The following is a 53710-nucleotide window of genomic DNA, read 5'->3' on the forward strand; positions in this document are numbered from 1 at the left end:
GTGAGGTCGAGTGTTATGAGGAGCTCTTTCACGAGCGCCAGCACGCCGATTTCCACGACGTTCTTCATCGGGACGTGGTGGTAGATGATGTACATGACGATTATCTCGAAGATCTCAAGGAATATCAGGATGAGAACTATGCCCTGGAGGGCGTCTTCCGGAGCGAAATGGATGAGCGAGTTTACCGCGAGATCCCATATCATCCTGACGACGTAGAGCATGGTCAGGGTGCCCAGGGCTATCACAACGAAGTCGAAGAGACTGCTCAGCAGGCGGAGGGCCCTGCGTTCCACCCTGCTCCCAAAAGTTCGCACGTTACCACCTGAGTTGTATATTTGGACGAGGAGTCTAATAAGTATTTCGAAGTTCTCGGGTTCTGAATCAACGGTGTCCAACCTCTGGTTCTTTAACGTCCGTCGAGTTTCCTATCGTCAAAAAGAGAGGAGAAAAGTTATAACCGCTTTTACGGACTGGAAAATGTGACTCTCATCGGAGTGAGGTGATTGAGATGGACAGAAACCTTGAGGCACTTTTCAGACCGAAGAGCATCGCCGTTATCGGCGCTTCGGAGAAGCCGGGCAAGATCGGCTACGCTGTTATGAAGAACCTCGTCGAGTACGGCTACGAGGGCAAGATATACCCGGTCAACGTTAAGGGTGTTGAGATAGAGATAAACGGGAAGAAGTTCAAGTCCTACAAGAGCATCCTCGACGTTCCGGACGAGGTTGACATGGCCGTCATAATCGTCCCGGCCAAGTTCGTCCCGCAGGTCGTTGAGGAGTGCGGCCAGAAGGGCGTCAAGGTTCTCCCGATAATCAGCTCGGGCTTCGGCGAGCTCGGCGAGGAGGGCAAGAAGGTCGAGAGGCAGATAGTCGAGACCGCCCACAAGTACGGCATGAGGATCCTCGGTCCGAACATCTTCGGTGTCGTTTACACCCCGGACAAGCTCAACGCCACCTTCGGCCCGACCGACGTCATGCCGGGCAACCTGGCCCTCATCAGCCAGAGCGGAGCTCTTGGAATAGCCCTCATGGGCTGGACCATCCTCGAGAAGGTTGGTCTCTCGGCCGTCGTCAGCGTCGGAAACAAGAGCGACATAGACGACGCCGACCTGCTCGAGTTCTTCAAGGAGGACGACAACACCAAGGCCATCCTCATCTACATGGAGGGCGTCAAGGACGGCAGGCGCTTCATGGAGGCCGCCAGGGAGGTCAGCATGGAGAAGCCGATTATCATCATCAAGGCCGGAAGGAGCGAGCGCGGTGCCAAGGCCGCAGCTTCCCACACCGGTTCGCTCGCCGGTGCCGACAGCATCTACACCGCAGCCTTCAAGCAGAGCGGCGTTCTCCGTGCCCTCACCATCGGGGAGGCCTTCGACTGGGCCAGGACCCTGAGCAACCTTCCAGAGCCCGAGGGAGAGAACGTTGTCATCCTCACCAACGGCGGTGGAATAGGAGTTATGGCCACCGATGCCGCCGAGGAGGAGGGACTGCACCTCTACGACGACCTCGAGGAGCTCAAGGTCTTCGCCAACCACATGCCGCCCTTCGGTTCATACAAGAACCCGGTCGACCTGACCGGTATGGCCGGCGCGGAGAGCTACGAGGGCGCGGTCAGGGACGCTCTCGCCAACCCGAACATGCACGCCGTGGCTGTGCTCTACTGCCAGACCGCAGTGCTCGACCCGCGCGACCTGGCCAAGATCGTCATCCGCGAGTACAACGAGAGCGGCAGGAAGAAGCCCCTCGTCGTTGCCATCGTCGGCGGCATAGAGGCCAAAGAAGCCATCGACATGCTCAACGAGGAGGGCATTCCGGCCTATCCGGAGCCGGAGAGGGCCATCAAGTCCCTCGCGGCCCTCTACAAGTGGAGCAACTGGAAGAAGAAGCAGAGGAAGAAGTGAGGGCATCTCTGCCCCATCCTTATTTTATGTGTTGGTCTTCGAGTTTCGCTGGGATTACTCGTAGATGAGCTTTAAATCGCTGGTTGCGTTCAGCAGCTCATCGGCCAGTTCCTGCGGGATATCCCTTGGATCGCTATATTCTCCAAGCTCTTTAACTATGCGTGAGATTTCTTTGAGGGTTCCGAGGTTTTCCCTGACGGTCTCGGTTCTATCAACGTCCGCCCGGGAAAACCCACCTACGAAAAAACCTTCAATGTGATAAAAGGCCTCCCCAAGTTTGTCGTACTTGAGGTATCCTTCGGGATACTCGTAACTCAGGAACTGGAAAATCCGTCTGACGTGCCTTGCCCTCAGGTAGTATCCCCCGGCGTATTCGACTATGGTATCTTCAGAAGCATTTTCCTCAAGGAGCCCTTCAAACACCTCGCTCATGTAGCTGAGCTCGTAGATATCCTGAGTCGCCGTCAGGTATACCCTGCTCCAGCTCTCTTCATGAACCGTCCTGAGGATTTTTAGGTCATCTTCTGTTTTGTACCATGAATAACTGGAGATTACGGAAATGGCAACCAAGACCCCAATCATTATAGCACAAAGTTTTTTCAGAGAGATCACCCAAAACATGATGACATCAAATATTTATTAAATTGTCGATATTGTGCTGTATTCCAGTCGGCCCAAGGTTTATAACAGTTTAGTCATTCATGAGTTCTGGTGGTCCCATGCTCATCGCCCTCATCTCCGACATCCACTCCAATCTGGAGGCGCTGAAAGCGGTGTGGAAGGAGATAAAGGACGCAGACGCCGTTCTCTGCATGGGCGATTTGGTCGGCTACGGGGCGAGTCCGAACGAGGTCGTTGACTTCGTCCGGGAGAGGATGGAGAAGAGAACCTTCCTCTGCGTCCGCGGCAACCACGACAACGCCATCGCCTTCGGGGCGGAGTGGGGCTTCAATCCCTACGCGCGGCAGGCGGTTCGCTGGCACCAGCGCGTTATGACCGTGGAAAACCTCGAATTTCTCAGAAGACTTCCTGTGAGACAGCTTTTCACAGACGACAGAGGAAGGAGTTATCTGCTCATCCACGGCTCCCCGAGGGCCCCGCTGGACGAGTACCTCTTCCCATGGCTCCCGGAGGGGGAGTTCAAATCGGTTCTGAGCTACGTCAGACAGGATGACCTCCTGGTCGGCCACACCCACGTGCCGATGCTGAAGGTGCTGGGGGGCAGGAGAATCATCAACCCCGGAGGCGTCGGGCAGCCCAGGGACGGGGACTGGAGGGCGGCGTATGCGCTGATCGACACAGACGGGGAGCCGCCAGACAACGTTGAGTTCCGCAGGGTGGAGTACGACGTTCAGGAAGCGGCGAGAAAGATACTCGATGCGGACCTGCCCCGCTTCCTTGCGGAGAGGCTGTATGATGGGTATTGAAAAGGAGGGAATCACTGCCCGAGGCCGGAGGATTCCCCGGAGCCCTTCACTGAGGAAGGCGGCCTCCTGAGCTTGGATTTGACGGCGAGTTTGCTCGAGTCGATGATTATGACCTCGCCGATGCTCTTAACGGCGCTGACGGGGATGAGGAGCAGGCCCTCGTGATCCGTGACGAATTCGCTTGTGTCGAGGTCCTCATCCGGCTCGGCAACTATCACGAGAATATCACCGGTCTCCTCGTCAAAGCTGAGGTCGTAGACCCAGCCGAGCCTTACACCGGTGTCGGTTATCAGTTCAACGTCCCTAAGCTTGGAAGCCATTATCTTGACCATTTTCGCCACCCCTCGGTTTAATCGTGTAAGCACTTGGGCACCAACGTATAAAACTTTTTCCAAAAAGAGGAGGGAAATCAGAAGGTGTAGTAGTCGGGTCCCTCCGTTTTCTTTCCGCCCCTCTTCCTCCTGTTCTCGTCGAAGTTCTGATAGTACTCGACCATGTAGGGCGTTATGCTCGGGCGCACCTTCTTGAGGGCCGCCTCGAAGTCCTTCCTGGAAACCCTGAGCCTCTCAAGGAACTCCTCGCTCTCCTCCTCGACGGCCTCCACAGGCAGCTCCCTCATTATCCTGCGCATCGCCAGCAGGGCCGCTTCCCTCACGAGGGCCTCTATATCCGCACCGCTGTATCCCTCGGTCTTCTTGGCGAGCTCCTTGAGGTTGACGTCCCCTGCCAGGGGCACGCGCTTCGTGTGGACCCTGAGTATCTCAAGTCTTGCCTTTTCGTCGGGTGCCGGAACGAGTATGAGTCTGTCGAACCTTCCTGGCCTGAGCAGGGCAGGGTCGAGGATATCGGGCCTGTTCGTCGCGGCTATGACAACGACACCGCTGTTGCGCTCTATGCCGTCCATCTCGGTGAGGAGCTGGTTGATGAGCCTGTCCGTAACGCGGTCCCCTTCCATGCCCCTAGCCGGTGCAATGGCGTCGATCTCGTCGATGAATATCACCGTTGGAGCGGCCTGCCTAGCCTTCCTGAATATCTCCCTCACGCGCTTCTCGCTCTCGCCGACCCACTTGCTGAGAACCTCAGGGCCGCGGATGCCGATGAAGTTTGCCTCGCTCTCCGTCGCCACGGCCTTGGCCAGGAGCGTCTTACCGGTTCCGGGCGGACCGTAGAGGAGCACACCCCTCGGCGGCTCAATGCCGAGCCTCTGGAACGCCTTGGGATATTTCATCGGCCACTCGACCGCCTCTTTGAGCTCCTGCTTTACCTCCTCGAGGCCGCCTATGTCCTTCCAGCGGACGTTCGGCATCTCGATGAGCACTTCCCTGAGCGCGCTTGGGTCCACCATCTTGAGGGCCTCGTAGAAGTCTGCCTTCCTCACGCGGAGCTCCTGGAGAACCTCCGGGGGTATCTTCTCGTGCTCGGGGCTTATCTTGCCCTCGTTTATGAGCCTCCTGAGGACGACCATGGCTGCCTCTCTCGCGAGCGCGGCGAGGTCCGCACCGACGAATCCGTGCGTCTTCTCCGCGATCTTCTCGAGCATCCTGTCGATGAGCCTGGTTCTGACCTCGGGGTAAACCTCGCTCGCGCTCTTCAGAATCTCCTTCACCTCGTCGTCGCTCCTGGCTTTCTCAACGCGCTCCATCAGCTTTTTGAGAACATCCTCGTCGAAGGCTTTCTTTTTGAGGAGCTCCTTCAGGACCCTGAGGACGGTCTCCCTGTCGTAATCCGGCTCGAGGGGCATTCCCCTCGTGTGTATCTGGAGTATCTCCTTCCTGCCCTTCTTGTCGGGAACGCCGACCTCTATCTCCCTGTCGAAGCGTCCGGGCCTTCTGAGGGCTGGATCCAGGGCATCCGGCCTGTTGGTGGCGGCGATAACTATGACCTTTCCGCGCCCCTTAAGGCCGTCCATGAGCGTGAGCAGCTGGCTGACAACGCGTTTTTCAACCTCCCCGACAACCTCCTCCCTCTTGGGGGCTATCGCGTCAATCTCATCAATGAATATGATGCTGGGGGCGTTCTCTTCGGCCTCCTTGAATATCTCCCTCAAACGCTCCTCGCTCTCGCCGTAGAACTTGCTCATGACCTCCGGGCCGTTGATGGCTATGAAGTGCGCATTGGCCTCGTTTGCCACGGCCTTGGCCAGGAGAGTCTTACCCGTTCCAGGCGGGCCGTAGAGCAGAACACCCTTCGGCGGTTCAATTCCAAGGCGCTCAAAAAGCTCCGGATGCTTGAGCGGAAGCTCCACCATCTCGCGTATCTTTTGGATGGCGTCGCTCAGGCCGCCGATGTCCTCGTAGGTGACCTCCGGGATGGCCTCCTCGCGCACCTCAACCGCCTGCGGGAGGACCTCAACCTCGGTGTTGTAAGTTATCTGGACGACGCCCTTGGGGTTGGTGCTGACCACCACGAACTTCAGCTCCCCGAATCCGAGGGGCATTGTCTCGAAGAGCCCCCTGAGCAGCTCGTCGAAGGGCGAGCCGCCGTAGTAGGTCTCCCCCCTGCTGCTGGCGACCACCAGGTCACCCTTCACCACTGGCCTTCCCAGGAGGTTCTGCTTCACCATATCGCCGGGTATCTGGATGAAGACGCCCTTCTGGGCCGGGGCGAGGGTAACCTTCTTCGCCTCCTGCACCTCAGCCTTTGCCACCGTCACGTAGTCGCCTATGCTGACCCCGGCGTTCCTCCTGATGTAGCCGTCCATTCTAATGATGTCGAGTCCCCTGTCGTCCAGGTGGGGGTTGGCCACTATCGCGGCGGTTGTGCGGTCGCCTATCAGCTCCACGATGTCGCCCGGCTCCACTCCAAGCTGCTTCTGGAACTTCCTGTCGAACCGGACTATTCCCCTGCCAACATCCCTCTTCAGGGCCTCTGCAACGCGGAGCTTAATCTTCTCGTACCTCTCCTCATCCTTACCGAAGATCATCTTGACCGCCTCCTCTTCCTCTGCCTGTCTATCGCCTCATCCAGCGTTAGGTTGCCCAGCGCAACTTCGCGGGCCAGTCTGGAGGATATCGTGATGTTCCCGCTCAGCTCACGGCTCCGCCTCTTTATATCCTCTATCTCACGCTTTGTAGGCTCCTTAACGTCGAGGAGCTCGCCTATGGGAACTTCCCTCCCCTCGCGCAGGCCTATGTTTATGGCCGCCACGATGTCCTGCACCTGGGACACCTCTATGCCGCCCACTTTGGGGGTGGTCCTCGACTCGTTCACGACGATGAGGGGGTAATCGTAGCCGAGCACGTCCGCGAGGGCCTTGAGCATGAGCACCCTCTGCCTCTTGGCGCCGTGGCCGATTTTGATTTTAGCGCCTGGATACTTATCCAGCAGGTCGAGGATTATTCCAACGTCACGCGGGCTCTTCAGGTGGTGAACCTCGAGCACACGGTTATCCGCGACGACGCTCAGTCCCGGCCTTTCCCCGGGGTCTATGGCGATGTAAATCCTCTTAAACCTCTCCCTGCCTTCGAGCTTCGCCAGGAGTTCGTCTATGAAGTTCTCGTCCCTGACAACGACCTTTACGGGGAACCTGACCCTCCTGTAGTCCCTTTCCCCCGTCAGGACCACTTCAACGTCGAAAGGTATCTCCTCACCCACCTGGAGGCTGTGGAAGGGTATGCCGTACTCCTTCAGCACCTTGGTGGCGGTGTAGTAAACACGGGCGTCGCTCGTTACGATGGCTACTCTCATGATTTCCACTTGGTCTCATCAATTAAAAACCTTTCTAACCGGCCGAATCACAGAATTTGGCCATGAAATGCTTTAAATTGGTAGAAAAAAGTTTATAAGCCATTATCCGCAGGTAGAAACGGGGATCGGGATGCAGCCTCCTAAGAAAAAGAAGAAGGTCGAGGAGTTCGAAGGGGAAGAGCTTTTCGAGGAAGATGAGGAGTGGGAGCTGGAAGAGGACGAGCTCGACGAGGACTGGGAAGAGGAGTGGGAGGAGGAAGACTGGGAAGAGGATGAGGAGTGGTGATTTTATAGCTCTTTGAGTTTCTCCATCACCTTCCCGCAGTTGGGTTTTACCGGCTCTTCCGGGTTGGCGTAAAGGCCGATTTTGATTGCCTCCTCTGCCCAAGACTGCGCCGAAGTGATGGCCTCCCCAACGGCTAAGACTTGGGAGAAATAAGGTCTTTGAAGTCCTCCAAGTCCCAGAGGAGGTAGCCTTCAGCCCTCAAAGCATCTTTTCTCTCTACCTCCCTCGCAATCAACCCATGCCACTCCTCCCAGCCCCTGAGTCCCACAAAGGCTGTCTTTTTCTCCAAATTCTTCAAAACTCCCCGCGCTTCCCTCTCGCTCAGGCCTTTCCACTTGACCTCGACGAAGAGGGCTTTCTTCGTCCTATCGTTCAAAGCGACCAGATCAATCTCCTCACTCCTGTGCCACCACCTTCCAACCTTCGTGAACGTGAAGGGAAGCCTTCCCGCTTTGTTCAGCTCGATCAGGAACTGCCTCGCCACCTCTTCGAAGGCCCTCCCAACGTAGGTGTTAAAGGCATCCCAATCCATCTCGAACGTTCCAATCTCTACCTTCCCGCGGTTGGGCTTGACAAAGCGGAACCAGAAGGTGAAGAAGTTGTCGTTCAGGTAGTAGCGGGCCTTTCTGCTCCTCTCGCTCTCCGTTACGGGCACCTCCCTTCTCACCAGGTCAAGGGAAATCAGCGTTCTCAAATATTTGGGCATGTCCTTCGGCTCTATGCCAGCGTACTGGGCAATCTCACTGACCCTGTGCCTCCCGTTGGCGAGGGCCTCCAGGATTAGGTAATAACGGTGCACCTCACCCAATTCCTCCCTCAGTATAAACTCGGGCTCCTCGTAGAGGATTGAAGTGGGCGAAAACGCTGTTTCCATGAGCCCCCTTTCGAAGTCCTCCCCTCTAAAGAGGCGGAAGTACATGGGGACTCCACCGGTTACCGAGTAGATCCTGACCACAGTCTCCAGCGGTCTGTTCCCGAAGTATTCCGCCACGTGGAAAAAGTTCAGGGGCTTCAGCCTGAGCTGTGCGGTTCTCCTTCCGTAGAGGGGGTTGTTGTAGCCCATTAGCCCCTCCATCAGACCAACGAGGGAACCGCTGAGTATGAGGAAGAAGCGGTCGTCCAGGATTTCATCGATCACATGCTGAAAAACCGCCGGCGTGTTTTTGTCCGTGAGCAACAGATAGGAGAACTCGTCTATCACCACGACGAGCCTCCCCGGGGCCCTGAGTTTTATCAGCTCGAAGGCTTTCCTGAAATCGTCCACTTCGACCGCGGGCAGGCCGAGTTTTTCCGCGGTCTCAAGGTAGAACCTCCTCGCGTTGGTCTCCAGGCCGTCCCTGTCGGCGAGGAAGTAGATGGCCGGTTTGTCCTCGATGAACCTCTTCACGAGCTCCGTCTTCCCCACCCTCCTGCGCCCGTAGAGGATTAAGACCTCCTTCTTTCCAGAACGGTATAGCTTGTCGAGCAGTGCCAGCTCATTTTTTCGATTCACAAACATTATCTTCACCAGGATAATCTTTGGCAGGATAAAATTTAAGGGTTTCGGGGTGCTCGAAGGAGTAAACACTTCCACTTACGCAACCCATTTATAGAAAGGCGTTCTCTTTTCTCCGGTGATAGAATGGCGTTCCTGAAGGTCGTCCCCCTGGAGAAAGCCCTCGAGGTCATAAACTCATTTCCCCTGAAGCCAGAAATTGAAAGCGTCCCACTGAGCGAGGCCCTCGGCAGGATTCTGGCCGAGGATGTGACATCGCCGATAAACGTCCCCCCCTTCGACCGCGCCACGGTCGACGGCTACGCAGTAAGGGCTGAAGACACATTCATGGCGAGCGAAAGCGAGCCGGTTAGACTGAGGGTCGTCGGGGAGATAAACGCCGGGGACACGCCAACTGTGGAGCTCAAGCCCGGCGAGAGCGTTTACATCTCCACGGGCGCGCCCCTGCCCGAGGGTGCCGATGCAGTGGTACAGTTCGAGGACGTGGATAGGGAAGGGGAGGAGGTCATCATCTACAAGCCGGCCTACCCGGGCCTCGGCGTCATGAAGGCCGGAGCTGACATCCCCAAGGGGAAGATCCTTCTCAAACGTGGAACCCGGCTGACCTTCAAGGACACCGCACTCCTCTCGGCCGTTGGAATCGCCGAGGTTCCAGTCTTCAGAAAGCCCAGGGTTGCCGTGATAAGCACCGGAAACGAAGTGGTTCTCCCCGGGAGGGAGCTGAGATACGGCCAGATATACGACATAAACGGCCGCGCAATAGCGGACGCAGTCAGGGAGCCCGGAGGTGAGGCCGTTTTCCTCGGCATAGCCAGGGATAACCGTGAGAGCCTCAAGGCGCTCATCGAGAAGGGAATCGAGTGCTGCGACATGGTAATCCTCAGTGGCGGTGCGAGCGGTGGAATAAGGGACCTGACCAGCTCGATAATCGAGGAGCTCGGCGAGGTAAAGATTCACGGCATAGCGATTCAGCCGGGTAAGCCGACGATAATCGGCCTGATCAACGGAAAGCCGGTCTTTGGCCTGCCCGGCTACCCAACCAGCTGCCTGACCAACTTCACCCTGCTCGTTGCACCGCTCCTGAGAAGGCTCCTCGGAAGGGAGAGCGAGATCAGAAAGGTCAAGAAAAAGCTCGCCCACAAGGTCTTCTCCGTGAAAGGCAGGCGTCAGTTCCTCCCGGTCAGGATAGAGGGCGAAAAAGCCCTGCCCATACTCAAGGGAAGCGGAGCGGTCACGAGCTTCGTGGATGCCGACGGCTTCATCGAGGTTCCGGAGAACGTCGAGATACTGGAGGCAGGGGAGGAGGTCGAAGTCACGTTCTTCGGCTGACTTTGTCGTCCCTCCAAATCCCCCATCAAAACCTTTTTTAAACTCCTTCACCTTCTTTTCCCAGGTGGAAGACTATGCTGGACATAAAGCTCATCCGTGAAAATCCCGATATCGTCAGGGGCGACCTCATAAAGCGCGGGGAGATAGAGAAGCTCAAGTGGATAGACGAGATTCTGGAGCTCGATGCCAGATGGCGCGATAACCTGAAGAAAATCAACCAGCTCAGGAAGGAGCGCAACCAGCTGGCGGTTCAGATAGGTAAGCGCAAGAAGGCAGGCGAACCGATAGACGACCTCCTGGCAAGGAGCAACGAGATAGTGAAGCAGATTGAGGAGCTCGAGAAGGAAGTCGAGGAGCTGAGGAAGAGGATAGACTACTACCTCTGGCGCCTCCCGAACATCACCCACGAGAGCGTTCCCGTCGGCAAGGACGACACCGAGAACGTCCCCATCAGGTTCTGGGGCAAGGCCAGGGTCTGGGAGGGCTTCCTCGAGAGCTTTAAGGAGCAGAGCCTCGGAAAGATGGACTACGAGGTCCTCGACTGGAGGCCGAGGCTCCACGTGGATATGCTGGAGCTCCTGAGGGGAGCAGACCTTGAGAGGGCCGCGAAGGTCAGCGGTGCGAGGTTCTACTACCTCATGAACGAGCTGGTCATCCTCGACCTTGCTTTGCTCCGCTTCGCCCTCGACAAGCTCATCGAGAAGGGCTTCGTCCCGGTCATACCGCCCTACATGGTGCGCCGCTTTGTTGAGGAGGGCGTCACGAGCTTCGGCGACTTCGAGGACGTCATCTACAAGGTGGAGGGCGAGGACCTCTACCTCGTCCCAACGGCCGAGCACCCGCTGGCCGGGATGCACGCCAACGAGATAATCGAGGGCAAAGACCTGCCGCTCCTCTACGCCGGCGTGAGCCCCTGCTTCCGCAAGGAGGCTGGAACCGCCGGAAAGGACACGAAGGGAATCTTCCGCGTTCATCAGTTCCACAAGGTCGAGCAGTTCGTTTACGCGAGGCCCGAGGAGAGCTGGGAGTGGCACGAGAAGCTCATAGCCAACGCGGAGGAGATATTCCGGGAGCTTGAGATTCCCTACCGCGTCGTGAACATCTGCACCGGCGATCTGGGATACGTTGCGGCGAAGAAGTACGACATCGAGGCCTGGATGGCGGGCCAGGGCAAGTTCAGGGAGGTCGTAAGCGCAAGCAACTGCACCGAGTGGCAGGCGAGAAGGCTTAACATCCGCTTCCGCGACAAGACCCACGAGAAGCCCAAGTTCGTGCACACGCTCAACTCGACGGCAATAGCGACATCAAGGGCAATCGTTGCCATCCTCGAGAACTTCCAGACAGAGGAAGGTGTGGTAAAGCTCCCGAAGGCCCTCTGGAAGTACACGGGCTTCAAGGAGATTCTGCCGGCTCACATGAAGGAGAAGTGCTGTCAGGATTGATGCGTTCTTTTCTTCCTTATATTCCACCGCGCTCCCTCACCTTTCTCCTGACGTTCGGGTCGCGGTCGGCTATCACCTTCAGCGCTTCCTCAAAGCTCATCCAGTCGGGAACTTCCTCGTTGATGTAGATTCCTGTTCTCCCTATCGCGTCCCTCCTCGTCAGAACGTGGACGCGCTCGGTGACGATATCGATGCTCACGCTGAGGATTCGGGCGACCTCGCTCTCCCGCCCGACGACTTCCCTCTCGATGTGCCCCCTCTCTGTGGGGACTATGAGTATCAGCTTCTTATTGACGCCGGGGACGCGCTCATTCGTTTTCACGCCCCGCAGATCAACCGCCCCGCCCCACCGGTAGAACTCAAGCTCCCTGTCCGTGGGGTCGATCAGCGGGAATGTGACCGTCGTTTCCTCGTCTATCTCAATGACGCCCTTTATGAGGTGCCACGGGGTCGCCATAACTATCTTCCTTCTGCTCACGAGCCCCTCAAGGGCGAGCTCGATGAGGTAGCTCGGCACCCGATAGGGTATGAAGATGTCTATATCGCTCTCCCGCCTGACGTCCCCCCTGGCGACGCTGCCGTAGAGCTGCGGGTCGAACTGGCTCAGGCGCTCCATTATCTTCAACGCCTTTTCCCTCTTCTCCCGGAGGTAGCGCCATCTCTTTGGGGGATATACCACTTCCCGCTCATCCCACACCCTGACGACTTTTTCCCTCGGCATCTGAGGGAGTTCGGGGGAAAGTTTAAAGGCCTACCGATAGCGTTTTATATAAACCCATCAACTTCGAGGTGGTGAAAGAAAATGCCAGTGCTTGGGTTCAACATAACCAAGGTTGAAATGGAGAGGGTTTCCCTTTCCGTTCCCGGGGGCCAGATAGAGGTCAGGCTCTCGCCGAAGGTCAAGGAGATGCGCCTCGGTGAGATCAGGACCCCAACCGGCAAGCTGAACGGTATCGAGATCCTCTTTAGGTACGAGATAGATTACAACCCCAAGATCGCAGACGGCGCGATCGAGGGCGTCATACTCTACCTCCCGCCGCAGAAGGAGAAGATAGACGAAATCCTCAACCTCTGGGAGGATGAGAAGAAGATAGACTCCATGACCTTCGCGGAGGTCGTCAACTTCATAACCAAGGAAGTCTCCCCGATGCTGATGCTCCTCGCGAAGGAGATGCGCCTGCCGTACCACATACCCATTCCCAGGGTTGAGGTCAAGTCCTGACCTCTTTTTACTTCTCTGATTCCTGCCATTCTATTTCAGGAGTTAGCGATAGACGCCTTCGGCCGCGTGGATCTTCTCCAGGATCTCAACGAGTCCATCCCTCTTCATGGCGTTCTCTCCTATTTCCAGGGCCTTCGTGTACTTCCCTCTGCCGGTGTAGTACTCTATGTTCTCGATGTCTTCAAGCACGTCCCCGCGGCTGTTTAGCGCGGCGAACTGCTTGAGTGCGGCGAGCCTCACGCGCACCCTGAACTCCATACTGCTCTTGGCCTCGAGGGCGCTCTTGTAAGTTCCCATGGCCTCGTCGAGCTTCCCTATTCCCATGAGGGCCTCTGTCAGTTCCAGGAGCTTTTTCGTGGCCATCTCCTCGTCGCCCCTGGAGCGGTGGGCGCTTATGACCTGGTAGAGTATTCTGGCGGTGTTGAGACCGATTAGCTTGGCTCTGCTGAAGTTCCTCGCCAGCAGGTACGCGTACTGGGCCTTGACGAGGCAGGTGGTAGTGCCGTCCAGGTCGCCGTTCGAGTACGCTATCTTGCTCGCCTTCTCGAAGTTCTTGGCCGCGGTGTCCATCATCTCGATGAAGTGTATGTCGTAGCCAAACAGTGCCCGTATAAAGCCTGCGAGGCGGTAGAACGCTTCCGCCGCCCTTCTGATGTCCCCGTTTTCCAGCCTGCTTTCCGCCACCTGGCCGTAGAGGGTTATCAGGGTCTCGGCTATCCTCTTGTACGCCTCGATGTTGTCCACCAGCTTGTAGTACCGGTATGCGGATTCGTACGCCTTTATCGCCATCTCTATATCGTCGTTATCCTGATAGGACGCTCCAAGGTCCTCGTAGATTCCCGCGAACTCCTCGGCGTACTTCGTCAGGCTCCTGCGGTCGTCCAGTGTGGCGGATATCTCGAGGACACTGAAGCAGTACTCATCGAGAACATCGATGTCGACCTCTGGTCTGGATATCTCACCATCTATAAGGTCGAGATAGAGGTATGCGCTCTTCAGAAGAGATGGCCGGGCCTTTTCAACCGACTTCGTTCTCTCCAGAAGAACGTAACCGAGGTATTTGTACAGCCTGGCCGCGTCCTCACTCATTCCGGCCTCTTCATAGCCCTTCGCGGCCCGCAGCATGAGTTTAAGTCCCTCTTTCACATGGCCGCCGTTGATTTTTTTGATGGCGAGCTGTTCAAGGTCCTCTGGCCCTTCCAGCCCCATGCTACCCACCAAATTTCTCACCCCATATGATTCAAGTCCCTGACGGTTGCCTAAATCTTGGCCATCCAGATATTTAAGCGTTGTCTATGCCCAGACTATTCTGTACCCCGCTGCCTTTCTCAGTCTGTTCATCACCGCGAATCCCAGTCCCCTCTCCTCGATTCCCTCCGCGATTATGACATCCACACCGCGTTTATCCAGCTCCCTGAGCGCCCTGAAGAGATTCCTTGCCACTTCCTCCTCGGTGCTTCCCAGGTGGAAGAACTCGTCCGCGTCGTACTCCTCCGTTGCCATCACCCCAACAGTGAGGCCGTCGGCGCGGTACTCGTGCACCAGCTCGGCTATCTTACGCCTCACGTTCTCCCTCTTCCCCTCGACCACTATAACCTGGGCGTTCGGCGAGTAGTGCTTGTACTTCATCCCGGGGGAGCGGGCGACGTCCACGAGCTTGCCCCTGACCGCCGGATGTATCTCGACCTCCCCGATGACCTTCTCAATCTCCTCCAGTGGAAGGCCGCCGGGCCTCAGCAGGGTCGGCCTCTCCGAGCTGAGGTCTATCACCGTTGATTCCACCCCAATCTTAGTCTCGCCGCCGTCGATTATGCACTCTATCCTCCCGTAGAAGTCGTCTATGACGTGCTCTGCCAGGGTGGGGCTCGGCTTTCCGCTTATATTCGCTGAGGGTGCCGCCACGGGGGTGCTCGCTCTTATAAGCGCGAGCGCTATGGGGTGCGCCGGCATTCTAACGGCCACGGTGTCGAGGCCGCCGGTGGTAACGTCCGGGACGTTCTCATCCCTTGGCAGGACCATCGTCAGGGGGCCCGGCCAGAACCTCTCTGCGAGGAGCCTTGCCTCACGGGGAACGTCCCTCGCGAGCCGCCCCAGGTCGCTGAAGTCAGCTATGTGAACGATGAGCGGGTTGTCCGCCGGCCTGCCCTTGGCCTCGAATATCCTCCTCACGGCCCGGGCGTTCAGGGCGTCCGCACCGAGGCCGTAAACGGTCTCTGTTGGAAACGCAACCAGCTTCCCATCCAGTATGAACCTTGCGGCTATCTTTATGCCCCTCTCATCCACTCCGTCTCGCATGTTGATTACTACCGTCATGCTCTCACCCCTCAGCCTTCACGGAGTCGGGGCCGTTAAAAACGTTGCCCAACCACCGAGGAGTACACCCCCTCGACCGCCGCCGCGACGGCCTCCCACGAGTAGAGCGCCGCGACACTCTTCGCAACGGCCCCGGCTTTCCGGTTCTTTTTCGGCGCGGTGAGAATCCTTACAGCCTCAACGAGCTCATCGAACGTTTCGAAAGTGAGTCCGTTCTTCCCAGCTCTGATCAGCTCGGGAACCGCGCTTACGCGCCTGCCCACCGCCGGGACGCCCAGGCTGTTGGCCTCTATGACGACGAGACCAAAGCCCTCCCTCCTGGATGGCAGGACGAGGAGAACGCTCTCCGACAGAATCTTTCCGACGTCACGCCTGTACCCAAGGAACCTCACGTTTTCTGGCGCACTCGCCTCCAGACTCCTCCTGAGCGGGCCGTCACCCGCCACAAGAAACTCCCTCTCGGGAAACGCCCTCGCCAGCTCTATGAAAGTCTCCGGGCTTTTGTATTCGCGGAGGGCGCCGATGAACGTGATGTACCTCCTCCCGTTCCCCGGTTTCCCCGCCCCTTCGAGTTCACGCACCCCGTTGGGTATGACGCTCACCCGCCCCGCCCCGAGGGCCAGTGCCTTCCTCGCCAGCCAGTGGCTGACAGCTATCACCGCGTCCGCCTCGGCGAGGGTTTTTTTCACGTAGAACCTCCCGAGGGTCAGCTTTGCCGTGTGCTCCAGGTCGCTTCCGTGGGCCGTGACGACGAGGGGAAGGTCGGTTTTCTCCTTCGCGAGAACGCCCGCGAAGCTGGTTGTCCCAACGAAATGAGCGTGAATCAAATCGAACCCCAGCTCCCTGTGGAGCCGGGCGATTTTCCTGGAACCCAGAAAGGCGAAGCTCGTTCCCCTCAGCCCATAAATCGGGGGGACTTTGATCTGGTGGACGAACTCCCGCTCGAACTCCCTCGGCTCAACCGGCCCGTAGGTCAGAACGTGAACCTCGTGGCGTTTTCTGAGCTCCCTCACAAGGCTATCTAGGTGGTTGGCAACGCCGCCGGAGTGCGGGGGATAGTGACCGACCATTAGAATCCTCATTTTGACCGGGAAGAATGGAGGGGAGGCGTTAAAAAGACTTATGGTCTGCCCCGGTCCCGTCCCCCTGGATGGGGTAGATGGGGCACACCGCGCCTCCAGACGGTTTTTTCTGCCAGCATCTCCTTTATGCGGGGTATGAGGTCATGGATTACCTCGGAATAATCTCCCCTCTTGAGGGCATCCTCCGCCTGCTGGAGCAGGCTTTCTATCTCGTCCACATCATAGCCCTTCGCCCTGAGGACGTTTACCATGGCCTCGAGCTGTGAAAGCCTTCTCTGAAGTCTCAACTCGGCTGAACCCTGGTACACGGTTCTTATCTCCACGTACGTTCTCGCTATCACAAAATCCGCCTCTCCCCCCGCACGTACTGCCAGCAGGTACGCCCTGGAGTAGTCGCCCGCGTTGTACGCACTCCACGCCTCCTCGAGCAGGCCCCTGGCGGCTTCGAGCTTCCTTCTGGCGGCGGGTATCTGAAGGCCGTCGAGCAGCTTCTCCGCCCGGTCCGTCTTGTTCTGAACCGCCGTGAGAACCTCGAGGGTGTCCCTTGGCCCCGGCGAGGTCGCTTTCTCCTCGGTGCCTATGTCGTTTCCGAAGCGCTCCCGGGCAAATCCCAGAACCTTTCCCCGGTTCAGGGGAAACAGGGGCTCCCCCCCATCCGACGTTGTCATGTACACGACTCCCTTTAATCCGCTGAACTTCGCCAGCGCCTCGAGGGTCTCGTTGGTTTTCCCGTCGTCCGTCAGGATGATGAGCCTTCCATGCGTCCCGGAGGGTCCGATTTTAATCGTCCTGGTGTACTCCCTCAGCGCGAGTCCGTCCCTGCCGTTGGCGATTACCACGGTCTCGATGTCCGCGAAAGCCTCGGGGAATTCTTCACTCAGCCCCTCTATCACGGCCAGATTTGTCTCGTACCTCGTCTCCCCGTACCAGCGCTCGTAGGGGATTCCAAAGTCGTCCAGGTCGCCGGTGTAGTCCTCGGGGATTGCGACGGGTCCGCCGATTATTATCACCCTCTCCGGCTCCTCGCTGAGAATCTCCGCGCTGACCTCAGGGCTGTACGTCCCCCAGGGACTCACGATAACCCTGGCACCAAGCAGGGAGGCCACGCTGTACGCCAGCGCCTCATCGGCCTCGTTGTCCGTCACGAGGATAACGATGCCCTGATTCGCGGCGGACGCATACCCGACGCCTCCCCCCGGGATGACGGCCAGTATGAAGATGAGCCCGATGAAAATGACGGCAGGTTTTTTCAACTCCACGTTCTCTCACCAGTTTACCGTTGGAAAAGGGCCTATTTAAGCCTTTTTCACGAAACCGTTCGGCAGCGTTAGCCCCGCTGGCAGGAAAAAACGTGGAGGTGCCCCATTTGGGGCGGGACTATTAAAGAACGTTCAGGAACGTTTATTCCCGTTTAAAAATCTCCCTGAAGACTTTCTCCGCGTATTCCCTCAGTCCCAGGCCCTCGCTCTTTGCGAGCTTCTCCAGGAGCTTCTGGGAACCGCTGCCGTACTGGGCCGCCTTCTTCCCCCTCATGGCGATCTCCTCGGGCAGACCCAGCTCCAGCGCCGCTTTTCTCAGAACTGCCTTCCTCACGCCCTCTGATATCTTTGCATCGAGCGGGGTGTTGATCGCCGCTGAGACGACGGACAGGCTCAGGAAGGGGAAGCGCCCCTCCACAGAGTTCAGCATGGCTATCTTGTCGTCCCTGGCGAGGTTCCTCTCACCCAGCCCCCTGAGGTCCTCCTCCATGAGCTTGGGCCTCTCCAGGTACTTCGCGTAGCCGCCGAAGAGCTCATCTGCCCCCTGCCCGCTCAGGAGAACCTTGACGCCGTCGTCCCTCGCGAGCCGCGTGGCGAAGTACAGGGGTATCCCGATGGCCAGGTTCATGGGGTTCGGCTCCTCTATCGCGAAGGCAACCCTTGGAACCGCCTCCCTCACATCGTCCAGGTCGAAGACGTACTCCCTGAGCTCTAGGCCGAGCTTGTCCGCGGCCCTTCTGGCCCATTCGATGTCGGGGCTTCCCTCCATCCCCGCGGTGTAGAGGACGACGTCGGAGTACTCCGAGGCGATGAGAGCAACGAGGGAGCTGTCCAGTCCCCCGGAGAAGAGAACCCCGGTTTTCTTCCCCACTCTGTGGCGGACGGAGCAGGTCAGAGCCCTGCCGATGGCCTTAACCGCCATCTCCTGGTCGAGGGGCTTTCTTCTCAGCTCTTCCAGCCGGAGGGCTTTTCTGACTTCAACTCCATCCCTCGAAATCGTGACCAGCTCACCGGGCCCTACAGGAATGGCTTCCTGCCCGATGGCCCACAGCACCTTTTTCTCGCTCGCGAAAAATCCCTCCGGGGAGAGGTACAGCGGCCTTACACCCAGCGGGTCGCGGAAGAGGTGAATCCTCTCGCCGTCCGAGAAGGCCACGGCGTAGTCCCCCTCCATCATCAGCATCGCCTTCCGAACCGCCCCGAAGGCGTCCAGCCCGCGGTCGAGGAAGAACTCGATGAGCCTGAGGATTACCTCGCTGTCCACGTCCGTCTCGAAGGATACCCCCTTTCCCTCCAGCCACGCCCTCAGCTCGCGGTGGTTATATATCTCGCCGTTGTGGACGAGGGCCAGCTCATTGACGAAGGGCTGGGTAAAGCCCAGGGAGCCCGTCATGGCGAGCCTGCACTGTATGAGGCCTATCTTCCCGTCGGGTATTTCGGGAACCTTCGAGAAGTCGCTCGATTTCAGTACGCCCTCGTCCGTCCATACGCCGAAGCTGTCCTTTCCCCTGTGCTTTCCGGCGTTTATCATGACGATGAACCTGTCCCTGAGATTTGAACCGAGTCCACCCGCCACAAGGCACATGCTCTCCCACCGCTGGAAGTTGGTTGTCGTTAAGAAAAGACTTCCCGCTTTCGAGGTGGGATAGTGATAGGAAACGGCCGGAAATTCTGAACATCCGTCCAAATTTGTGCTGGATGGGTGAACTACGTCAGGTCCCCGCAGGTGCAGTAATGCTCATAGGCCAGAGTTTCGAGCTCATCGAAGCCTTCACCGGTCACCGCCGAGAGGTAGAGGACCCTCGTTGGTGGGGCGAGCTCCGGCAGGGATGAGCACATCCTGTACGCCAGGAGCCCCTGGGTGGACGGCTCGAGCTTCAGGCGGGAGGTGAGGTAATCGATGTCGTCGAGGAACCTCCGGTAGCGGTCCAGGTTCTCGACATTGTCGATCTTGCTGAGCGCTGGAACCGTGGTGGTGCCGATCCGGAGGTCTACCATCAGACTGAAGAAGCGCGCGAAGCAGAAATCCGCGGGCCTCTTCAGAATGTCGGGACTGAATAGGTAAACCGTTAGGGGGCTGGGCAGGCCCTCCATCAGTCTGACACCGAACTCATGGAAAAGAAAGGTCTCCATCTGCCCGGGGGTGTCAATGATAACGTAGTCCCTCTCCCCCGCGAGCTTTGTTATTCCGGAAACGTACGCATCCACCTTCTGGAGAAGCCTGTCGTAGCTCTCCACTATCGCGCCGTTGGGCCCGTAGCCTTCCTCCATTATTTCCCATGCGGTAGCGTCGTCCCTCACATCGATATCGGGGCGATAGGGGAGGTCTCCAACGCCGGTATCCAGGTTAACATAGCCCACAGAATAACCGTTCTCCTCAAGGTAACGTCCGAAGGCTCCGCTAAGTGTTGTTTTTCCGCTTCCGGCTGTGCCTATGAAAGTTAGAATCATCCCATCACCTTTGCCTTGAGGCCGGCTATCCTGGTTATCCTCTCCGCCAGCTCCATGAATGCCCGGGCACCTGCAGAGTTCGGCCTGTACTCAACAACGGGAACTCCCTCAAGCGTCGCCTCCCTTACAGGTGGGTCCTCCGGGATAACCGCCAGCAGGGGGATCTCCATGACCTCCTCCGCCACGTCGGGCGGGATGTCGTTATCGCTCCTGCCGTAGCGGTTGAGCACGAAGCCCAGAACAACGAGGCCGGCTTTTTTGAGAACCATCCCCACCTTCATCGTGTCAGTGATACAGGATATCTCCGGGTTCGTTACGAGAAGAACCTCCTCCCCGCTCATCATCGCGTTCATGGCGTCCATCTGGAGCCCCGCGGGGGAGTCGATTATCACGAAGTCAAAACTTGCTTTAAGGGGTTTTATGGTTTCGGGAAGCTTCCTCGGGTCCGCCCGGATGACGTGCTCCCAGTCTATGGAGGCGGGAATAACATGGACGTTCTCGTAGGTCGTGGCGTATATGGCGTTGTTTATATCCGTCCTGCCGGAGAGGACGTCATGGATGGTCGTGTAAGCGTCATCTATTCCCATAACCAGACTCAGGTTCGCCATGGTCAAATCCGCATCAACGGCGCAGACCTTGTATCCCATCTTGCCGAGGGCTATGGCGAGGTTCGCGGTCGTGGTGGTTTTTCCGGTGCCCCCCTTGCCGGAGGCTATCGAGATAAGCCTTCCCATCGTCCCACCCATTCTATTTTCGGCTAAACCTTTATGAACCTTTAGCCGCAGAGGGCGTTGAGAGAGAAAAAGGGGTGGGAGAGATGAAGGTATTCGTTGCAGATACGAGCGTTATCGTCGATGGCAGGCTCACGCAGTTCCTTTCGTCGCTTGGCGAGAAGGTCAAGGTCGTCATTCCCGAAGCCGTCGTCGCTGAGATAGAGCACCAGGCCAACGAGGGAAAGGCCATAGGCCACGTGGGTCTCGAGGAACTCAAAAAGCTCCGCGAGATGGCGGACAGCGACAGAATCCTCCTCGAGTTCTACGGCGAGAGGCCCGAGCTCTGGCAGATACGGAGGGCGAAGTCCGGCGAGATAGACAGTATGGTCCGTGAGGCCGCACAGGCCCTCGGAGCGACGCTCATCACGGGCGACAGGGTTCAGAGGGACGTGGCCATCGCCAAGGGCATAGACGTGGTCTATCTGACCGCGAAGAAGGAGGTGCGGCACCGCCTCGAGGACTTCTTCGACGAGACCACCATGAGCGTTCACCTCAAGGGCGGCATGAGGCCGTTCGCAAAGAAGGGACGGCCAGGAGAATGGAGGCTCGTGCCCGTCCGCGATGAGGTTCTGAGCGATGGGGAGCTTGAGGAGATAGCGGACGACATAGTGGAGAGGGCCAGGCGCGACCCCGAGAGCTTCATAGAGCTCGACGAGCCGGGCGCCACCGTCGTCCAGCTCCGCAACTACAGGATAGTCATCGCCAAGCCGCCCTTTGCGGACAGGATAGAGATAACTGCAGTCAGACCCGTCAGAAAGCTGAGCATCGAGGAGTACGAGCTCAGTGAAAAGCTCCTGGAGAGGCTGGCGGACAAGGCGGAGGGCATACTCATAGCGGGAGCGCCGGGTGAGGGCAAGACGACCTTTGCCCAGGCCCTGGCGGAATGGTACGCGGGAATGGGCAAGATAGTGAAGACCATGGAAAAGCCCCGCGACCTCCAGGTGGGCGAGGAAATCACCCAGTATACTGCCCTGAACGGCAGGATGGAGCTGACCGGCGACATACTGCTCCTCGTCAGGCCGGACTACACGATATTCGACGAGATGAGGAAGACGAGCGACTTTAAGATCTACGCCGACCTCAGGCTCGCCGGCGTCGGGATGGTCGGTGTCGTCCACGCGACGAAGCCGATAGACGCGATACAGCGCTTCATAGGTAGAGTGGAGCTCGGAATGATTCCCCAGATAGTCGATACGGTCCTCTTCATCAAGGCAGGCAGGGTCGCGAAGGTTCTCACGCTGGAGTACCTAGTCAAGGTGCCGAGCGGCATGAGGGAGGAAGACCTCGCCAGGCCCGTCATCGAGGTTCGCGACTTTGAAACCGGCGAGCTCGAGTACGAGATATACACCTACGGCGAGGAGATAAGCGTCGTCCCGGTGAAGAAGGAGGAGAAGGCCCCGGCACTAAAGCTCGCGGAGAAGAGGCTCAAGCAGGAGATAAAGAAGTTCCTGCCCGATGTCTATGCGGAGGTCGAAATAGTCAGTCCCCACAAGGCTGTGATCTACGCGGACGAGTTCGACATCCCCGCGATAATCGGGAAGAAGGGCAAGAGAATCACGGAGCTTGAGAAGAGGATAGGAATAAGCATCGACGTCAAGAGCTTCGCCGAGCGCGAGGCGGAGAAGCCCAAGGAGAAGCTCCCCGTGGAGATCGAGGAGAAGAAGAAAACCATCGTCCTCCGCGTCTCGCCGGACTACGCGAAGAGGCCGCTCAAGTTCTACGGCGGTGAGCAGTACGTCTTCACGGCCACACCGAGCAAGAAAGGACTCGTGAAGGTCAGCAAGAGCACGCCCATAGGCAAGGAACTCAGGAGGCTCCTTGAGGCCGGGATACCCATCTGGGCGACCGCATGAGCAAACTTTTTATAGTTTGCTCTCTTCTTTTCCATGGTGGTAAAGAGTGGGGGAGAGGTACGACCCCCTTGAAACTCTCGGTGCCATTTTGAGCGCCCTCGGGCTGGCGGGTATCCTGATAACCGAGGGCCGTGCCCTGGGGTTTGGTCTCCTCGTCATCGCCTTCGGCACCGTCGTCTGGAAAATGGGGGAGATGCGGAGGGAGCTCAACGAGAAGCTTGAATCCCTGAGGGCGGAGCTGGAATCCCTAAAAGGCCGGGAGGGCCCCATCGATGGCTGATATCTCCACCCGCGGGTTTGTCATAATCGTCCTTTCAATCCTCGCACTGGTGTATCCCATGGGATGGTTCTTCACCCTGATGGTGGTTCTGATCCTCGCCGCAGTCGGCTGGACGTTCCTGGGAATAGCGGATGAACTTGCGGGGCTGAACTCGGAGATACAGGAACTGCGGCGCGAGATAAAGGCGCTGGAGAGAAAGGTTGAGGGGATGAAGTGAACCCGTCTCGCAAGATTTTTTAACCCTCTCCGGAAGGGGATACCATGCTGGTTCTGGCATCTGCTTCACCGAGGCGGCGGGAGATACTCGCCAGGTTCATACGGGAGTTCGAGGTTATTCCGAGCAACGCGAGCGAGGAGTGCAGCATAGAAAACCCCGCCGAGTACGCTCTCGAACTGGCGAGGAGGAAGGCCAGGGAAGTGCACGACCGCGTGGGCGGAACCGTCATCGGCGCCGACACCGTCGTCAGCATAGACGGCCACATCCTCGGCAAACCCGGGAGCAGGGAGGAGGCCTTCGAGATGCTCCGGCTCCTCAGCGGGAGGGTTCACAGGGTCACGACGGGCTACTGCATAATCCACGAGGGTCGGGAGATTTCGGGGGTTGCCGTTACAGAGGTCAAGTTCCGCGAGCTGGACGACGACATCATCTGGGCGTACATCGACACCGGCGAGCCGATGGACAAGGCAGGGGCCTACGGCATACAGGGAAAGGCGGGCCTCTTCGTCGAGTGGATCCGCGGGGACTACTACAACGTCGTCGGGTTCCCCATTGAGATAGTCTGGAAGCTGAGGGAGCTCGGGTTTGAGGTCCTATCACGCTGAGGTTTCGCCGTTCTAAGTTTTCTCCGCCATAACTCCTGGAATTTCGAAAAGCCCTTTTCTTCACTCCTTGGAAGGCGATTATTTGGGGCCTGGAACTGTGCCCACATGTTACTGTTATGCCAATTCATTATAACGAAAATTTTTCGGAGATTGAAATACCGGCGGCACGGAGGAGAGGGCATGGATATCCCCACCATAAGTGAGTCTTTTCCAGTTTATGGGGGAGTTACCGGCCTGTTTTAAATTCCGAGCCCTTTGAAGTCCGGGGAACCCTCATGCACATCTTTGTTCGCCCGAGGATCGCGGCCGTTTCATCCGCCCGATAACTTAAAGGACTCATGTAGTTGCCGGAATTGAGCGCCTGTCGCTGTTCCCCTGACGGGGACTTCCAGAAATGCTTAAATATCGGAAGTTCCTCAAAGCTTTACTGGGCAAAGTGGGGGAAACTCCCGCCTGTTGCAATAAGACTCTGGGAGAATTGAAAGTCGGGAACGCCCAAGTTTATTACGCGGCCGATTACCTGTTGCAATAAGACTCTGGGAGAATTGAAAGCGGTTGGCTCATCGGTAGAAACGGGCTCATCTATAATCGTTGCAATAAGACTCTGGGAGAATTGAAAGGAGGACGTGGAAAAAGTCGTCAGGGACTTTTTCGGGTTGCAATAAGACTCTGGGAGAATTGAAAGAGATGAAACGCCGTCTGGACATTGACGATGAAGAAAGTTGCAATAAGACTCTGGGAGAATTGAAAGCGAAAACGGGTCGGGCTCGAACTCATCAAGCTCAAAGGCGTTGCAATAAGACTCTGGGAGAATTGAAAGTTTACTAGCTCTGGTGCTATCAACGCCCAGGTGTATGTTGCAATAAGACTCTGGGAGAATTGAAAGGGAGGACGACGGAGCCCCTCATAGTCGAGGGGAAAGGAGTTGCAATAAGACTCTGGGAGAATTGAAAGAGTAGGTCCCAGTTTTGTTAAGTAGCGGCTCAATCTCGTTGCAATAAGACTCTGGGAGAATTGAAAGTTGGCCTCGGTCGCGTTCACCTGGGTAAAGGTCGCGTTGTTGCAATAAGACTCTGGGAGAATTGAAACTGGTAGAATGTGTTAGGTCCTGGGTTGAGCGTCTAAAGGTTGCAATAAGACTCTGGGAGAATTGAAACTGGAATACTTTGTGGACAGCATTCACGCACAAGACGGTTGCAATAAGACTCTGGGAGAATTGAAAGCAGGCGCTCAGGGCCGGGGACATACGGGTCGGCCGGTTGCAACAAGACTCTCTAGGAGAATTGAAATGGTGACGATGATGGCCCTGTCCTCCCTGCTCCACTTGGGTTGCAATAAGACCCCCAGGAGAATCGAAAGACAGGGAAACATCGAGAAGATTTGCTACTCACAGGAACTCCCCGAACAGGAGGTCCTCCCTCGTCCCGCCCGCCTTCCTGAATACCCTCTCGCTCCAGGAAACGCCGCCCACCTCCCTCGGTGAGTGGGCATCGCTCGCGAAGGTGAGCTTTATCCCGCGCCTTATGCACTCCCGGATGAAGTCGATGTCCGGGACCCTGTAACGGGAGCTTATCTCAAAGGCCTTGCCCCTAGCCTCCGCCAGCTCGAGTATTTCCTCCAGCTCGTCGGCGGACGGGAAGCCGATGTAGGGGAAGCTGGCCCCGAAGTGGCCGATGATGTCAACGTTGTCGTCTTCGAGGGCGAGCTTCACCAGCTCCACGTATTCCTCCGGCCTCTCGAGCCACTGGTGGACGCTCGCTATCACGTAGTCGAGCTTCTCCGCCATGAAGTCCGGGACATCGACGCCCCTGGGGGTTATGTTGCCCTCAATCCCGGCCAGAATCGTCAGCCCCGCGTCCTCGCCCCAGTACCTGACCTCCTTGACGTAGCGGCCGAGGGTTCCGGGTTCGAAGTAGTGGCTGTGGTCGGTTATTCCGAGCAGCGCCAGCCCCCTCGCCTCCGCCGCGGCCACGCTGTCGGCTATCGATCCCCTGCCGTCCGAGTATGTGGTGTGGGTGTGGGCATCGTGGGGAAACCTGGGCATGCTTTATCCTCTCGCGGGGACGTTATAAAGCCTTCTGGACAAAATATCCAACGTAAAGCTTAACCTTGAGTTTTGACAATCTTTAAATACCGCGGGAAACAAAAGTGAGGCGGTGGTGAAAATGGTCGAGCGCTCCAAGGTTAGGGTTCTCGTTGCGAAGCCGGGACTTGACGGTCACGACAGGGGTGCCAAGGTCGTCGCCAGGGCACTGCGCGATGCAGGTTTTGAGGTCATCTACACTGGAATCAGGCAGACCCCCGAGCAGATAGCCGAGAGCGTTGTTCAGGAGGACGTTGATGTCCTTGGAATAAGCATCCTCTCCGGCGCCCACATGGTTCTCATACCGAAGATACTCAGGCTCCTCGAAGAGCGCGGCCTGAAGATCAACGAGGACGTTCTCGTTATAGCCGGTGGAATAATCCCGCCCGACGACGCCGAACAGCTCGAGAAGATGGGTGTGGCCAGGGTTTTTGGCCCCGGCAGCCCGATTGAGGATATAGTCGGCTTCATAGACGAGAACGTGCCGAAGCTGAAGAAATTCAGGGAGAACTGAGCAAACTTTATAATTTCTTACCTGGATAATTTGTCCTAGTGGTGGCGATGTTAGACGGTCTCATAGAGAGGATGCTCACCGGCGACAAGCGCGCCACTGCGCGCCTCATAACCCTCGTTGAAAACGATGAGGAGAAGGCGAGGGAGATAATCTCGAAAATCTATCCCCACACGGGCAACGCCTACATCGTCGGCATCACCGGCCCGCCTGGGGCCGGAAAGTCCACCCTTCTCGACAAGCTCATCCGCGTTGCAAGGGAGGAAGGCAAGGTCGTCGGCGTTATAGCGATAGACCCCACCTCGCCCTTCACCGGCGGCGCTCTTCTCGGGGACAGGATAAGGATGCAGAGGCATTCGACCGACCCTGGTGTCTTCATCAGGAGCATGGCGACGCGCGGCTCCCTCGGGGGCCTCGCCAAGGCCACGGCCGATGCCATCAAGGTTCTCGACGCCTACGGCTGCGATGTGATCTTTGTGGAGACCGTCGGCGTCGGCCAGATTGAGATCGACATCGTTAAGACCGCCGACACGGTGGTTCTCGTCACGGTCCCGGGTCTGGGCGACGACATACAGGCGATAAAGGCCGGGCTCATGGAGATAGCCGACGTGTTCGTCATCAACAAGGCCGACAAGGAGGGGGCCGATGCCACCTACTTTGAACTCAGCATGATGCTCGACCTCGAGAAGGAGCGCTGGGAGAGGCGGGGCTGGCGGCCGCGGATCGTGGAGACGGTCGCGACGACCATGAGAGGAATACGCGACCTCTGGAGCGCGATCAACGAGCACAGGGAGTTTCTTGAGAGGAGCGGGGAGATAGAGCGGAAGAGGCAGTTCAGGGCCGAGGAGGAAGTCAAGACGATAGTCTCGGGCAGGATATCGAGGCTAGTGGGGGAGAAGCTCGGCGAGGAGGAGATTTCGTCTTTGATAGGGATGGTTGTGAGGCGCGAGATCGACCCGTACTCTGCCGCGGATAGGATACTCGAAAAAGCCCTGGGGGTGAAGGTATGATAAAGAAGATAGACCACGTTGGTATAGCCGTTAAGAACCTGGATGAGGCCATCAAGGTCTGGGAGGGCCTCGGTCTCAAGGTGGAGGAGATAGAGGAGGTCCCGGACCAGAAGGTGAGGACCGCGATAATCCACGTCGGCGAGAGCAGGATTGAGCTCCTCGAGCCGACCGCCGAGGACTCGCCCATAGCCAAGTTCATCGCCAAGCGCGGTGAGGGGATACACCACATAGCCCTGGGCGTTGATGACATCGAGGGACAGCTCGAGAAGCTCAAGGAAGAGGGCTACAGGCTGATCGATGAACAGCCCAGAATCGGGGCTGGAGGTGCGAAAATCGCATTTGTCCACCCCAAGGCAGTAACGGGCGTTCTGCTCGAACTTTGCGAAAGAAAGGCCGAGTAATCGGTTTTAATTTTCCATAGTTCTCAACATTTTGTATTTTGTTTCAGTTTTATGCGGCATTTTTGGTATGTTGCTAATCTTCCAATTTTACACAGTAATGCTTATAAAGTTGAATACGAACTTGAGTTGGCGTGACGGGTTTAAGCAACCAACCCGTAGCAATCCGTGCGAGAAGGGATGGATATGTTGCTGAGAGGTCGGCCCAGGTACCTCGGGTCGAGAGTGGTTGATTACAGACGCCTCAACGATATCATCCGGAGGAATAACCACCGCAGGAAGCTTCTCATAACCCGCAGGGCTCCCTCGGAGCTCGATAGTCCGAACATACACCCGATATGGGTCACAAAGGTCCCCTACCCGAACGCGGTATCCCCCTCGAGGCTCCATGCCATCGAGCAGATGGTGTGGGAGCAGCTTCAAAATGAGGATGTGGACGTCATTCTGGACGCCATCGAGTACCTCATGATTGAGAACGGGGTCGAGCCGACGCTCAGGTTCGTCAGCAAACTCAGGGACATGACCCTTCTCACGAACTCCGATTTTTACGTCACCGTCAGCGACGGCCTCGACAGCAGGGTTCTGAACATCCTCCGCAGGATAGTCGAGTGAGCACGCAATCGGTACTCCGTGCCCGGGGGACGGGGAGTTCAAGAGGAGTAAAGTTATATAACCTTCTTCGCCATTCTCTCGTTTAGGTGTAGGGCATGCCGTACATTGAGAAGATTGAAATGAAAGGCTTCAAATCTTACGGCAACAGGAAAGTCGTTGTTCCGCTTTCTAGAGGGTTCACAGCGATCGTCGGTGCCAACGGTTCTGGGAAGAGCAACATCGGTGACGCCGTGCTCTTCGTCCTCGGTGGCCTGTCAGCCAAGGCGATGCGTGCCACGAGGATAAGCGACCTCATCTTCGCGGGCACCAAGACGGAAGCGCCGGCAAAGTACGCCGAGGTTGCCATGTATTTCAACAACGAGGACAGGGGGTTCCCAATCGACGAGGACGAGGTCGTCATAAAGAGGCGCGTCTATCCCGACGGCAGGAGCACCTACTGGCTCAACGGCAAGAGGAGCAGCAGAAGCGACATCCTCGACGTCCTCAGCGCGGCCATGATTTCACCCGAGGGCTACAACCTCGTTCTGCAGGGAGACATCACCAAGTTCATTAAGATGAGCCCCACCGAGAGGAGGATGCTCATAGACGAAATTTCTGGGATAGCTGAGTACGATGCCAAGAAGGAGAAGGCCCTGAAGGAGCTGAAGCAGGCCGAGGAGAACCTGGCTCGCGTTGATCTTCTCATCCGCGAGGTCAAAACCCAGCTTGACAAGCTCGAGAAGGAGAGAAACGACGCGCTCCGCTACCTCGACCTCAAGGACCGCGTCGAGAGGGCGAAGGTCACGCTCCTCCTCGGCGAGATAAGAAAGCTCGAGTCCCTGATAGAGGAGAGCAACCTGCGCGACAAGGAGATAGAGGCGGAGATAGCCGCCATGGAGGCCCGCCTCACGGATATCGCCAGGGAGATCGTGGCAAGGGAGAAGGAGCTGAACACGATTGAAAGGGAGCTTGAGGAAAAGAGCGAGGACGGCATCCTCGAGGTAACCAGAAAGATAAGCGAGGTCAAGTCCAAGATAGAGATGGCCGGGAAGAACATCGAGCTGGCCAGGAAGGAGATCGAGGACGGCCAGCACCGCCTTGCCAAGGCGAAGGAGGAGCTCAAGAAGGTTTCAGAGGAGATAGAGAAGAGCAGAAATGCCATAAGCCGCTGGAGCAAGAGGCGCAAGAAGCTCAAGGCGGAAATAAAGGAGAAGGAAGTCATCAAGAACGAGCTGGTTGTTAAGCTGGGCGAGATAGACAGGGACTTTGCCATCGCGAAGCAGGACTTTGACCGCGTGGTCGAGGAGCTGGAGGAGGCCAAAAAGGAGCTCTACATGAAGGAGAGCGATATCAAGAAGTTCGAGGAGGAAATAGAGCGTGCAAAGGGCAGGATAGCCCAGAACAACGCAAAGAAAGTCGCGCTCAAGTCCAAGATCGGCGAGGCCAAGAGCGCCCTCGAGACCAAACGTTCGGAGCTTGGAGATGTAGAGGGCAGGATGGGCAAGGCAGAGGCGAGGCTGAAGAAGGCCGAGAAGGAGCTGGAGGAGAAGAGCAGAAAGCTCAAGAAGCTCGAGGGTGAACTCTCGAAAGCCAGGGAGGAGCTCATCAAAGCCGAGGCACAGCGCGAGGTCCGCGGGAACCGCGCCATAGAATTCCTCAAGGCCCAGAACATTCCTGGCCTCTACGGCTCCCTCGGTGAGCTGATCACCGTTCGCGATGAGAGCTACGCCCTGGCGGTCGAGGTCGCCCTCGGTGGAAGCTACGACCACGTGGTCGTGGAGGACGACCGCGTTGCCGAGAAGGCAATAAAACTGCTCAAGGAGAAGAAGCTCGGCAGGCTGACTTTTCTCCCGCTCAACAAGATAAAGCCGCGCTCCATGAAGGGGGAGCCCGCCCTTGGGGTTCCGGCCCTGGACGTCGTCCAGTACGACCCTCGCTTCAGAAATGCGGTGGCCTATGCCCTCGGGGACACGCTGATAGTGAACGACATGGACGAGGCCAGGGCCGTCGGAATAGGGAAGGTCCGTATGGTGACCCTCGGCGGGGAACTCCTCGAGCGGAGCGGAGCGATAACCGGTGGTCACTACAGGCCCAGGGGCAAGCTCGGAGTCAACGTGGATGAGATACGGAAGCGTGTTGAGAAGCTGGAGCGCGAGAAAGAGACCCTGGAATCGGCCGTTAACGCCCTCCGGATCGAGGTTAAGGGCCTTCAGAACGAGCTCTTTGAACTCCGTATGAAGAAGAGTGAGCTGAGCAAGGATCTCCAGGTGACCCAGCGTGAGATGGAACGCCTCCTCGCGGAGGACAAGGCCCTTGAAGAGGAAATCAGGGAGAACGAGGCTCTTATAGAGACCCTGGAAAAGAAAATCCACGATACCCGGGGTGAGATGGCGAAGCTCCGCGGCAGAATTGAGAGGCTGGAGAAGAAGAGGACGAAGCTGAAGAAGGCCCTGGAGAACCCGGAGGCCAGGGAGCTGAACCAGAGGATCAGGGAGGTCGAGGCCGAGATAAGCAAGCTCCGCGAGGAGCTTGGAAAGGTCGAGAGCAAACTGGAGAGCCTCGACGTCAGGATAAACGAGGAGCTGCTCCCGAGGAGGGCGGATCTGGAGGAGGAGATAGAGGGCCTGATCAACAGGATAAACGCTCTCAAGGCCAACATCGAGGAGAACGAGAGGGCCATAAGCGACTTTGAGGCCGAGCTGGAGGAGCTCAAGAAGGCTGAGGAGAACGTCAAGGATGAGCTGAAGGAGCTCCGCGAGAGGCGCGAGAGGCTCAAGAACGAGATCATCGACCTCCGCGCCGAGAAGGACGAGCTGAGCTCCAAGCTCCAGGAGCTCCGCATAGAGGCCAACACGCTCAAGATAAAGCTGGCCCAGTACGAGGCAACGCTGAAGGAGAAGAGGGACGAGCTCAAGCACTACGATGCCAAGCTCATCAAGAGCATCAAAGAGGTTCCGCTGGAGCTCGACGCCCTGAGCGAGCAGATAGAGAAAATGGAGGAAGAGATACGCGCCCTCGAACCGGTCAACATGAAGGCCATCGAGGACTTCGAGGTCGTTGAGAGGAGATACCTCGAGCTGAAGAGCAAGCGCGAGCAGGTCGTTGCCGAGAAGGAGAGCATAGAGGAGTTCATCGAGGAGATAGAGGGGCAGAAGAAGCAGGTCTTCCTCCAGACCCTTGGGGAAATAGCCAAGAACTTCTCAGAGCTCTTCGCCAAGCTCTCCCCGGGAGGAAGCGCCAGGCTCATCCTTGAGAACGAGGACGACCCCTTCGCAGGAGGCCTTGAGATAGAGGCCAAGCCGGCAGGAAAGGACGTTAAGCGCATAGAGGCCATGAGCGGTGGAGAGAAGGCTTTAACTGCCCTCGCCTTCGTCTTTGCCATCCAGCGCTACAAGCCGGCGCCGTTCTATCTCTTCGACGAGATCGACGCCCACCTGGACGACGCCAACGTCAAGCGCGTTGCCGACCTCATCAAGGAGGCCTCCCAGAACAGCCAGTTCATAGTCGTTACGCTGAGGGACGTCATGATGGCCAACGCGGACAAGATAATAGGCGTCAGCATGAGAAAAGGCGTATCGCGCGTCGTTGCCCTCAGCCTCGAGAAGGCCATGAAGATACTGGAAGAGGCAAGGAAGAGGAGCGAGGCCGAGCACGCGGAGATGTTCGGCCATCTGAGCGGGTGATAACCATGGAATCGCGCCGTGAGGAGGAGATAACGCCCGTTGACATTCTCCTCCAGCTCGTCACCATGGGGAAGGTTGACCCCTGGAACATCGACATCGTCGACCTGACCGAGAAGTACATCGAAAGGCTCAGGGAGATGAAGGAGCTCGACCTCCGCGTCTCCGCCAGGGCCATCCTCGCCGCATCCATACTCGTCAGGATGAAGAGCGAGGCCCTGCTCCACGCCGACGAGGAGGAAGAGGAGGAGCACGAGGAGAAGCTCCACGTTGATGTCGAGCCGCTGGCTCCGCCCCTCCGCAGGGTGGAGCGCTACTACACCTTCGACGACCTCCTGGACGCCCTCATGGACGCCCTTGAGGAGGCGGAGAAGAGAAAGCCGCGGAAGAAAAAGAAGGTCGAGATAGAGGAGGAAGTCTTCGTCGTCGATGACTTCCGCGTTGACATCGAGAAGCACGTTTATAGGCTCCATGAGATAGTTGTGGAGATGTACAGGGAGACCAAGGAACCCATAAACTTCTGGGACCTTGTCTTCGACCCGACGCCGAAGATAGTGGCCAGAACCTTCCTCTACCTCCTGTTCCTCTCCAATATGGGGAAGGTGGACCTCATTCAGGAGGAGCCATTTGGGGAGATATTCGTCGTGCCCGTGGAGGAGAGCGCCTAGTCCGCGCACTCCCTCTCGCTTTTCTTCGCCGGCCGCAGGGTTATCGCAAGCAGCGGCGGGGCACTGCCTATGTAAAGGCTCCTCTTCTCCCTGTTGATGTAGAAGCAGTACTCGCCGTCCGGGACGGACTCGAGGAACTTTCTGGGGACGGTCTCTCTGGCGGTTCTGCCGTCGAGAAAGACGCACTCATAGGCTCTGGAGATGCCCCCAACTCGCTCTTTTATTTCATCGAGCGGAAGTCTCTCGCAGTCGAGCCTGGAGCAGACCAGACTCTTTCTCCCGTCCGTGAAGATTATGATCCTCTCGTTTACGTCAATCCTCCACGAACGGTCGATGAAGGCCCACAGCTCGGAGTAGATGCGCTCGAGCTTCCTCCTCTTTGCCAGCCTCTTGACGAGTCTCTCCTTCGCGTGCCTCGTGAGGAGCATGGTGGCCGGTGGGGCGAACCGCTTAAATCGTTTGTGCATGCCGGTTTCAGGGGACAGGCTTTTAAGAACCTGCGCGTATCTCAATGCGGCGGTTCCAATGCGCCCCCTGTGGTACGTGATTGCCTTCGTGGTCCTCTCCGCGCTGGACGCCATAACGACATGGGTGGGTGCAGACCGGGGCCTTGCCGAGGCAAATCCTCTGATCGCGGCCAGACTTTCACTCCCCGCTTTGTTCTTCGGTGGATACGCTGTTTTTACCCTCCTTGGAGTTCTGCTGCTGGTCGTGGTCTTCAGGCTCTCCCGATTTATATCCCCACTGCGCTACTTCCCGCCGATTTTCGTTCTCCTCAAGGCGCTCCCCGTCTTCAGCAACATCATACTCCTGCTGGGCACGTGAAGGTTGAACCGTCCCCATCTCGAGGGAAAGCTTTTATTCGCTCCCTCCAAGCTTAAACCATGTACCTTCGCCGAGACCTCATCGAGCCCCGCGTTTACCAAGAGGTAATCTACGCCCGCTGTAAAGAGACCAGCTGCCTCGTCGTTCTCCCGACGGGGCTGGGAAAGACGCTGATAGCGATGCTCATAGCCGATTACCGGCTCTCCAGGTACGGCGGCAAGGTCCTCATGCTCGCGCCAACCAAACCTCTGGCCATACAGCACGCGGAGAGCTTTAGGCGCCTCTTCAACCTCCCTCATGAAAGAATAAACGTCCTCACCGGAGAACTCTCCCCCGAAAAGCGCAGACGGGTGTGGGAGGAGAGCACGATCATCACCGCCACCCCTCAGACCGTCGAGAACGATATCCTCACGGGCAGGATTTCGCTGGAGGACGTTTCCCTTCTGGTAATCGACGAGGCCCACAGGGCCGTTGGCGGTTACTCGTACGTTTTCATCGCCAGGGAGTACCTCAAAACCGCCAGGCACCCACTGGTTCTCGGCTTGACCGCATCCCCGGGGAGCGACGCCGATAAGATCCGCGAGATAGTGGAAAACCTCGGCATCGAGCACGTTGAGGTGAGAACCGAGGCTTCCCCAGACGTTAAACCCTACGTCCAGAGCATCGCCTTTGAGTGGGTGAAGGTCGAGCTGCCCGAGATATACAAGGAGGTCAGAAAACTCCTCCGCGAGATGCTGAAGGAGAGTCTCAAGCCCCTCGCCCAGTTCAAGCTCGTTTCGACTTACTCCCCCGATATCTCAAAGAGGGAAGTGCTTCAGGCGGGGTCAAAGATCAACCAGGAGGTCGCGAGGGGCAACTATGAGATCGGCCGCCTCAGACTCCACCAGGCCAAGGCCGTCAAGCTCCAGCATGCGATCGAGCTCCTCGAGACCCAGGGGTTAACGGCCCTGCGCACCTACCTCAAGAAGCTCCGGGAGGATAAGCGGGCGAAGTCGAGCAAGCAGCTCATGGAAGACCCGCGCATGAGAAAGGTGGTTTACCTCCTCGTTCAGGCGAAGGAGAGCGGGGTGGACCATCCGAAGATGGAGCGGCTGAAGGAGCTCGTCAAAAGGCAGCTCGAAAGAAAGCCGGACTCCAAGGTGATCGTCTTCACCAACTACCGTGACACGGGGAGGAGAATAGTGGAGGAACTGGAGGCGATGGGCATCGCGGCCGAGAGGTTCATCGGCCAGGCTAGCAGGGGGAAGGACAAGGGCATGAGCCAGAAGAAGCAGAAGGAAGTCCTCGACCGCTTTTCCCGCGCCGAGTTCAACGTCCTCGTCGCCACAAGCGTTGGCGAGGAAGGACTGGACGTTCCGGAGGTGGACCTGGTCGTCTTCTACGAGCCGGTGCCTTCAGCCATAAGGAGCATTCAGAGGCGCGGCAGGACCGGCAGGCACAGGCAGGGGAAGGTTGTAATTCTGATGGCCCGGGGGACGAGGGACGAGGCCTACTACTGGAGCTCGAAGCGAAAGGAGAAGGGTATGTTCGACGCAATAAGGGCCATAGCGAGGGAGCTCGAAAGGGCCCGCCCCAGGGGGCGGTCGGAACCCGCTGAAATCGTTGAAAAAACACCGGAGCGTGCCGGGATGAGCAGGGGAAAGATAACTTCCCTTGATGCGTTTCTGAAGCCCAAGGGTGCCCCGAAAACTGAGGAGAAATCCGGGGCTTCCGAAAAGCCTCCGAAGAAAGGGGTTTTCGTAAAGAAACCGAAGACCATAGTGGTCTACGCCGACAGCCGCGAGCTGAGGAGCGGGGTGCCGAAGCACCTCCGCGAGCTTGGAGCAGATGTTGAGGTCAGGACGCTCGACGTTGCCGACTATGTGGTGAGTGAGGACGTCGGCATAGAGCGCAAGAGCGCCAACGACTTCATCCAGTCGATCATCGACGGCAGGCTCTTTGATCAGGTTGAGAGGCTCAAGAGGGCCTACGAGAAGCCGGTCATAATCATCGAGGGCGAGCTTTACGGGGTAAGGAACATCCATCCCAACGCCATCAGGGGGGCCATAGCGGCGGTGACCCTCGACTGGGGGGTGCCCATTCTTTTCTCCTCCGGAACCGAGGAGACGGCGCAGTTCATATACCTGATGGCAAAGCGCGAGCAGGAGGAGAGAAAGAAGGAGGTCCGCCTCAGGAGCGAGAAGAAGGCCCTAACGCTGGCCGAGAGGCAGCGCCTGATAGTTGAGGGCCTGCCCAACGTCTCCGCGACCCTCGCCAAGCGCCTCCTCGCGCACTTCGGCAACGTTGAGCAGGTTTTCACTGCAACTGAGGAGGAGCTGAAGGAGGTCGAGGGAATAGGGCCTAAGAAGGCGAGGGAGATAAGGAAGGTGATAACCGCACCCTACGTGGAGGAATAGTCCCTCAGCAGCAGGTAGCTGTCCCCATCGATGACGACTTCTATTTGTGGTGGGTGATCAAGGGAGCCGTCGGTCTCGAAGGCCAGGACCACGTAGTTGTCCCTTTTCATGCTGGAGAACCTCACGCGGAGCACGTCTCCGGTCAGAATGTCTCCCGTTCCCCCGTAGTACTCGAGCTTCCATTCCCCCGGCGCGGTGAGCCGGAGCTCCTCAACGCTGTTCATTCCCCCGAAGTCGTAGAGGCTCACGAAGATGACGGCCCATTTAGGGGTTATTATCCCTGCGCCATCTACCCTCTGGCTCATGTCCTGAGCCGGGCTTGCGAACTCGAAATCCGGGGGCGTTTCGTTGGAGATGGCGAATCGGCCGTAGAGGAGGTTGTCATTGGTGAAAACGTATGAAAGCCCGATGAATTCCTTTCTCCCCGGAACGTCGCGGTACATCTCCCTGAATAGCTCGAGGGGGTAGTTTGGGCTGCGCTGCTCTAGATATGCTCTCTCCGCCGCCCTGGCGGTGGCCTCCCCGCCGGTGGTGGGGCTGGCCCTCACCAGGTATCCCGTCAGGATTCCGTGATTGACTACGGGACAGGTGCGGATATCACCGGAGGTGCCGTCGTGGACGGCGAGAGCGTAGGAGAGAACCGCCCCGATCGCGATTCCCACGAAAATCCCAACCACCAGCTCTCGGGAGATTCCTTTCATCAAAGTCACCGATGGATTTTACGCACTGAAGGTTTAAATATGTTTGGCCCGTGCGTTCTCTGGTTTTGGGTTCATCATCAAAAATTCGCCGAGTGTAGTTCTGACCTGACATCCCCAAAGAAGTCCAATCAACCTAAACTGTGCCACAGAGTTTGCCTCTTAGTGTTCTCGGCGTTGTTTCGAGCGGTACAACCTCCAGAAAGGCCTGGTTGGAATTCTGATGTGGAGAAATCACCAGAAATTACATTTTGGAAAAGCATCACCGACCTCAATGAAGCTTTTCGGAAGAAACGTTTCTGGTGCGGGGGCGGGGATTTGAACCCCGGAACCCCTACGGGACGGGACCCTCAATCCCGCGCCTTTGACCAGGCTTGGCAACCCCCGCGTCGCCAAACTATAAGGCTCGTGGAGCCTTTATAAATTTTTCTGTTCCCTCATGCCCGGCCGCCGACCGAAAAATTTATAAAGCCACCTCCCGTCTATGGTTTCGGGTTGAGGGCCGGTAGCTCAGCATGGTTAGAGCGCGGGACTCTTAATCCCGTGGTCGGGGGTTCGAATCCCCCCCGGCCCGCCAGACCGCGTTTCTTCTCGACGCGTTCCGTTTGAGAAGGGATGCGTTTGAGTAACGTATAAGGAGTTAGAAAAATGAGTTTTGAAAGCTTGGGCTTATCGGAGGCCACGTTAGTGGCCGTCAGGCAGAAGGGCTTCTCAAGTCCGACGGATATTCAGAGGGAGGTAATCCCGCGCCTTCTATCGGGCGACGTCGATATAATCGGCCAGTCCCAGACGGGGACGGGAAAAACAGCGGCATTTGCGCTCCCGATAATCGAGGCTATCGATCCGAAGATAAAAGCCGTTCAGGCGATAATACTCACGCCCACGAGGGAGCTTGCCCTCCAGGTGTCGGATGAAATCAAGAGCCTCCGCGGGAGGAAGAGGGTTTACGTCTACGCGGTCTACGGCGGCCAGCCGATAGGGCCGCAGATAAGGGCCCTTGAGAGGGGAACCCACGTTGTAGTCGGAACCCCCGGCAGGGTTCTCGACCACATAAGGCGCGGGACCCTCGACCTGAGCTCCGTGAAGTTCTTCATCCTCGATGAGGCCGACAGGATGCTCGACATGGGATTCATAGACGACATAGAGGCGATTTTCAGGGAGACGCCGAGAAAGAAGCGTGTGCTGATGTTCTCCGCCACGATGCCGCCGGAGATAAAGAGGCTCGCGAGGCGCTACATGGGTGACTACGAGGTGGTAAGCGTCAGCAGCGACGAGCTCGTCCCCGAGATGGTGGATCAGGAGTACGTGGAAGTCGTTCCGGCGAGGAAGCTCACGATGCTCAGGAAAATACTCGACGGCACCGGGGACTTCTACGGCATAGTCTTCTGCGCCACCAAGAGGGAAACAAGGGAGCTGAGCGAGAAGCTCAGGAGGGCCGGTTACAGCGCCGAGGCACTCAACGGCGACATGAGCCAGGCCGCGCGCGAGAGAACCTTCTGGCGCTTCAAGACCAAGAGAACGAGGATTCTAGTGGCAACCGATGTCGCCGCCAGGGGCCTCGACGTGCAGGACATAAACTACGTCGTGAACTACTCCCTGCCCATGACGGCCGAGGACTACGTCCACAGGATAGGCAGAACCGGCAGGATGGGCAAGAAAGGAAGGGCGGTGACCTTCATAATGCCCGGCGAGTTCAGGAGGCTCCGCTACATCGCCCAGACCGCGGGCGTTGAGATACGCAAGTCCGAGCTGAGCGAGGAGATTCCGCGCGAGTACCGCGAGAGGTATGAGAGGGAGAACCGGAGGAGCTACTCCCGGAACTCAAGACGCAGTAACGGCGGAAAACGGGGAAGGAGAGACTACTCGGGAGGTTATTCAAGAACCAGCGGCTCCCGAGGGAAGTGGTGATTCCTTTTTCCTATTATGAGTGTGCCCCCGGGGAGCGAAGGGAAATCATCGCTCGCCGAGGCGCTCATCCCCCGCGGTTTCCCGGGGGCATTTTCTGTTCTGCATGCAGAACTTAAACTTTATCCGTGGACGTTCCGCTCGCGTTGCCTCCCGGGTTATAACTGCCAGGACTATTTTTATACCCGCCCGATAATTCCCGTTCATGAAAAGGGTTATATAGGCCTTCTTTCATAAAATAGAGCGGTGATATGCATGCAAATTGTTGAACTCGACATAAAATTGCCCTACGAAGGAAGGGGAAAGATTCTGAGCCGTTTGTATGGCAAGGTTAGGGGCAGGATTCGCGACATTCACTTCTTCCCGCCCGATGCAGAGGGCATAAGCGAAATCAAGATGGAAGTGGTCGAGGACAACGCTCCAAAGCTTCTCTCCGACCTCAAAAAGATAGTCAGGAACGGAAAGATAACGTTCAAGGTTCTCTCAGAGGTCTGAGCCTCATCCCTTTATTCCCCTGTTCAGCTCCACCAGCTTTTCCCGGGCTTTCTCCAGAGAGCCGGCCTTTTCTATCGCGGTCCCCGTGACGATTATGTCAGCGCCGGCCCTCACGGCCGCCCGCGCCTGCTCCGCATTCCTTATGCCGCCGCCGACGATGAGCGGAACGTCTATGACGCGCTTCACGAGCGCTATCATCTCGGGGGGAACGGGCTGCGGCGCCCCGCTTCCTGCCTCGAGGTACACCAGGCGCATTCCGAGGTACTGGCCCGCCAGGGCGTAGGCCGCGGCGATCTTGGGCTTGTGGCGCGGGATGGGCTTGGCATCGCCGACCCAGCCGACGGTCTCCCCGGGCTCGACTATGAGGTACGCCATTGGTATCGGTTCTATGCCGTAGCGCTTGACCGTGAACGCCCCCAGGGCCTGGGAGCCGGTTATGAAGAATGGGTTGGTCGAATTGAGAAGGCTCATGAAGAATATTGAATCTGCGTATTTGCTTATTCCTCCGTGGGAGCCGGGGAACAGTATCGTCGGCAGGCTTGAGGATTCTTTTATCGCCCGCACGACGTCATCGAGGACGTCCCCCTCCGCCCCCGTCGAGCCGCCTATCATTATCGCGTCTACCCCTATCTCCTCGCCCATCTCGGCTATTTTGGCGGCTTCCTCGGGCGTCACGTCATCGGGATCAAGGAGAACGAAGTGAAGCTTTTCGGTCTCAATCTTCTCGTGAATGTACGTCTCGACCTTTCCGAGCTGGAGTCTCATTTTCTCCCACCGAACTCTATAACTTCCTCCCTGCTTTTAACCCTTTTCCACTCCAGCCCGAGTTCGCTTAGAATGGCGGTGAGAGTCTCATCCGGTTCCCCTTCGAAGCGGTAGAGGTTGGTGCTGACCCTGACGTCCCCCGCGCCGAATCCCTCGACGGGCTCCCCGTACTTTGCCACCTCCAGCGAGAGCTTTTCCTCCAGCCGCTCCTCACTGGGAATGAGGTACGCCCTTAGGAGCTGGGCATCCTTCAGGAGGAAGTCTATATGCCAGTGGAGCCTCTTGTGCTCGCTGAAATGTCTGGCAACGCGTTTTTCAAGGGAGTTCATCGCCGAGCCGACGTACACGTAGTGGCCCCTCCTTAGACGGAACTCCCGCCCCTTGGTTTTGATGGTTTTATCGTTCTCCAGCAGGATTACGAGGAGGTATGACCCTCTCATGAGGGGAGGATTCTACTCAGTATTTATAAACCCCTAGCCCCAAACCGAGTCTGGTGTGAAGAATGGACGAAAAGAAAAAGAAGAAACCTGCAGACGACTTCGCCTGGCAGGAGTATGAGAGGGAGGAGTTTGAACAGACCTTCCCGGCCCTTGCGAGGGAGCTCGAGGGGAAGGGCGTTCCGATAGAGGCCTACCGCACCGACGAGGAGGAAGACTCCACAGAACGGGAGGAAATGGACTTCTCCGGCTACAATCCCACGGTTATCGATTTCCTCAGAAGATGCAGCACTGATGACGAGGCGCTTGAGATAATAAACTGGATGGAGGAGCGCGGTGAGATAACCCACGAGATGGCCAAGGAGCTCAGAATAACCCTGGTCGAGAAGGGGGTCAGGGCCTTCGGTTCCAAGAAGGAGTGGGGCTGGTACGAGAGGCACAGGAAGCGGGAGTAGAGCCATTTCCACCCTTTGATTCCTCATTAAATTTGAAAAGAAGAGAAAAGCACAGTTCAGATGTTGCCTATCCTCTGAAGGACCATCCCTTCTATTCTTATGGGCTCTGTCCTCCTTGCAAAGACTATCGCCTGGTCGAGCCTGGCCTCGCTCTCCGCGTGGATCGTGAAGAGCGGGTCGCCCTCCTTGACCTTCTCCCCAACCTTGACGTACAGCTCGATTCCCGCGCCTTTGTCCTCCGGCGCCCCGGCGGCCCTGGCTATTCCCGTGATGGCCTTGTTGTCTATGGCGGTGATGTAGCCGCTCGTCGGTGCGGTGAATGTGTAGGTCTTGTCGCCAACAGGGATGTCCTCCGGCTTGATGTCCGGGTTGCCTCCCTGCTCCTCTATTATCTCGCGCATCTTCTGGTATGCCTTTCCGCTCTCGAGTATCTCGCGCGCCATCTTCTTGCCCATTCCGGCCGGTGCAACACCGCCCATCTCCAGCAGGACTCCGGCGAGCCCGGTGGCCTTCTCTATAAGACTGCCCGGACCGGTGCCGGCCATGAGGGCCTGGAGGGCCTCCCTCGCCTCGAGGGCCGGGCCGACGGTGTGTCCAATCGGCTGGCCGCCGTAGGTTATGGCCACCTCGACGTACTGACCGAGCCTCTTGCCCAGCTCAATGAAGTCCCTCGCCAGGGCCCTGGCCTGGTCCACACTCTCGACCTTGACGCCCTTGCCGGTGGGAATGTCGATGAGGACGTACTGGCTACCCATGGCGTACTTCTTTGACATTATGCTGGCCAGCATCAGGCCGGTCGGGTCGATGCTGAGGGCGCGCTCAGATTTGATGGTTATGTCGTCGGCCGGGGCGAGGTTAAGCGCTCCTCCCCAGACCATACAGGCCCCTATCTTCTCCACGATGCGCTTTATCTCATCGAGGGAGAAGCTGACGTCCGCAAAGACCTCCACGACGTCCGCCGTTCCGGCCGCGCTGGTTATTGCACGGGAACTGGTCTTGGGGATGGTGAGGCCGGCGGCGGCAACGATGGGCACGACGAGGATGTTTGTCTTGTTGCCGGGGACGCCTCCAATGCTGTGGACGTCCATTATCGGCTTTCTGTCTATGTCGAGCATGTCGCCCGTCTCGGCCATTGCTATCGTCAGGGCGGCTATCTCGTCCATATCGAGGCCGTTTATCTCAAGCGAGGTGACGAATGAGCTTATCTCAATGTCGCGGAGCTTCCTGTCAACGATGTCCTTGATTATCGTCTCTATCTCCACCTTCCGGAGCTTTCCTCCGTTCATCTTCTTCTTTATGTAGCGGACGCTCTCTGGTGTGCCGCTCGGGATGACAGTAACGGTCTCACCCTCGGAGAAGCTGTGGAGCTGAAGGATGTCCCTGCTTATTCCAATCTCTCCCTCCCTGACAAGACCGCTTATGACCACGCTGCCGTAAACCGTCTTCTTGCCCGCCTCAAGCTTTACAAGATCATCCGGGTGAAGCTTGGCCCTCATGGCCTCCTTCTCGTTTATGAAAACCGAGTACCTCCCGCTGTACACATCCAGTATCCTGACCTTAGCCTTCACTTCCGTTCCCTCCTGTGAGTTTAGTTCCCAGTATTGTGCAGAAGAATACTTAAACCTTTTCAACTGATGTGCGGGAAAAACGTTCTTAAAGGTGGGACTGGCCTTGCAGGATAAATGTAAAAATCATCTGCTGAGGCCGTGAAGCTGCCCTATAACCCCGTGGTACTCGCCCTTCATCTCGCCCGTTCTGAGAAGAACCGCAACTATGTCCCGCGCGATCTCCCTGACCGCTGGGGGCAGAAGTCCATCGCCCCTCAGGTAGTAGCTCACAACCTCGCTCAGGGGGGCGCTCACGAGTCTGCCCCTGAAGACCCGGACGGTCCTATCATCAACCTCGACTATCCTGTCTGGATAGCCGAGCCGGACCTTCATAAGAGCTCACCCCCATTTTAAAGTTAACAGAACAGACCTTTTAAAATTTAACGCCTCAAAAATGTTTAATAACAAAATGGTTAAAAAGCTCAGAGGTTCCTGACTTCCTCGTCTATGGACTCTTCGAGGGTCTTCTCCCACTCATCGACGTCAAAGTCAACGAGCTCGCTCTCGAGATCCTCCTTGAGGCTTGAGACGCGTCTCTTCAGGGCGCTCTTGGTTTCTTCGTCGTAGACGACGTAGTAAGGGTTGCTTTTGGCCGAGTAGTAGAGCATCAGCAGGATTATGTTGAGGATGATGAGGATGATCACGATTCCGTACACGAGTGCGTCGGCCATCACTTCTTCCCCCCGAAGAGTGCTTTGAAGACCCTCTTGATGGGGCTCTCAGGCTCCGGTGCCTGCCACTTGATTCCCGCGAGCTTGGCCGCGAGCTGCTTAATGGCTATTGCCGATGGGCTAGTCGGGTTCTTGATTACCAGGGGGACACCGTAGGCGCTTGCGCGCTTGACTTCGGGGTCCTCGGGTATCACTGCCAGGACAGGGACCTCGAGGATGGCCTCGATCTCCTCCTGGGTGAGCTCGGTCTTCTCGTTGGTGACCCTGTTGAGTATGGCTCCGAGGGGAAGCGTTCCGAGCTTCTCCGCTATGAGCTTGGTTTTGAGGGAGTCCGTGATGGCGGATATCTCGGGGTTGGTAACGATTATGAGCTCCTTACCAATGAGGAGTGCCGTAACGGATGTCATCTCGAGACCAGCGGGGGCATCGATGAGGACGAAATCCGCCATCTGGCCTATCTCCCTGATGAGCTGCCTGAGCTTTTCCGGCTTAGCCTTCTTTATCTTCTCCAGGCTCAGTCCTCCCGGTATGACCTTGACTCCCGCTGGACCCTCGTAGATGGCGTCCTTGAGGTCCGCCTCGCCCGCAAGAACGTCGTGGAGGGTTATTGGAATGTCCTCCATTCCAAGGACGAGGCTCAGGTTCGCCATCGTGATGTCCGCGTCCAGCAGAATGACCTCCTTTCCAAACTGAGCCAGAGCGACACCCAGGTTTGCAACCGTCGTTGTTTTACCAGTTCCACCTTTTCCAGATGCAAAAACAATTGAACGGCCTTCCAAAGTTAACACCTCCGGTGCTAAGCGGTAACCGCCCTTTTTCTGTAATAATCCCTGAGGCCTTCGATTTTATACGGAGTATCCAGTTTGCGTGTATGAACTATGCAGGCAATGCTTTTATTTTTTGCGGTTCATCTAGAAACGCGGGAAAAAGATAGAAGAAAAACTATTCGTATTTCACTCCTCCCCGGCCTTTGCCCTGGCCTCGGCCTCCAGCTTCTCCTGGACTTCCTTTTCAAGCTTTACCCTGGCCATCTCCGCGGTGTCCGCCAGGCTCCTGAAGAGCTTGAGCATCTCCATCGGGAGCGGCAGGATGATCACGTTGCTCTTGTCGCTGGCAACATCGCTTATGGTCTGGAGCGTCCTGAGCTGAAGGGCCATCGGGTGCTGGGACACTATCTCGGCGGCGTCGCGGAGCTTCTCGGCGGCCTGGCGCTCCGCCTCTGCCAGGGTTATCCTGGCCCTCCTCTCACGCTCTGCCTCGGCCTGCCTGGCCATGGCCCTCTGCATGCCGCTCGGCAGCTCAACGTCCTTGATCTCAACCGTGCTGACCTTTATTCCCCACGGGTCGGTGGCCTCGTCGATGATCTTCTGGAGCTGAAGGTTGAGCTTCTCCCTCTCGCTCAGCAGCTCGTCGAGGTGTGCCTGGCCGATGACGCTCCTCAGGGTCGTTTGGGCGATCTGGCTGGTGGCCATTATGTAGTTCGCCACCTGGGTAACCGCCTTGACGGGATCAACCACGCGGAAGTAAACGACCGCGTTGACCCTTACTGGAACGTTGTCCTTGGTTATGGTCTCCTGCACCGGCACGTCGAGGACGCGCGTACGGAGGTCCACTATGACTGCCTTCTCGAATATCGGGATGATGAAGAACAGTCCGGGACCCCTTGCTCCCACGACCCTACCGAGGCGGAATATAACCGCCCTCTCGTACTCCTTGACTATCTTTATCGCCGTCGCCAGTATAATCAAAACAAACAACAAAACAATCGAAATAACCACGGTACTTGCCGTTATGGCCATTCATTCTCCCTCCTTTACTCCCCCAACTTTTTCGACGATGAGGGTTAATCCCCTGACTTCAACAACTTTGGCCTTCTCCCCGACTGGAATCCTGCTTCCATCCCTGCTCTCCGCTTTCCAGAGCTCGCCGTGAAGCTTGATGACGCCCTCAGGATCGACGTCTTCCACGACCTTTCCGACTTCCCCGATGAGCTCCTCCTTTCCTGCCTCAGGTTTTTTCCTGTGGGCCCTGACCACGGTGGCCGCACCGAAGAGGAAGAACAGCCCGAGCAGTATTGCCATTACCAGTATCGCTATACGCAGTACTGAGTATGTCTCACTTGTCACCAAGTACTCACCTCCAGCTCCGGTTCCGCTGAAGAGCAGAACCCCCCCTATGACGAAGGTCACAACCCCCGCGACTGTGAACAGGCCGAAGGTCGGCGTCAGAGCCTCGGCTATGAAGAATATCATCGCCAGAACTATGAGTATCAGGCCTGCGCTGCGGTATCCGAAGTAGCCCAGTCCGATGAGGCCGAGCACCAGGAGTATTGCCCCTATGGTTTCCGGCACGTGCCAGCCGGGGGTTAAAAAGCCGAATATCAGCCCTATGAAGCCTATGTTCAGAAGGAGGTACGCCACGGTTGGGTCGGTTATGTACTTCACGACCGTGTCCCTGAAGGATGGCTCAAGGTAAACCACGTCTGCGTTTTTGATGTGCAGCACTACCTTCCCCCTGCCTTTGACAGGCATCTTTGTCTCCATACCGTCGGCTTTCTGGAGCAGGTCGTCAAGGTCGGTCGCTATAACCTCAATGACTCCGTACTTCATGGCCTCATCGGGGGTTACGCTCCTGTCCTCGGTTATAAACTCCGCCGCGAGCGTCTCGTTCCTGCCGCTCATCCGGGCCAGCTCGCGGAGGTAGGCCACGTAGAAGTTGGTTATCTTCGGCGGCGCCTCCACTATGCTCCCGTTCTGTCCGTAGCCTAGTATCGGTCGGCAGGCCCCTATCACGGTCCCCGGGGCCATTGCGATGAGGTGAGAACTCAGGGCGATGTACGTTCCCGCGGATGCTGCCATTCCGCCCGAGGGGTAGACGTAGATGATAACCGGAACCCTGGCGTTCTCGATCCGCGTTACTATCTCCTGCATGGCGTCGGCCCTGCCGCCGGGGGTGTTCAGCTCGATGATTATTGCGGAGGCATTCGCATCCTCTGCCCTGCTTATGTATCTGTCGAACTGGTCGACTGTATAGCCGGTTATCATTCCATCGACCTTTGCAACGTAAACCGTGTTCCTCTGTGCGTGCACTCCCGGCTGAAGAACGAGCACTACGAAGAGCACCAGCGCCGCCAGCGCAACCTTGGGTCGCATACCTACCCCCTGATATCAGTACTACTAAAGGGTTTAAATCTTTTGCCTGTCTTCCAAAAGTGATTTATATGTTGGGTGAGAATTCAGTAACATGGGGCTGAAAACTCTGGCCAAGCTCTACCGCGTTGCCAGAGGGGATGAAAAGGTCGCGAGGGCCTGGGAGCTCGTCCGTGCGGCCGCCAGGTACAGCCTGCACGAACCGTACTGGGACTTCCTGAGGGAGAACTTCGATGTCCGCGCGGAAGAGGTTAAAGAGGCCATGCGCTTCTTGGAGGAAAGGGGCGAGCTTCAAATCAAGCGTTCCGTTGACGGTAAGAGGCTCTACGTCTCGACCCTAAAGGATATAAGGGAGAACCCCGTTAGGCTCGACCGATGGCTGGGATTGACCTGAGAAAGACTGCCCATGAGATGATACGCAACGGCACTTGGAAGTTCGAAGACGGTGTTTTCTACCAGGCTTTTGAGAGCGGTATCGCCGGCTACGATGGAGAGGACTTCATTTTTCCCGAGTCGTGGGACAGAGGGGAAAGGAAGTCCGCGAAGGAAAAGCTGTCCTTTGTCCTCGGTCTCGACACGGATCTGGATTCCTTCTATGCCGGGATAAGCGATTCCCCCTTTGCATTCCTGATCGACGAGTTCTACGGCCTTACCGCCCCAAGGGCACCGAGCACGTACCAAGCACTGATTGAAGTCATCGCCCAGCAACAGGTCAGCTTCGAATTCGCCCAGAGAACTATTGCGAACCTCGTGAAGCTGGCCGGAAAGCCCTTTGGGGCCATCTACGCCTTTCCGCGTCCTGAGAGAATAGCCACATTGAGTGATGAGGAGCTCAAAAAAGCGAAGCTCGGCTATAGGGCCGGCTACATAAAGTCGCTGACGGAGCTTCATCTTGCCAAAAAGCTCGACCTCGAACTCTGGGACTGGGACGTTAAGGAGGCCATTAAGTACCTCACAAAGTTTCGGGGCATAGGAAAGTGGAGCGCCGAACTCTTCCTGGCCTACGGTCTGAGAAAGAACGTCTATCCCGCCGGAGACCTTGGGCTCAGGAGAGGAATAGGGAAGATTTTTGGGAAGCGGGTTAAGGACGTCAAAGAAAAGGACGTGAGGGAGATCATAGAACCCTACGGGAAGTGGAAGGGGCTTCTGGCGTTTTACATCACCTGCTATGACAGGAAGACCGAGATGGAGAGGAAGAGAAAATGAGCGAGATTAAGATTATTCTAGAAAAGGAGAAATTCAAGTCCCTAAAGGGGCGCGACATCAATGCCCTCCTTCGTGAGAATCTTCCCCGGATGGAGGATACTCTAAAGGCCGAGCGCGAGGAGATTCTCCTTGAAAAGGTCGCAAAACTTGAGGAAAAACTTCGGGAGATGGAAGGTGAGATAGAGGAGCTCAGAGAGTTCTACGAGAGGGCTTTGAGGGACAAGGAGTTCATGATGGCCGAACGGGAGAGGCTGAGGAAGGAAAACGAGGAGCTCAGAAAGAAGGTCTAAGAGAAAAGGAGAGAGCTTGAGAAAGTTCACGGATCGTGAACGAGTCGTTCATGGAGTGTGAACGGGATGAAACTCATCATCAGGCCGAACAAGGGCTTCGGAAAGATTGAGGTCGGGATAAACGAAGAGCTGTGGGGCGAGATAGAGCGTCTCGGCGAAAGGTACGGCGTTTCTCCCGAGAGGGTCATCGAGATAGCCCTAAAGGGGGAATTCAAGGAGCCCAAGGGCGACCTTGAGGAACTTGAGGAGAAGGCAAGAGTGCTTGAGGAAAGGACGTGGGATCTTGAGAAGGAGTACGCCCCGCTCCGCTTCAAGGCCTATGGTTTGAGTGAGGACAACAAAATACTCGCCATCGAGCTCTCGGGCCTGATAGCCGAGAACAGCCAACTTAAGAGGTTTCTTAGAATGAAGCCCGAGCGCAACGTCGAGCTGAGAAAGCTTATATCCTACTACCTCCAAGGTTGAACCGCGGATGATGACAGCGAATTGCGCGGATCGGTGAAGAGCAACGCTATCTGACGCCGCCCCGGGCGGGCAGTGACGATTCCAAGACGGGCTGAACCGCTCCGCGGTTGTGACGTGCCCTATGAGCGCCGAGCCCGCCCGGGGCGTTTTCTCCGGCGCTTCTTCTTAGGTATCAGTCTCACCTGGCTGCCGCAGTCGGGACAGATTCCCTCCGGCGGCATCTCTGAGAAACGCTTCCCGCAGCCTATACAGACGTAGTTCCAGCGGATGACTCGCTTTATCCCTCTCTTGAGGGTTCTGAATTCTATCCCGAGGGTTTTCGCTATGTTCTGGAGGTTGTAGTCGTCGGTGAAGAGGACTCCCCCAAGCTCGTACGCTAGGGCGAGAATCTCGACGTCTGCCTCGCTGAGCTCGTTTAACTCGCCCGTCTTTCTGGCCGCTTCCCTTACCGCTTCAAGGCTCTCCCGGGATGGGGACAGAACCCTAACCTTCCCGGCGCTTATCAGCCCCTCCAGAAAAAGCTTCGACTCTGGGTCTTTCACTTCATCGACGACCTTCGGCGTCGTAACCCCTTCCACATCGAACCCCTGAATGAAGACAGCCGCATCTATGACCTGAACCTTCATGGCCTAAACTCGGAGAAACCCTTTTTTAGATTTCCGTCGAAATGAAGCCGGTGGTGTGGATGAAGGTTGACCTGAACTCTGACCTCGGCGAGAGCTTTGGCCGCTACAAACTCGGCCTCGACGAGGAGGTTATGAACTACATCACGAGCGCCAACGTTGCAACAGGCTGGCACGCCGGTGACCCTATAGTCATGAGGAAAACGGTAAGACTCGCGAAGGAGAAGGGCGTTGCCGTTGGGGCGCACCCCGGCTACCCGGACCTGCTCGGCTTCGGGAGGAGGTACATGAAGCTCTCACCGGATGAAGCTCGCAACTACATCCTCTATCAGATCGGCGCCCTCTACGCCTTCACAAGGGCAGAGGGAATCGAGCTCCAGCACGTCAAGCCACATGGGGCGCTCTACAACGCCCTCGTTAAAGAGGAGGAGCTCGCGAGGGCCGTGATAGAGGGAATAGCGGACTTCGATAGAAACCCGATATTTGTGGCCCTCTCAGGCTCAAGGCCGGCGGAGATAGCCGAGGAGATGGGGGTTAAGGTAGCCCACGAGGTCTTCGCGGATCGCGCGTACAACCCTGACGGAACCCTCGTCCCCCGCTCGAAGCCCGGAGCGGTCATACACGAGGAGGAAGCGATAGCCGAGCGCGTCATCTCGATGGTCAAGGACGGCGGAGTCAGGGCGATAAACGGCGAGTGGGTCGAGCTTAGGGCAGATACAATCTGCGTCCACGGCGACAACCCAAAGGCGGTTCAAATCGCGGCGCGGATAAGGAGGGTCCTTGAGGAGGAAGGCGTTAGGGTAGTGCCGATGAGGGAGATCGTGCGGTGAGACCATGAAACCTACCATAAAACCCCTCGGCGATTCAGCGCTGCTCGTATCCTTCGGCGAGGTCATCGACGAAGAGGTAAACGCCAGAGTCCATGCCATTGCCGATGCTGTGGAGAGGGCTGACTTTGAATGGGTCGTTGAGGCCGTGCCGGCTTACTCGACGGTCTACGTCTTCTACGACCCCCTCAAGGCGAGCTTCAGCGAGGTGAAGGCGGCCATTGAGCCCCTCCTCCAAGTTCCGCCGGAATCCTTCAAGGGAAGACTCGTCGAGATTCCGGTCGTTTACGGCGGTCAGTACGGCCCGGATATCGGCTTTGTGGCGGAACACAACGGCCTGACCGTCGATGACGTGATCGAGATACATTCCAAGCCGACCTACCGCGTCTACTTCCTAGGATTCCTTCCGGGTTTCGCCTACCTCGGAGGCATGGACGAGCGTATAGCAACTCCAAGACTTGAAAAACCGCGCTTAAAAGTCCCAGCCGGCTCCGTGGGGATAGCCGGGAAGCAGACTGGTATCTATCCCCTCGAAAGCCCCGGCGGCTGGAGGCTAATTGGAAGGACTCCGCTCAGACTCTTCAACCCCGGGAGGGAACCCCCAACTCTCATAAGGCCCGGTGACCTGGTAAAGTTCGTCCCCATCGACGAGTCGGAGTTCAGAGAGCTCTACGAGGTCGAATGGGGGGAGGGAGATGATTGAGCTCCTCAACGTTCCTTCACTCCTCACCGTCCAGGACTCCGGAAGGCCCGGCTATAGAAAGCTCGGCGTCCCGGTTTCCGGCTTCATGGACGATTATTCTGCGAGGATAGCCAATTACCTCGTCGGGAACCCTGGTGATGGGCCTCTCCTTGAGTTCCTCCTGGCGGGGCCAACGGTGAGGTTCAACGCTTCAGCGGTCTTCGCCGTCGCTGGAGATGTTGACGTTAAGCTCAACGGCGTTCCCATTGAACCCTGGGCAAGCCACTGGGCGAGGAGAGGGGATATCCTCGAAGTGGGGACACTGAAGAGCGGCCTCTACGGCTACATCGCCTTCGCAGGCGGGGTAAAGTGTGAGCCGCTTCTCGGGAGTTGCTCGGCCTATCCAAAGGCAAACCTCGGAAGGCCGCTGAAGGCCGGCGACAGGTTAAGCCTGGGCTACGCCATCCTGACCGGCAGGGAAGGGCGCTATTTGCCCCCGGAGCTGAGGCCGGACTATTCAGCTAAAGAAAAGACCGTCCGCGTCGTCCTCGGGCCAAATTTAGAGCACTTCGCGGAGGGGGGCATTGAGACCTTCTTGGGTTCATCCTATGAGGTGACTCCCGAGAGCGACAGGATGGGCTACCGCCTGGACGGGCTGGTCATAGAACATTCCCCGAAGGGCGCCGACATCGTCACGGAGCCCCTGGTGCCTGGAACGGTTCAGGTTCCCGCGAACGGAAAGCCGATAGTGATGATGCGCGATGCCCAGACCACCGGCGGCTACGCGAAGATAGCCGTCGTTTCAACGGCAGATTTACCCATCGTTGCACAGAGCCGGCCGGGGGAGAGGCTGAGGTTTGAGGCGGTGAGCGTCGATGAAGCCCGGGAGCTTCTGATCAGGCGCGAGAAAACCTTAAGGGCAATCAAGGGCTTCCTTGACGGCAAAATGCGTGCCTATAGGATAAGAACGGGGGGAGAAGAGCTGATTGCGTTCACAAAAGTGGAAAAAGAATGAGGTCAGTCCTTCTTGCGCATGACCTTGACGTGCTTGTAGGTCTTGCCGTTGCACTCGACGTCGCCGAGGATTTCTATTATCTTTACGTGGTCGCCCTCGAAGAGGCCCTCGGGGCTGAAAAGCTCTGCCTTCTCTGGGTCGTTGCACTCCTCGAACTTGAGCTTTATTACCGAGCCCGCTATCGCCAGCCTGGGCTCTATCGCTACTTCGATGCTGGGCTCGACGACCTCGACGACGCGAACCTTGCCCTCGTGAAGCGGACAGGAGTGTGAGGGCATGCTCCTAACGCGGAGGATTTTGTATCTCCTGCCGGGTTCGAGGTTTCCGACGCAGACTCCTGCGAGCTTGCACGTCTTGCACGGTTCTGCCGGGCCGTAATATATGAATTCAACCCCGGGTCTTGCCAGCTTTTCCCCAACTAACGTGATTATTGCCATTCCAAACACCTCCGTTTTGTGAAGCGGTGATCTTCAGATGACTCCGGTGATTTTAGCGGCCTTCTCGGCTGCCTCTCGCGTGAGACCGTCCTTCCCGAGGATCGTATACCTCTCGGGCCTTATCGTGTGGGCAATCGTGAGGGCCTCGATTATGTACTCCGGGTCGATCCCAAGCTCGTATGCGTTAGTTGGCGCCCCGACCTTCTTTAAGGTTTCCCTAATCCTCTCCCACTTAAGCCCATGGAGGTAGGCCATTATTATCGTCCCAACGCCGACCTGCTCGCCGTGCAGGGCCGGTTTCGGCGCTATGGCATCGAGAGCGTGGCTGAAGAGGTGCTCCGCGCCGCTTGCAGGTCTCGAAGAGCCCGCTATGCTCATGGCCACACCGCACGAGATGAGACCCTTCACAACCTTCCTCACACTCTCCTCATTGCCGAGGCGTATTATGTCCGCGTTTTTTATCACCATCTTGGCGCTCATCAGGCTCAGCGAGGCCGCGTACTCGCTGTAGTACTCGCCCTTTATCCTGTGGGCTAGCTGCCAGTCCTTCACAGCGGTCAGATTGCTTATCATGTCCCCCACTCCAGCGGCTAGGTAGCGGTAGGGGGCGGTTTTTATGACCTCGACGTCCGCCACGACGGCTATGGGGGGCACCGCTTTAACCGAAGTCTTTGCTCCGATGTCCTTTATCGAAGCGTTGGCGCTCGCTATGCCGTCGTGCGAGGCGGTGGTTGGAAAGCTGATGAAGGGAACTCCCGCTTTGAAAGAGGCGAGCTTGGCGACGTCGATTATACTCCCGCCGCCGACGGCTATGAGCCAGTCAAATCCGCCGTCCCGGATTTCATCGAGGGTCCGGTTTACCTCCTCCATCGTCGCGCCTTTAACGGTGAGGCCATCCACCTCGTACTCCCCCGAGAGGTTCTCCTCGACCTCTCTGCCCGCTATCTTTTTTGTGTGTTTCCCGTAGAGCACGAGCGCTTTTCTTCCCAGACCGAGCCTCTCCGCGACGTTCACAACTTCTCCCTTGAGATCCTCGCCGAGCAAAACCTCCCGCGGGAGCTGCATCAGGTGCACTTTTCTCACCACCCCTAATCATAAGGTGGGAAAAGCTTTAAGGCTATCGGAACAACCCTCTACGGTGGTCAAATGGGGCTCTACGAGTTCTTTTACGAGTACTTCATCAGGCCCATACAGGAGAACCAGGGTTACAACCCCGTGAATACGGTTGTCTACGCCATAATCCTGGGCATAGCGGTCCTGCTGCTGTACAGGATGCTCAAGCGAATGGAAATCCGGGTTGATGGCCGCTTCTTCAAGGCGCTCATTCCGTATATAATTCTTGGACCGCTGATGAGGAGCATGACGGACGTTGGAGTCCTCCCCAGAACGTACCTTACCGTGAGCCCCGGCGGCTACTTTGTCATAGCGGCCTTTGCGATAGCCTCCCTGTACATTGTCTGGAGGCACGTCGGGCCGGGCGAGAGGCTCTACCCGCTCTACCGTGACTTCGGCTGGGTGCTGGTGGGGGGACTGCTCTTCCTGCTCGCCATAAACCTCGACAAGGTCAGCTTCAACTGGGAGGTTTTCAAGTACTTCATCCCCGCCCTGGTTATAGCGGAGGGGGCGGTATGGCTGCTCGCGAAGAAGGTCAAGGTTATCGACGACAACAGCGCCCTCTTCTACACCCATTTCTACGACGCGACCACCACGTTCGTTGGAATTCAGTTCCTTGGCTACTGGGAGCAGCACGTTCTCGCGAGGTGGCTCATAGATGCCTTCGGAACGGCGGCGGTCATGTACCTTGAAAAGTTCCTCATTCTCCTTCCGGTGGTCTGGATACTCGACAGGTGGATGGCGGACGAGGACCCGGATCTGATAAACTTCGTGAAGCTGACGGTGTTCATCCTCGGCTTCGGGCCGGGAACGAGAAACCTGCTGATAATGCTGATGGGTGGTTGAGATGGAGATAGCGTGGAACGAAGTGGCCCTTGAGATGGCTCGAGAGGTTGAGAAGGTTGTGATGCCCCTCTTCGGAACCCCCGAGGCAGGGAAGACCGTGGGGACGAACGTGAGCGGGGACGTGACGAAATACGTTGACAAGGTCGCGGAGGACGTGGTCATCGGCCGTCTCGAGCCTCTGGGCGTCAACCTGGTGAGCGAGGAGATAGGCTTCATAGACAACGGGAGCGACTATACC

Annotated in this window: 58 protein-coding genes, 2 tRNA genes and 1 CRISPR repeat array (2 of these 61 only partly in view); of the genes, 31 read left to right on the plus strand and 29 right to left on the minus strand. The window is 57.3% G+C overall.

Annotated elements, in window-relative coordinates:
* Positions 1-314, minus strand: the 5' portion of a protein-coding gene (locus GQS_RS10065; RefSeq protein WP_014013585.1) for a phosphate-starvation-inducible PsiE family protein. It extends 175 nt beyond the left edge of the window; 314 of the gene's 489 nt are visible here — the first part of the coding sequence; the start codon lies at positions 312-314; its stop codon lies beyond the left edge, outside the window.
* A gap of 194 nt (positions 315-508) precedes the next feature.
* On the opposite strand from GQS_RS10065, the gene acs reads away from it, so the two are divergent.
* Positions 509-1903 (plus strand): acetate--CoA ligase alpha subunit, encoded by a 1395-nt coding sequence (gene acs, locus GQS_RS10070; protein WP_014013586.1) that lies wholly within the window; start codon positions 509-511, stop codon positions 1901-1903.
* Between the two features lie 54 nt (positions 1904-1957).
* Here acs and GQS_RS10075 read toward each other — a convergent pair whose 3' ends face one another.
* Positions 1958-2485, minus strand: coding sequence for a hypothetical protein (locus GQS_RS10075; protein WP_014013587.1), 528 nt, complete (start codon positions 2483-2485; stop codon positions 1958-1960).
* Positions 2486-2622: 137 nt separating this feature from the next.
* Here GQS_RS10075 and GQS_RS10080 point away from each other — a divergent pair, with 137 nt between their 5' ends.
* Complete coding sequence (locus tag GQS_RS10080) at positions 2623-3330, plus strand: metallophosphoesterase (protein ID WP_014013588.1); 708 nt, start codon at positions 2623-2625, stop codon at positions 3328-3330.
* An 11-nt stretch (positions 3331-3341) separates the two neighbouring features.
* On the opposite strand, the gene GQS_RS10085 is transcribed toward GQS_RS10080, so the two are convergent.
* The 3 genes from GQS_RS10085 to GQS_RS10095 all read right to left on the minus strand — a co-directional run bounded on the left by GQS_RS10085 (position 3342) and on the right by GQS_RS10095 (position 7017).
* Positions 3342-3662: a PRC-barrel domain-containing protein gene (locus GQS_RS10085; RefSeq protein WP_014013589.1), complete on the minus strand. Its 321-nt coding sequence runs from the start codon at positions 3660-3662 to the stop codon at positions 3342-3344.
* Positions 3663-3739: 77 nt separating this feature from the next.
* Entirely contained in the window at positions 3740-6253 is a 2514-nt protein-coding gene (locus GQS_RS10090; RefSeq protein WP_014013590.1) for a CDC48 family AAA ATPase, read from the minus strand.
* Complete coding sequence (locus tag GQS_RS10095) at positions 6250-7017, minus strand: hypothetical protein (RefSeq protein ID WP_048056584.1); 768 nt, start codon at positions 7015-7017, stop codon at positions 6250-6252. The genes GQS_RS10090 and GQS_RS10095 overlap by 4 nt, the downstream gene beginning before the upstream one ends.
* A 130-nt stretch (positions 7018-7147) precedes the next feature.
* On the opposite strand from GQS_RS10095, the gene GQS_RS11030 reads away from it, so the two are divergent.
* Positions 7148-7303 carry a hypothetical protein gene (locus tag GQS_RS11030; protein WP_014013592.1) on the plus strand — a complete coding sequence of 52 codons (156 nt, stop codon included), beginning with the start codon at positions 7148-7150 and terminating at the stop codon, positions 7301-7303.
* A 133-nt stretch (positions 7304-7436) separates the two neighbouring features.
* Here GQS_RS11030 and GQS_RS10100 read toward each other — a convergent pair whose 3' ends face one another.
* Complete coding sequence (locus tag GQS_RS10100) at positions 7437-8801, minus strand: ATP-binding protein (RefSeq protein WP_014013593.1); 1365 nt, start codon at positions 8799-8801, stop codon at positions 7437-7439.
* Between the two features lie 123 nt (positions 8802-8924).
* Between GQS_RS10100 and glp the strand changes: the two genes are divergently transcribed.
* Together glp and serS are read left to right on the plus strand one after the other, a co-directional pair.
* Positions 8925-10127, plus strand: coding sequence for a gephyrin-like molybdotransferase Glp (glp, locus tag GQS_RS10105; RefSeq protein WP_014013594.1), 1203 nt, complete (start codon positions 8925-8927; stop codon positions 10125-10127).
* A 74-nt stretch (positions 10128-10201) separates the two neighbouring features.
* Positions 10202-11569, plus strand: coding sequence for a serine--tRNA ligase (gene serS / locus GQS_RS10110; RefSeq protein ID WP_014013595.1), 1368 nt, complete (start codon positions 10202-10204; stop codon positions 11567-11569).
* A gap of 16 nt (positions 11570-11585) precedes the next feature.
* On the opposite strand, the gene GQS_RS10115 is transcribed toward serS, so the two are convergent.
* Positions 11586-12290 carry a nucleotidyltransferase domain-containing protein gene (locus tag GQS_RS10115; protein WP_014013596.1) on the minus strand — a complete coding sequence of 235 codons (705 nt, stop codon included), beginning with the start codon at positions 12288-12290 and terminating at the stop codon, positions 11586-11588.
* A gap of 81 nt (positions 12291-12371) precedes the next feature.
* Here GQS_RS10115 and GQS_RS10120 point away from each other — a divergent pair, with 81 nt between their 5' ends.
* Positions 12372-12791, plus strand: a complete 420-nt coding sequence (locus GQS_RS10120; RefSeq protein WP_014013597.1) for a hypothetical protein — start codon at positions 12372-12374, stop codon at positions 12789-12791.
* A gap of 42 nt (positions 12792-12833) precedes the next feature.
* Here GQS_RS10120 and GQS_RS10125 read toward each other — a convergent pair whose 3' ends face one another.
* From GQS_RS10125 to minD (GQS_RS10155), 7 genes are all read right to left on the minus strand, one after another.
* The gene (locus tag GQS_RS10125; protein WP_014013598.1) at positions 12834-14000 is read right to left on the minus strand and encodes a hypothetical protein; all 1167 of its coding nucleotides are present in this window, start codon (positions 13998-14000) and stop codon (positions 12834-12836) included.
* A gap of 84 nt (positions 14001-14084) precedes the next feature.
* The gene (locus GQS_RS10130) at positions 14085-15104 is read right to left on the minus strand and encodes an L-threonylcarbamoyladenylate synthase (protein WP_014013599.1); all 1020 of its coding nucleotides are present in this window, start codon (positions 15102-15104) and stop codon (positions 14085-14087) included.
* Positions 15105-15139: 35 nt separating this feature from the next.
* Positions 15140-16186 (minus strand): glycosyltransferase family 4 protein, encoded by a 1047-nt coding sequence (locus GQS_RS10135; RefSeq protein WP_048056585.1) that lies wholly within the window; start codon positions 16184-16186, stop codon positions 15140-15142.
* Positions 16187-16224: 38 nt separating this feature from the next.
* Entirely contained in the window at positions 16225-17445 is a 1221-nt protein-coding gene (locus GQS_RS10140; RefSeq protein WP_014013601.1) for a hypothetical protein, read from the minus strand.
* A 142-nt stretch (positions 17446-17587) separates the two neighbouring features.
* A complete protein-coding gene (gene asnB / locus GQS_RS10145) occupies positions 17588-19030 on the minus strand; it encodes an asparagine synthase (glutamine-hydrolyzing) (RefSeq protein ID WP_014013602.1) in 1443 nt (480 codons plus the stop codon).
* 122 nt (positions 19031-19152) lie between these two features.
* Positions 19153-19896 (minus strand): ATP/GTP-binding protein, encoded by a 744-nt coding sequence (locus tag GQS_RS10150; protein ID WP_014013603.1) that lies wholly within the window; start codon positions 19894-19896, stop codon positions 19153-19155.
* Entirely contained in the window at positions 19893-20630 is a 738-nt protein-coding gene (gene minD, locus GQS_RS10155) for a cell division ATPase MinD (protein WP_014013604.1), read from the minus strand. Before minD (GQS_RS10155) ends, GQS_RS10150 begins: the two co-directional genes overlap by 4 nt.
* Positions 20631-20713: 83 nt before the next feature.
* Here minD (GQS_RS10155) and GQS_RS10160 point away from each other — a divergent pair, with 83 nt between their 5' ends.
* From GQS_RS10160 to GQS_RS10175, 4 genes are read left to right on the plus strand one after another with little or no spacing between them, the layout of a single operon-like run.
* On the plus strand, positions 20714-22522 hold the full coding sequence (locus GQS_RS10160) for a PINc/VapC family ATPase (protein WP_014013605.1): 1809 nt from the start codon (positions 20714-20716) through the stop codon (positions 22520-22522).
* A gap of 46 nt (positions 22523-22568) precedes the next feature.
* On the plus strand, positions 22569-22802 hold the full coding sequence (locus tag GQS_RS10165) for a hypothetical protein (RefSeq protein WP_014013606.1): 234 nt from the start codon (positions 22569-22571) through the stop codon (positions 22800-22802).
* Entirely contained in the window at positions 22795-23019 is a 225-nt protein-coding gene (locus GQS_RS10170) for a hypothetical protein (protein WP_014013607.1), read from the plus strand. The genes GQS_RS10165 and GQS_RS10170 overlap by 8 nt, the downstream gene beginning before the upstream one ends.
* 44 nt (positions 23020-23063) lie before the next feature.
* Positions 23064-23624 (plus strand): Maf-like protein, encoded by a 561-nt coding sequence (locus GQS_RS10175; protein WP_014013608.1) that lies wholly within the window; start codon positions 23064-23066, stop codon positions 23622-23624.
* 455 nt (positions 23625-24079) lie between these two features.
* A CRISPR array of direct repeats spans positions 24080-24981; the repeat unit is 29 nt; unit sequence GTTGCAATAAGACTCTGGGAGAATTGAAA.
* 30 nt (positions 24982-25011) lie between these two features.
* Here the strand turns inward: GQS_RS10175 and GQS_RS10180 are convergent.
* Positions 25012-25668, minus strand: coding sequence for a PHP domain-containing protein (locus GQS_RS10180; RefSeq protein ID WP_014013610.1), 657 nt, complete (start codon positions 25666-25668; stop codon positions 25012-25014).
* 121 nt (positions 25669-25789) lie between these two features.
* Between GQS_RS10180 and GQS_RS10185 the strand changes: the two genes are divergently transcribed.
* From GQS_RS10185 to GQS_RS10210, 6 genes are all read left to right on the plus strand, one after another.
* Positions 25790-26221: a cobalamin B12-binding domain-containing protein gene (locus GQS_RS10185; protein ID WP_014013611.1), complete on the plus strand. Its 432-nt coding sequence runs from the start codon at positions 25790-25792 to the stop codon at positions 26219-26221.
* A gap of 47 nt (positions 26222-26268) precedes the next feature.
* Entirely contained in the window at positions 26269-27228 is a 960-nt protein-coding gene (meaB, locus tag GQS_RS10190) for a methylmalonyl Co-A mutase-associated GTPase MeaB (protein WP_014013612.1), read from the plus strand.
* Complete coding sequence (gene mce / locus GQS_RS10195; RefSeq protein ID WP_014013613.1) at positions 27225-27629, plus strand: methylmalonyl-CoA epimerase; 405 nt, start codon at positions 27225-27227, stop codon at positions 27627-27629. Before meaB ends, mce begins: the two co-directional genes overlap by 4 nt.
* 177 nt (positions 27630-27806) lie before the next feature.
* Positions 27807-28238 (plus strand): DUF835 domain-containing protein, encoded by a 432-nt coding sequence (locus GQS_RS10200; protein ID WP_238515772.1) that lies wholly within the window; start codon positions 27807-27809, stop codon positions 28236-28238.
* Between the two features lie 95 nt (positions 28239-28333).
* Positions 28334-31900: a chromosome segregation protein SMC gene (gene smc, locus GQS_RS10205; protein WP_014013615.1), complete on the plus strand. Its 3567-nt coding sequence runs from the start codon at positions 28334-28336 to the stop codon at positions 31898-31900.
* A 5-nt stretch (positions 31901-31905) separates the two neighbouring features.
* On the plus strand, positions 31906-32565 hold the full coding sequence (locus GQS_RS10210) for a ScpA family protein (RefSeq protein WP_014013616.1): 660 nt from the start codon (positions 31906-31908) through the stop codon (positions 32563-32565).
* Here the strand turns inward: GQS_RS10210 and GQS_RS10215 are convergent.
* Positions 32562-32993: a hypothetical protein gene (locus tag GQS_RS10215; RefSeq protein WP_014013617.1), complete on the minus strand. Its 432-nt coding sequence runs from the start codon at positions 32991-32993 to the stop codon at positions 32562-32564. The two genes, GQS_RS10210 and GQS_RS10215, sit on opposite strands and share 4 nt — an antisense overlap.
* Before the next feature lie 97 nt (positions 32994-33090).
* Here GQS_RS10215 and GQS_RS10220 point away from each other — a divergent pair, with 97 nt between their 5' ends.
* Both GQS_RS10220 and GQS_RS10225 read left to right on the plus strand, forming a co-directional pair.
* Complete coding sequence (locus GQS_RS10220) at positions 33091-33390, plus strand: DUF5658 family protein (RefSeq protein ID WP_014013618.1); 300 nt, start codon at positions 33091-33093, stop codon at positions 33388-33390.
* 59 nt (positions 33391-33449) lie between these two features.
* Entirely contained in the window at positions 33450-35786 is a 2337-nt protein-coding gene (locus tag GQS_RS10225) for a DEAD/DEAH box helicase (protein WP_014013619.1), read from the plus strand.
* Here GQS_RS10225 and GQS_RS10230 read toward each other — a convergent pair.
* Entirely contained in the window at positions 35771-36487 is a 717-nt protein-coding gene (locus GQS_RS10230; RefSeq protein ID WP_014013620.1) for a hypothetical protein, read from the minus strand. The genes GQS_RS10225 and GQS_RS10230 overlap by 16 nt on opposite strands.
* A 297-nt stretch (positions 36488-36784) precedes the next feature.
* Positions 36785-36872, minus strand: a tRNA-Leu gene (locus tag GQS_RS10235).
* Between the two features lie 111 nt (positions 36873-36983).
* Between GQS_RS10235 and GQS_RS10240 the strand changes: the two genes are divergently transcribed.
* The 3 genes from GQS_RS10240 (at position 36984) to GQS_RS10250 (ending at position 38884) form a co-directional block, all read left to right on the plus strand.
* Positions 36984-37061, plus strand: a tRNA-Lys gene (locus tag GQS_RS10240).
* 71 nt (positions 37062-37132) lie between these two features.
* Complete coding sequence (locus tag GQS_RS10245; RefSeq protein WP_083818289.1) at positions 37133-38392, plus strand: DEAD/DEAH box helicase; 1260 nt, start codon at positions 37133-37135, stop codon at positions 38390-38392.
* Between the two features lie 252 nt (positions 38393-38644).
* A complete protein-coding gene (locus GQS_RS10250; protein ID WP_014013622.1) occupies positions 38645-38884 on the plus strand; it encodes a hypothetical protein in 240 nt (79 codons plus the stop codon).
* Positions 38885-38887: 3 nt separating this feature from the next.
* Here the strand turns inward: GQS_RS10250 and GQS_RS10255 are convergent, their stop codons facing one another.
* Positions 38888-39649, minus strand: a complete 762-nt coding sequence (locus GQS_RS10255) for a geranylgeranylglyceryl/heptaprenylglyceryl phosphate synthase (protein WP_014013623.1) — start codon at positions 39647-39649, stop codon at positions 38888-38890.
* The gene (locus tag GQS_RS10260) at positions 39646-40089 is read right to left on the minus strand and encodes a DUF123 domain-containing protein (RefSeq protein WP_014013624.1); all 444 of its coding nucleotides are present in this window, start codon (positions 40087-40089) and stop codon (positions 39646-39648) included. Before GQS_RS10260 ends, GQS_RS10255 begins: the two co-directional genes overlap by 4 nt.
* A 62-nt stretch (positions 40090-40151) precedes the next feature.
* Here GQS_RS10260 and GQS_RS10265 point away from each other — a divergent pair, with 62 nt between their 5' ends.
* The gene (locus tag GQS_RS10265) at positions 40152-40541 is read left to right on the plus strand and encodes a DUF2095 family protein (RefSeq protein ID WP_014013625.1); all 390 of its coding nucleotides are present in this window, start codon (positions 40152-40154) and stop codon (positions 40539-40541) included.
* Positions 40542-40597: 56 nt separating this feature from the next.
* Here GQS_RS10265 and GQS_RS10270 read toward each other — a convergent pair whose 3' ends face one another.
* The 6 genes from GQS_RS10270 to GQS_RS10295 form a co-directional block, all read right to left on the minus strand.
* Positions 40598-42109 (minus strand): AMP phosphorylase, encoded by a 1512-nt coding sequence (locus GQS_RS10270; protein WP_014013626.1) that lies wholly within the window; start codon positions 42107-42109, stop codon positions 40598-40600.
* Positions 42110-42232: 123 nt separating this feature from the next.
* Positions 42233-42481 carry a hypothetical protein gene (locus tag GQS_RS10275; protein ID WP_014013627.1) on the minus strand — a complete coding sequence of 83 codons (249 nt, stop codon included), beginning with the start codon at positions 42479-42481 and terminating at the stop codon, positions 42233-42235.
* Between the two features lie 89 nt (positions 42482-42570).
* Positions 42571-42819 (minus strand): hypothetical protein, encoded by a 249-nt coding sequence (locus GQS_RS10280; RefSeq protein WP_014013628.1) that lies wholly within the window; start codon positions 42817-42819, stop codon positions 42571-42573.
* Entirely contained in the window at positions 42819-43598 is a 780-nt protein-coding gene (minD, locus tag GQS_RS10285) for a cell division ATPase MinD (RefSeq protein WP_014013629.1), read from the minus strand. The genes GQS_RS10280 and minD (GQS_RS10285) overlap by 1 nt, the downstream gene beginning before the upstream one ends.
* A gap of 174 nt (positions 43599-43772) precedes the next feature.
* Positions 43773-44618: a slipin family protein gene (locus GQS_RS10290; protein ID WP_014013630.1), complete on the minus strand. Its 846-nt coding sequence runs from the start codon at positions 44616-44618 to the stop codon at positions 43773-43775.
* On the minus strand, positions 44619-45971 hold the full coding sequence (locus GQS_RS10295; protein WP_014013631.1) for a nodulation protein NfeD: 1353 nt from the start codon (positions 45969-45971) through the stop codon (positions 44619-44621).
* Positions 45972-46062: 91 nt separating this feature from the next.
* On the opposite strand from GQS_RS10295, the gene GQS_RS10300 reads away from it, so the two are divergent.
* From GQS_RS10300 to GQS_RS10315, 4 genes are all read left to right on the plus strand, one after another.
* Entirely contained in the window at positions 46063-46362 is a 300-nt protein-coding gene (locus GQS_RS10300) for a hypothetical protein (protein WP_014013632.1), read from the plus strand.
* Positions 46344-47174, plus strand: coding sequence for a DNA-3-methyladenine glycosylase (locus GQS_RS10305; protein ID WP_014013633.1), 831 nt, complete (start codon positions 46344-46346; stop codon positions 47172-47174). Before GQS_RS10300 ends, GQS_RS10305 begins: the two co-directional genes overlap by 19 nt.
* On the plus strand, positions 47171-47464 hold the full coding sequence (locus tag GQS_RS10310) for a hypothetical protein (protein WP_014013634.1): 294 nt from the start codon (positions 47171-47173) through the stop codon (positions 47462-47464). The genes GQS_RS10305 and GQS_RS10310 overlap by 4 nt, the downstream gene beginning before the upstream one ends.
* A 66-nt stretch (positions 47465-47530) precedes the next feature.
* A complete protein-coding gene (locus GQS_RS10315) occupies positions 47531-47929 on the plus strand; it encodes a hypothetical protein (protein ID WP_014013635.1) in 399 nt (132 codons plus the stop codon).
* 119 nt (positions 47930-48048) lie between these two features.
* Here GQS_RS10315 and GQS_RS10320 read toward each other — a convergent pair whose 3' ends face one another.
* On the minus strand, positions 48049-48555 hold the full coding sequence (locus tag GQS_RS10320; protein ID WP_014013636.1) for a type II toxin-antitoxin system VapC family toxin: 507 nt from the start codon (positions 48553-48555) through the stop codon (positions 48049-48051).
* A gap of 59 nt (positions 48556-48614) precedes the next feature.
* On the opposite strand from GQS_RS10320, the gene GQS_RS10325 reads away from it, so the two are divergent.
* The 3 genes from GQS_RS10325 to GQS_RS10335 are packed head-to-tail and all read left to right on the plus strand — an operon-like array spanning position 48615 to position 51076.
* The gene (locus GQS_RS10325; RefSeq protein WP_014013637.1) at positions 48615-49382 is read left to right on the plus strand and encodes a 5-oxoprolinase subunit PxpA; all 768 of its coding nucleotides are present in this window, start codon (positions 48615-48617) and stop codon (positions 49380-49382) included.
* Positions 49383-49386: 4 nt separating this feature from the next.
* Positions 49387-50082 carry a 5-oxoprolinase subunit PxpB gene (gene pxpB, locus GQS_RS10330; protein WP_014013638.1) on the plus strand — a complete coding sequence of 232 codons (696 nt, stop codon included), beginning with the start codon at positions 49387-49389 and terminating at the stop codon, positions 50080-50082.
* Positions 50075-51076 (plus strand): biotin-dependent carboxyltransferase family protein, encoded by a 1002-nt coding sequence (locus tag GQS_RS10335; protein ID WP_014013639.1) that lies wholly within the window; start codon positions 50075-50077, stop codon positions 51074-51076. The genes pxpB and GQS_RS10335 overlap by 8 nt, the downstream gene beginning before the upstream one ends.
* A 2-nt stretch (positions 51077-51078) precedes the next feature.
* On the opposite strand, the gene GQS_RS10340 is transcribed toward GQS_RS10335, so the two are convergent.
* Both GQS_RS10340 and GQS_RS10345 read right to left on the minus strand, forming a co-directional pair.
* Positions 51079-51513 carry a UPF0179 family protein gene (locus GQS_RS10340; protein WP_014013640.1) on the minus strand — a complete coding sequence of 145 codons (435 nt, stop codon included), beginning with the start codon at positions 51511-51513 and terminating at the stop codon, positions 51079-51081.
* A gap of 33 nt (positions 51514-51546) precedes the next feature.
* Positions 51547-52578 (minus strand): NAD(P)-dependent glycerol-1-phosphate dehydrogenase, encoded by a 1032-nt coding sequence (locus GQS_RS10345; protein WP_193386153.1) that lies wholly within the window; start codon positions 52576-52578, stop codon positions 51547-51549.
* Between the two features lie 81 nt (positions 52579-52659).
* Between GQS_RS10345 and GQS_RS10350 the strand changes: the two genes are divergently transcribed.
* Together GQS_RS10350 and GQS_RS10355 are read left to right on the plus strand one after the other, a co-directional pair.
* Entirely contained in the window at positions 52660-53472 is an 813-nt protein-coding gene (locus tag GQS_RS10350) for a DUF63 family protein (protein ID WP_014013642.1), read from the plus strand.
* A gap of 1 nt (position 53473) precedes the next feature.
* Positions 53474-53710 carry the start of a bifunctional fructose-bisphosphatase/inositol-phosphate phosphatase gene (locus GQS_RS10355; RefSeq protein ID WP_014013643.1) on the plus strand. It continues 534 nt past the right edge of the window, so 237 of the gene's 771 nt are visible here — the first part of the coding sequence; it begins with the start codon at positions 53474-53476; its stop codon lies beyond the right edge, outside the window.

This window comes from Thermococcus sp. 4557 (assembly GCF_000221185.1).
Lineage (GTDB): Archaea > Methanobacteriota_B > Thermococci > Thermococcales > Thermococcaceae > Thermococcus.

What these genes read in the sequence shown, in the direction of transcription:
- GQS_RS10200 (WP_238515772.1), top strand. Translation starts at nt 27,807, where the DNA reads ATGGATATGTTGCTGAGAGGTCGGCCCAGGTACCTCGGGTCGAGAGTG.
- GQS_RS10255 (WP_014013623.1), bottom strand. Translation starts at nt 39,649, where the DNA reads ATGAGACTCCAGCTCGGAAAGGTCGAGACGTACATTCACGAGAAGATT.
- GQS_RS10100 (WP_014013593.1), bottom strand. Translation starts at nt 8,801, where the DNA reads ATGTTTGTGAATCGAAAAAATGAGCTGGCACTGCTCGACAAGCTATAC.
- GQS_RS10115 (WP_014013596.1), bottom strand. Translation starts at nt 12,290, where the DNA reads ATGCCGAGGGAAAAAGTCGTCAGGGTGTGGGATGAGCGGGAAGTGGTA.
- GQS_RS10320 (WP_014013636.1), bottom strand. Translation starts at nt 48,555, where the DNA reads ATGAAGGTTCAGGTCATAGATGCGGCTGTCTTCATTCAGGGGTTCGAT.
- GQS_RS10345 (WP_193386153.1), bottom strand. Translation starts at nt 52,578, where the DNA reads ATGCAGCTCCCGCGGGAGGTTTTGCTCGGCGAGGATCTCAAGGGAGAA.
- GQS_RS10220 (WP_014013618.1), top strand. Translation starts at nt 33,091, where the DNA reads ATGCGCCCCCTGTGGTACGTGATTGCCTTCGTGGTCCTCTCCGCGCTG.
- GQS_RS10250 (WP_014013622.1), top strand. Translation starts at nt 38,645, where the DNA reads ATGCAAATTGTTGAACTCGACATAAAATTGCCCTACGAAGGAAGGGGA.
- GQS_RS10090 (WP_014013590.1), bottom strand. Translation starts at nt 6,253, where the DNA reads ATGATCTTCGGTAAGGATGAGGAGAGGTACGAGAAGATTAAGCTCCGC.
- GQS_RS10080 (WP_014013588.1), top strand. Translation starts at nt 2,623, where the DNA reads ATGCTCATCGCCCTCATCTCCGACATCCACTCCAATCTGGAGGCGCTG.
- mce (WP_014013613.1), top strand. Translation starts at nt 27,225, where the DNA reads ATGATAAAGAAGATAGACCACGTTGGTATAGCCGTTAAGAACCTGGAT.
- GQS_RS10310 (WP_014013634.1), top strand. Translation starts at nt 47,171, where the DNA reads ATGAGCGAGATTAAGATTATTCTAGAAAAGGAGAAATTCAAGTCCCTA.
- pxpB (WP_014013638.1), top strand. Translation starts at nt 49,387, where the DNA reads ATGAAACCTACCATAAAACCCCTCGGCGATTCAGCGCTGCTCGTATCC.
- GQS_RS10225 (WP_014013619.1), top strand. Translation starts at nt 33,450, where the DNA reads ATGTACCTTCGCCGAGACCTCATCGAGCCCCGCGTTTACCAAGAGGTA.
- GQS_RS10340 (WP_014013640.1), bottom strand. Translation starts at nt 51,513, where the DNA reads ATGGCAATAATCACGTTAGTTGGGGAAAAGCTGGCAAGACCCGGGGTT.
- GQS_RS11030 (WP_014013592.1), top strand. Translation starts at nt 7,148, where the DNA reads ATGCAGCCTCCTAAGAAAAAGAAGAAGGTCGAGGAGTTCGAAGGGGAA.
- GQS_RS10170 (WP_014013607.1), top strand. Translation starts at nt 22,795, where the DNA reads ATGGCTGATATCTCCACCCGCGGGTTTGTCATAATCGTCCTTTCAATC.
- GQS_RS10135 (WP_048056585.1), bottom strand. Translation starts at nt 16,186, where the DNA reads ATGAGGATTCTAATGGTCGGTCACTATCCCCCGCACTCCGGCGGCGTT.
- GQS_RS10300 (WP_014013632.1), top strand. Translation starts at nt 46,063, where the DNA reads ATGGGGCTGAAAACTCTGGCCAAGCTCTACCGCGTTGCCAGAGGGGAT.
- GQS_RS10305 (WP_014013633.1), top strand. Translation starts at nt 46,344, where the DNA reads ATGGCTGGGATTGACCTGAGAAAGACTGCCCATGAGATGATACGCAAC.
- GQS_RS10180 (WP_014013610.1), bottom strand. Translation starts at nt 25,668, where the DNA reads ATGCCCAGGTTTCCCCACGATGCCCACACCCACACCACATACTCGGAC.
- acs (WP_014013586.1), top strand. Translation starts at nt 509, where the DNA reads ATGGACAGAAACCTTGAGGCACTTTTCAGACCGAAGAGCATCGCCGTT.
- GQS_RS10210 (WP_014013616.1), top strand. Translation starts at nt 31,906, where the DNA reads ATGGAATCGCGCCGTGAGGAGGAGATAACGCCCGTTGACATTCTCCTC.
- GQS_RS10125 (WP_014013598.1), bottom strand. Translation starts at nt 14,000, where the DNA reads ATGGGGCTGGAAGGGCCAGAGGACCTTGAACAGCTCGCCATCAAAAAA.
- minD (WP_014013604.1), bottom strand. Translation starts at nt 20,630, where the DNA reads ATGGGAAGGCTTATCTCGATAGCCTCCGGCAAGGGGGGCACCGGAAAA.
- GQS_RS10275 (WP_014013627.1), bottom strand. Translation starts at nt 42,481, where the DNA reads ATGAAGGTCCGGCTCGGCTATCCAGACAGGATAGTCGAGGTTGATGAT.
- GQS_RS10280 (WP_014013628.1), bottom strand. Translation starts at nt 42,819, where the DNA reads ATGGCCGACGCACTCGTGTACGGAATCGTGATCATCCTCATCATCCTC.
- smc (WP_014013615.1), top strand. Translation starts at nt 28,334, where the DNA reads ATGCCGTACATTGAGAAGATTGAAATGAAAGGCTTCAAATCTTACGGC.
- GQS_RS10130 (WP_014013599.1), bottom strand. Translation starts at nt 15,104, where the DNA reads ATGACGGTAGTAATCAACATGCGAGACGGAGTGGATGAGAGGGGCATA.
- GQS_RS10230 (WP_014013620.1), bottom strand. Translation starts at nt 36,487, where the DNA reads ATGAAAGGAATCTCCCGAGAGCTGGTGGTTGGGATTTTCGTGGGAATC.
- meaB (WP_014013612.1), top strand. Translation starts at nt 26,269, where the DNA reads ATGTTAGACGGTCTCATAGAGAGGATGCTCACCGGCGACAAGCGCGCC.
- GQS_RS10095 (WP_048056584.1), bottom strand. Translation starts at nt 7,017, where the DNA reads ATGAGAGTAGCCATCGTAACGAGCGACGCCCGTGTTTACTACACCGCC.
- GQS_RS10185 (WP_014013611.1), top strand. Translation starts at nt 25,790, where the DNA reads ATGGTCGAGCGCTCCAAGGTTAGGGTTCTCGTTGCGAAGCCGGGACTT.
- GQS_RS10120 (WP_014013597.1), top strand. Translation starts at nt 12,372, where the DNA reads ATGCCAGTGCTTGGGTTCAACATAACCAAGGTTGAAATGGAGAGGGTT.
- GQS_RS10075 (WP_014013587.1), bottom strand. Translation starts at nt 2,485, where the DNA reads ATGATTGGGGTCTTGGTTGCCATTTCCGTAATCTCCAGTTATTCATGG.
- GQS_RS10335 (WP_014013639.1), top strand. Translation starts at nt 50,075, where the DNA reads ATGATTGAGCTCCTCAACGTTCCTTCACTCCTCACCGTCCAGGACTCC.
- GQS_RS10260 (WP_014013624.1), bottom strand. Translation starts at nt 40,089, where the DNA reads ATGAGAGGGTCATACCTCCTCGTAATCCTGCTGGAGAACGATAAAACC.
- GQS_RS10160 (WP_014013605.1), top strand. Translation starts at nt 20,714, where the DNA reads ATGAAGGTATTCGTTGCAGATACGAGCGTTATCGTCGATGGCAGGCTC.
- GQS_RS10150 (WP_014013603.1), bottom strand. Translation starts at nt 19,896, where the DNA reads ATGATTCTAACTTTCATAGGCACAGCCGGAAGCGGAAAAACAACACTT.
- GQS_RS10085 (WP_014013589.1), bottom strand. Translation starts at nt 3,662, where the DNA reads ATGGTCAAGATAATGGCTTCCAAGCTTAGGGACGTTGAACTGATAACC.
- GQS_RS10325 (WP_014013637.1), top strand. Translation starts at nt 48,615, where the DNA reads ATGAAGGTTGACCTGAACTCTGACCTCGGCGAGAGCTTTGGCCGCTAC.
- serS (WP_014013595.1), top strand. Translation starts at nt 10,202, where the DNA reads ATGCTGGACATAAAGCTCATCCGTGAAAATCCCGATATCGTCAGGGGC.
- GQS_RS10215 (WP_014013617.1), bottom strand. Translation starts at nt 32,993, where the DNA reads ATGCTCCTCACGAGGCACGCGAAGGAGAGACTCGTCAAGAGGCTGGCA.
- asnB (WP_014013602.1), bottom strand. Translation starts at nt 19,030, where the DNA reads ATGTGCCTTGTGGCGGGTGGACTCGGTTCAAATCTCAGGGACAGGTTC.
- GQS_RS10245 (WP_083818289.1), top strand. Translation starts at nt 37,133, where the DNA reads ATGAGTTTTGAAAGCTTGGGCTTATCGGAGGCCACGTTAGTGGCCGTC.
- GQS_RS10350 (WP_014013642.1), top strand. Translation starts at nt 52,660, where the DNA reads ATGGGGCTCTACGAGTTCTTTTACGAGTACTTCATCAGGCCCATACAG.
- glp (WP_014013594.1), top strand. Translation starts at nt 8,925, where the DNA reads ATGGCGTTCCTGAAGGTCGTCCCCCTGGAGAAAGCCCTCGAGGTCATA.
- GQS_RS10315 (WP_014013635.1), top strand. Translation starts at nt 47,531, where the DNA reads ATGAAACTCATCATCAGGCCGAACAAGGGCTTCGGAAAGATTGAGGTC.
- GQS_RS10265 (WP_014013625.1), top strand. Translation starts at nt 40,152, where the DNA reads ATGGACGAAAAGAAAAAGAAGAAACCTGCAGACGACTTCGCCTGGCAG.
- GQS_RS10175 (WP_014013608.1), top strand. Translation starts at nt 23,064, where the DNA reads ATGCTGGTTCTGGCATCTGCTTCACCGAGGCGGCGGGAGATACTCGCC.
- GQS_RS10295 (WP_014013631.1), bottom strand. Translation starts at nt 45,971, where the DNA reads ATGCGACCCAAGGTTGCGCTGGCGGCGCTGGTGCTCTTCGTAGTGCTC.
- GQS_RS10290 (WP_014013630.1), bottom strand. Translation starts at nt 44,618, where the DNA reads ATGGCCATAACGGCAAGTACCGTGGTTATTTCGATTGTTTTGTTGTTT.